The organism is Streptomyces sp. 7R007, assembly GCF_054850255.1.
The window spans coordinates 1-54,724 of record NZ_JBTWMV010000032.1 but is presented as its reverse complement, the minus strand read 5'-3'; the positions used below and the strand labels follow the sequence as shown (position 1 = coordinate 54,724).

Annotated in this window: 58 protein-coding genes (1 of these 58 cut by a window edge); 19 read left to right on the top strand and 39 right to left on the bottom strand. The window is 72.1% G+C overall.

Features of this window, described 5'->3' with window-relative positions:
* The 6 genes from resB to hemL form a co-directional block, all read right to left on the bottom strand.
* Positions 1-242: the start of a cytochrome c biogenesis protein ResB gene (resB, locus tag ACYF6T_RS31810; protein ID WP_461700798.1), read on the bottom strand. It extends 1,483 nt beyond the left edge of the window; 242 of the gene's 1,725 nt are visible here — the first part of the coding sequence; the start codon lies at positions 240-242; its stop codon lies off the left edge, out of view.
* A 3-nt stretch (positions 243-245) separates the two neighbouring features.
* Positions 246-1,016 (bottom strand): cytochrome c biogenesis CcdA family protein, encoded by a 771-nt coding sequence (locus ACYF6T_RS31805; RefSeq protein WP_461700797.1) that lies wholly within the window; start codon positions 1,014-1,016, stop codon positions 246-248.
* Position 1,017: 1 nt separating this feature from the next.
* Positions 1,018-1,635: a TlpA family protein disulfide reductase gene (locus ACYF6T_RS31800; protein ID WP_461700796.1), complete on the bottom strand. Its 618-nt coding sequence runs from the start codon at positions 1,633-1,635 to the stop codon at positions 1,018-1,020.
* Positions 1,636-1,712: 77 nt separating this feature from the next.
* A complete protein-coding gene (locus ACYF6T_RS31795; protein WP_461700794.1) occupies positions 1,713-2,972 on the bottom strand; it encodes a polysaccharide deacetylase family protein in 1,260 nt (419 codons plus the stop codon).
* A gap of 144 nt (positions 2,973-3,116) precedes the next feature.
* Positions 3,117-3,815 (bottom strand): histidine phosphatase family protein, encoded by a 699-nt coding sequence (locus ACYF6T_RS31790; RefSeq protein ID WP_461700792.1) that lies wholly within the window; start codon positions 3,813-3,815, stop codon positions 3,117-3,119.
* A complete protein-coding gene (gene hemL, locus ACYF6T_RS31785) occupies positions 3,812-5,131 on the bottom strand; it encodes a glutamate-1-semialdehyde 2,1-aminomutase (RefSeq protein WP_461700791.1) in 1,320 nt (439 codons plus the stop codon). Before hemL ends, ACYF6T_RS31790 begins: the two co-directional genes overlap by 4 nt.
* Positions 5,132-5,412: 281 nt before the next feature.
* Here hemL and ACYF6T_RS31780 point away from each other — a divergent pair, with 281 nt between their 5' ends.
* Complete coding sequence (locus tag ACYF6T_RS31780) at positions 5,413-6,042, top strand: hypothetical protein (RefSeq protein WP_461700789.1); 630 nt, start codon at positions 5,413-5,415, stop codon at positions 6,040-6,042.
* 71 nt (positions 6,043-6,113) lie between these two features.
* Here the strand turns inward: ACYF6T_RS31780 and ACYF6T_RS31775 are convergent, their stop codons facing one another.
* Positions 6,114-6,392 carry an SHOCT domain-containing protein gene (locus tag ACYF6T_RS31775; RefSeq protein WP_461700832.1) on the bottom strand — a complete coding sequence of 93 codons (279 nt, stop codon included), beginning with the start codon at positions 6,390-6,392 and terminating at the stop codon, positions 6,114-6,116.
* 211 nt (positions 6,393-6,603) lie between these two features.
* Here ACYF6T_RS31775 and ACYF6T_RS31770 point away from each other — a divergent pair, with 211 nt between their 5' ends.
* Positions 6,604-7,053, top strand: coding sequence for a plastocyanin/azurin family copper-binding protein (locus tag ACYF6T_RS31770; RefSeq protein ID WP_461700787.1), 450 nt, complete (start codon positions 6,604-6,606; stop codon positions 7,051-7,053).
* Here the strand turns inward: ACYF6T_RS31770 and ACYF6T_RS31765 are convergent.
* From ACYF6T_RS31765 to ACYF6T_RS31725, 9 genes are all read right to left on the bottom strand, one after another.
* The gene (locus ACYF6T_RS31765; RefSeq protein ID WP_461700786.1) at positions 7,050-7,667 is read right to left on the bottom strand and encodes a sigma-70 family RNA polymerase sigma factor; all 618 of its coding nucleotides are present in this window, start codon (positions 7,665-7,667) and stop codon (positions 7,050-7,052) included. The genes ACYF6T_RS31770 and ACYF6T_RS31765 overlap by 4 nt on opposite strands.
* A gap of 174 nt (positions 7,668-7,841) precedes the next feature.
* Positions 7,842-8,492, bottom strand: coding sequence for a hypothetical protein (locus ACYF6T_RS31760; protein WP_461700785.1), 651 nt, complete (start codon positions 8,490-8,492; stop codon positions 7,842-7,844).
* 117 nt (positions 8,493-8,609) lie between these two features.
* Complete coding sequence (locus tag ACYF6T_RS31755) at positions 8,610-9,347, bottom strand: YcnI family protein (RefSeq protein ID WP_461700783.1); 738 nt, start codon at positions 9,345-9,347, stop codon at positions 8,610-8,612.
* Positions 9,348-9,389: 42 nt separating this feature from the next.
* Positions 9,390-9,992, bottom strand: a complete 603-nt coding sequence (locus tag ACYF6T_RS31750; RefSeq protein WP_461700830.1) for a hypothetical protein — start codon at positions 9,990-9,992, stop codon at positions 9,390-9,392.
* Positions 9,993-10,141: 149 nt separating this feature from the next.
* A complete protein-coding gene (locus tag ACYF6T_RS31745) occupies positions 10,142-10,651 on the bottom strand; it encodes a DUF3515 family protein (protein ID WP_461700781.1) in 510 nt (169 codons plus the stop codon).
* A 44-nt stretch (positions 10,652-10,695) separates the two neighbouring features.
* Positions 10,696-12,123, bottom strand: coding sequence for a sensor histidine kinase (locus ACYF6T_RS31740; RefSeq protein WP_461700780.1), 1,428 nt, complete (start codon positions 12,121-12,123; stop codon positions 10,696-10,698).
* Positions 12,124-12,834: a response regulator transcription factor gene (locus ACYF6T_RS31735; RefSeq protein WP_461700828.1), complete on the bottom strand. Its 711-nt coding sequence runs from the start codon at positions 12,832-12,834 to the stop codon at positions 12,124-12,126. It abuts the gene before it with no gap.
* Positions 12,835-13,040: 206 nt separating this feature from the next.
* The gene (locus tag ACYF6T_RS31730) at positions 13,041-13,634 is read right to left on the bottom strand and encodes an FMN reductase (RefSeq protein WP_461700778.1); all 594 of its coding nucleotides are present in this window, start codon (positions 13,632-13,634) and stop codon (positions 13,041-13,043) included.
* Positions 13,631-14,719: an LLM class flavin-dependent oxidoreductase gene (locus ACYF6T_RS31725; protein WP_461700776.1), complete on the bottom strand. Its 1,089-nt coding sequence runs from the start codon at positions 14,717-14,719 to the stop codon at positions 13,631-13,633. Before ACYF6T_RS31725 ends, ACYF6T_RS31730 begins: the two co-directional genes overlap by 4 nt.
* Before the next feature lie 127 nt (positions 14,720-14,846).
* Here ACYF6T_RS31725 and ACYF6T_RS31720 point away from each other — a divergent pair, with 127 nt between their 5' ends.
* The gene (locus ACYF6T_RS31720) at positions 14,847-15,662 is read left to right on the top strand and encodes a DUF6597 domain-containing transcriptional factor (RefSeq protein ID WP_461700775.1); all 816 of its coding nucleotides are present in this window, start codon (positions 14,847-14,849) and stop codon (positions 15,660-15,662) included.
* Between the two features lie 240 nt (positions 15,663-15,902).
* On the opposite strand, the gene ACYF6T_RS31715 is transcribed toward ACYF6T_RS31720, so the two are convergent.
* Positions 15,903-16,796 (bottom strand): NADP-dependent oxidoreductase, encoded by an 894-nt coding sequence (locus ACYF6T_RS31715; RefSeq protein ID WP_461700773.1) that lies wholly within the window; start codon positions 16,794-16,796, stop codon positions 15,903-15,905.
* Positions 16,797-16,923: 127 nt separating this feature from the next.
* Here ACYF6T_RS31715 and ACYF6T_RS31710 point away from each other — a divergent pair, with 127 nt between their 5' ends.
* A complete protein-coding gene (locus tag ACYF6T_RS31710) occupies positions 16,924-17,340 on the top strand; it encodes a winged helix-turn-helix transcriptional regulator (protein WP_461700771.1) in 417 nt (138 codons plus the stop codon).
* On the opposite strand, the gene ACYF6T_RS31705 is transcribed toward ACYF6T_RS31710, so the two are convergent.
* A complete protein-coding gene (locus tag ACYF6T_RS31705) occupies positions 17,331-17,798 on the bottom strand; it encodes a hypothetical protein (RefSeq protein WP_461700770.1) in 468 nt (155 codons plus the stop codon). The two genes, ACYF6T_RS31710 and ACYF6T_RS31705, sit on opposite strands and share 10 nt — an antisense overlap.
* 112 nt (positions 17,799-17,910) lie before the next feature.
* On the opposite strand from ACYF6T_RS31705, the gene ACYF6T_RS31700 reads away from it, so the two are divergent.
* The 4 genes from ACYF6T_RS31700 (at position 17,911) to ACYF6T_RS31685 (ending at position 20,517) form a co-directional block, all read left to right on the top strand.
* Positions 17,911-18,249 (top strand): YnfA family protein, encoded by a 339-nt coding sequence (locus ACYF6T_RS31700; RefSeq protein ID WP_461700768.1) that lies wholly within the window; start codon positions 17,911-17,913, stop codon positions 18,247-18,249.
* 81 nt (positions 18,250-18,330) lie between these two features.
* On the top strand, positions 18,331-19,089 hold the full coding sequence (locus ACYF6T_RS31695; protein WP_461700767.1) for an SDR family NAD(P)-dependent oxidoreductase: 759 nt from the start codon (positions 18,331-18,333) through the stop codon (positions 19,087-19,089).
* Positions 19,089-19,235, top strand: a complete 147-nt coding sequence (locus ACYF6T_RS31690) for a hypothetical protein (RefSeq protein WP_461700765.1) — start codon at positions 19,089-19,091, stop codon at positions 19,233-19,235. The genes ACYF6T_RS31695 and ACYF6T_RS31690 overlap by 1 nt, the downstream gene beginning before the upstream one ends.
* A gap of 19 nt (positions 19,236-19,254) precedes the next feature.
* Entirely contained in the window at positions 19,255-20,517 is a 1,263-nt protein-coding gene (locus ACYF6T_RS31685) for a GNAT family N-acetyltransferase (protein WP_461700764.1), read from the top strand.
* A 1-nt stretch (position 20,518) separates the two neighbouring features.
* Here ACYF6T_RS31685 and ACYF6T_RS31680 read toward each other — a convergent pair whose 3' ends face one another.
* A complete protein-coding gene (locus tag ACYF6T_RS31680) occupies positions 20,519-21,712 on the bottom strand; it encodes an RtcB family protein (RefSeq protein ID WP_461700763.1) in 1,194 nt (397 codons plus the stop codon).
* A 206-nt stretch (positions 21,713-21,918) separates the two neighbouring features.
* Here ACYF6T_RS31680 and ACYF6T_RS31675 point away from each other — a divergent pair, with 206 nt between their 5' ends.
* From ACYF6T_RS31675 to ACYF6T_RS31665, 3 genes are all read left to right on the top strand, one after another.
* A complete protein-coding gene (locus tag ACYF6T_RS31675; protein ID WP_461700761.1) occupies positions 21,919-22,743 on the top strand; it encodes a DUF3558 domain-containing protein in 825 nt (274 codons plus the stop codon).
* 133 nt (positions 22,744-22,876) lie between these two features.
* Positions 22,877-23,794, top strand: coding sequence for a DUF3558 family protein (locus ACYF6T_RS31670; protein ID WP_461700760.1), 918 nt, complete (start codon positions 22,877-22,879; stop codon positions 23,792-23,794).
* Positions 23,795-23,922: 128 nt separating this feature from the next.
* A complete protein-coding gene (locus tag ACYF6T_RS31665; RefSeq protein WP_461700758.1) occupies positions 23,923-25,134 on the top strand; it encodes a DUF2637 domain-containing protein in 1,212 nt (403 codons plus the stop codon).
* Between the two features lie 45 nt (positions 25,135-25,179).
* On the opposite strand, the gene lysS is transcribed toward ACYF6T_RS31665, so the two are convergent.
* Positions 25,180-26,925 carry a lysine--tRNA ligase gene (gene lysS, locus ACYF6T_RS31660; RefSeq protein ID WP_461700757.1) on the bottom strand — a complete coding sequence of 582 codons (1,746 nt, stop codon included), beginning with the start codon at positions 26,923-26,925 and terminating at the stop codon, positions 25,180-25,182.
* A gap of 128 nt (positions 26,926-27,053) precedes the next feature.
* Between lysS and argS the strand changes: the two genes are divergently transcribed.
* Positions 27,054-28,826, top strand: coding sequence for an arginine--tRNA ligase (gene argS, locus ACYF6T_RS31655; RefSeq protein WP_461700755.1), 1,773 nt, complete (start codon positions 27,054-27,056; stop codon positions 28,824-28,826).
* Here the strand turns inward: argS and ACYF6T_RS31650 are convergent, their stop codons facing one another.
* The gene (locus tag ACYF6T_RS31650; protein WP_461700826.1) at positions 28,827-29,588 is read right to left on the bottom strand and encodes a class I SAM-dependent methyltransferase; all 762 of its coding nucleotides are present in this window, start codon (positions 29,586-29,588) and stop codon (positions 28,827-28,829) included. It lies immediately after the preceding gene.
* Positions 29,589-30,444: 856 nt separating this feature from the next.
* Here ACYF6T_RS31650 and ACYF6T_RS31645 point away from each other — a divergent pair.
* The gene (locus ACYF6T_RS31645) at positions 30,445-31,032 is read left to right on the top strand and encodes a TetR/AcrR family transcriptional regulator (protein WP_461700754.1); all 588 of its coding nucleotides are present in this window, start codon (positions 30,445-30,447) and stop codon (positions 31,030-31,032) included.
* Positions 31,033-31,076: 44 nt separating this feature from the next.
* Here the strand turns inward: ACYF6T_RS31645 and ACYF6T_RS31640 are convergent, their stop codons facing one another.
* Positions 31,077-32,054, bottom strand: a complete 978-nt coding sequence (locus ACYF6T_RS31640; protein WP_461700752.1) for an ArsR/SmtB family transcription factor — start codon at positions 32,052-32,054, stop codon at positions 31,077-31,079.
* A 195-nt stretch (positions 32,055-32,249) separates the two neighbouring features.
* Here ACYF6T_RS31640 and ACYF6T_RS31635 point away from each other — a divergent pair, with 195 nt between their 5' ends.
* Entirely contained in the window at positions 32,250-33,032 is a 783-nt protein-coding gene (locus ACYF6T_RS31635; protein ID WP_461700751.1) for a DUF4253 domain-containing protein, read from the top strand.
* Between the two features lie 25 nt (positions 33,033-33,057).
* Here ACYF6T_RS31635 and ACYF6T_RS31630 read toward each other — a convergent pair whose 3' ends face one another.
* Positions 33,058-34,269, bottom strand: coding sequence for an aminotransferase-like domain-containing protein (locus tag ACYF6T_RS31630; RefSeq protein WP_461700749.1), 1,212 nt, complete (start codon positions 34,267-34,269; stop codon positions 33,058-33,060).
* Between the two features lie 103 nt (positions 34,270-34,372).
* The gene (locus tag ACYF6T_RS31625; protein WP_461700748.1) at positions 34,373-35,275 is read right to left on the bottom strand and encodes an SAM-dependent methyltransferase; all 903 of its coding nucleotides are present in this window, start codon (positions 35,273-35,275) and stop codon (positions 34,373-34,375) included.
* 259 nt (positions 35,276-35,534) lie between these two features.
* Between ACYF6T_RS31625 and ACYF6T_RS31620 the strand changes: the two genes are divergently transcribed.
* On the top strand, positions 35,535-35,768 hold the full coding sequence (locus ACYF6T_RS31620; protein WP_461700746.1) for a hypothetical protein: 234 nt from the start codon (positions 35,535-35,537) through the stop codon (positions 35,766-35,768).
* Here ACYF6T_RS31620 and hemB read toward each other — a convergent pair.
* From hemB to ACYF6T_RS31590, 6 genes are all read right to left on the bottom strand, one after another.
* Entirely contained in the window at positions 35,728-36,720 is a 993-nt protein-coding gene (gene hemB / locus ACYF6T_RS31615; RefSeq protein WP_461700744.1) for a porphobilinogen synthase, read from the bottom strand. The genes ACYF6T_RS31620 and hemB overlap by 41 nt on opposite strands.
* Positions 36,721-36,858: 138 nt before the next feature.
* Entirely contained in the window at positions 36,859-38,565 is a 1,707-nt protein-coding gene (locus ACYF6T_RS31610) for a bifunctional uroporphyrinogen-III C-methyltransferase/uroporphyrinogen-III synthase (protein ID WP_461700743.1), read from the bottom strand.
* A complete protein-coding gene (gene hemC, locus ACYF6T_RS31605; RefSeq protein ID WP_461700742.1) occupies positions 38,562-39,521 on the bottom strand; it encodes a hydroxymethylbilane synthase in 960 nt (319 codons plus the stop codon). The genes ACYF6T_RS31610 and hemC overlap by 4 nt, the downstream gene beginning before the upstream one ends.
* The gene (locus tag ACYF6T_RS31600) at positions 39,518-41,260 is read right to left on the bottom strand and encodes a glutamyl-tRNA reductase (protein ID WP_461700741.1); all 1,743 of its coding nucleotides are present in this window, start codon (positions 41,258-41,260) and stop codon (positions 39,518-39,520) included. Before ACYF6T_RS31600 ends, hemC begins: the two co-directional genes overlap by 4 nt.
* Positions 41,257-42,018 (bottom strand): redox-sensing transcriptional repressor Rex, encoded by a 762-nt coding sequence (locus ACYF6T_RS31595; protein WP_461700740.1) that lies wholly within the window; start codon positions 42,016-42,018, stop codon positions 41,257-41,259. Before ACYF6T_RS31595 ends, ACYF6T_RS31600 begins: the two co-directional genes overlap by 4 nt.
* A gap of 246 nt (positions 42,019-42,264) precedes the next feature.
* Positions 42,265-42,546, bottom strand: a complete 282-nt coding sequence (locus ACYF6T_RS31590) for a glutaredoxin family protein (protein ID WP_461700739.1) — start codon at positions 42,544-42,546, stop codon at positions 42,265-42,267.
* A gap of 94 nt (positions 42,547-42,640) precedes the next feature.
* Between ACYF6T_RS31590 and ACYF6T_RS31585 the strand changes: the two genes are divergently transcribed.
* From ACYF6T_RS31585 to ACYF6T_RS31575, 3 genes are all read left to right on the top strand, one after another.
* Complete coding sequence (locus tag ACYF6T_RS31585) at positions 42,641-43,549, top strand: HAD family hydrolase (protein ID WP_461700738.1); 909 nt, start codon at positions 42,641-42,643, stop codon at positions 43,547-43,549.
* Between the two features lie 537 nt (positions 43,550-44,086).
* Positions 44,087-44,860 carry an ECF subfamily RNA polymerase sigma factor, BldN family gene (locus ACYF6T_RS31580; protein ID WP_461700737.1) on the top strand — a complete coding sequence of 258 codons (774 nt, stop codon included), beginning with the start codon at positions 44,087-44,089 and terminating at the stop codon, positions 44,858-44,860.
* 229 nt (positions 44,861-45,089) lie between these two features.
* Positions 45,090-46,295, top strand: a complete 1,206-nt coding sequence (locus tag ACYF6T_RS31575; RefSeq protein ID WP_461700736.1) for a DUF5667 domain-containing protein — start codon at positions 45,090-45,092, stop codon at positions 46,293-46,295.
* 65 nt (positions 46,296-46,360) lie between these two features.
* On the opposite strand, the gene ACYF6T_RS31570 is transcribed toward ACYF6T_RS31575, so the two are convergent.
* From ACYF6T_RS31570 to ACYF6T_RS31550, 5 genes are all read right to left on the bottom strand, one after another.
* Complete coding sequence (locus tag ACYF6T_RS31570; protein ID WP_461700735.1) at positions 46,361-47,413, bottom strand: lysophospholipid acyltransferase family protein; 1,053 nt, start codon at positions 47,411-47,413, stop codon at positions 46,361-46,363.
* A gap of 14 nt (positions 47,414-47,427) precedes the next feature.
* A complete protein-coding gene (locus tag ACYF6T_RS31565) occupies positions 47,428-48,489 on the bottom strand; it encodes an NAD-dependent epimerase/dehydratase family protein (protein ID WP_461700734.1) in 1,062 nt (353 codons plus the stop codon).
* 242 nt (positions 48,490-48,731) lie between these two features.
* A complete protein-coding gene (locus tag ACYF6T_RS31560) occupies positions 48,732-48,830 on the bottom strand; it encodes a 30S ribosomal protein bS22 (protein ID WP_003948845.1) in 99 nt (32 codons plus the stop codon).
* Between the two features lie 155 nt (positions 48,831-48,985).
* Positions 48,986-49,198, bottom strand: coding sequence for a helix-turn-helix domain-containing protein (locus tag ACYF6T_RS31555; RefSeq protein WP_004984898.1), 213 nt, complete (start codon positions 49,196-49,198; stop codon positions 48,986-48,988).
* 129 nt (positions 49,199-49,327) lie between these two features.
* Positions 49,328-50,143: a phosphatase gene (locus tag ACYF6T_RS31550; protein ID WP_461700731.1), complete on the bottom strand. Its 816-nt coding sequence runs from the start codon at positions 50,141-50,143 to the stop codon at positions 49,328-49,330.
* A 200-nt stretch (positions 50,144-50,343) separates the two neighbouring features.
* Here ACYF6T_RS31550 and ACYF6T_RS31545 point away from each other — a divergent pair, with 200 nt between their 5' ends.
* Positions 50,344-50,769, top strand: coding sequence for a spore-associated protein A (locus tag ACYF6T_RS31545; RefSeq protein WP_461700730.1), 426 nt, complete (start codon positions 50,344-50,346; stop codon positions 50,767-50,769).
* A 40-nt stretch (positions 50,770-50,809) separates the two neighbouring features.
* On the opposite strand, the gene ACYF6T_RS31540 is transcribed toward ACYF6T_RS31545, so the two are convergent.
* The 4 genes from ACYF6T_RS31540 to ACYF6T_RS31525 form a co-directional block, all read right to left on the bottom strand.
* Positions 50,810-51,982 (bottom strand): acetoin utilization protein AcuC, encoded by a 1,173-nt coding sequence (locus ACYF6T_RS31540; RefSeq protein ID WP_461700729.1) that lies wholly within the window; start codon positions 51,980-51,982, stop codon positions 50,810-50,812.
* Entirely contained in the window at positions 51,933-53,147 is a 1,215-nt protein-coding gene (locus ACYF6T_RS31535; protein WP_461700728.1) for an MFS transporter, read from the bottom strand. The genes ACYF6T_RS31540 and ACYF6T_RS31535 overlap by 50 nt, the downstream gene beginning before the upstream one ends.
* Positions 53,148-53,249: 102 nt before the next feature.
* Positions 53,250-53,951, bottom strand: coding sequence for a VC0807 family protein (locus ACYF6T_RS31530; protein ID WP_461700727.1), 702 nt, complete (start codon positions 53,949-53,951; stop codon positions 53,250-53,252).
* A gap of 70 nt (positions 53,952-54,021) precedes the next feature.
* Complete coding sequence (locus ACYF6T_RS31525) at positions 54,022-54,666, bottom strand: HAD family hydrolase (protein ID WP_461700726.1); 645 nt, start codon at positions 54,664-54,666, stop codon at positions 54,022-54,024.
* Positions 54,667-54,724 lie beyond the last annotated feature (58 nt).

Below are 54,724 nucleotides of genomic sequence, written 5' to 3'. Positions count from 1 at the left end.
TGCGGGATGAGCGAGCCGGGGATCGCGCCGAGCGAGACGAGCAGGAGCAGCAGCAGCGCGACCCGCATCGAGGTGAGCTGGCGCCAGAACCAGCGGGCCCAGCCGATGACGCCCATGGCGGGCACGGCCGGCAGCTCCTCCCTGGGCGCGGTGGACAGCTGGGAGCCGGCGGCGCCCAGGTCCTGGTCCTCGCCCGCGGGCGGATGCTCGGCGGGGGCGTTGTCGGTTGTGGTCTTGCTCATCGATCAGATCCCCACAGTGAAGCCGTTGGACCAGGTCTGCATCTCCTGCACCAGACGGTCCCAGGCGCCGGTCAGCAGCAGCACCCCGGTCAGGATCATCATGGTGCCGCCGATGCGCATCACCCAGACATAGTGGCGCTTGACCCAGCCGAAGGCGCCGAGGGCCTTGCGGAAGGCGACCGCGGCCAGCACGAAGGGCACACCGAGTCCGAGGCAGTAGGCGACGGTCAGGAGGGCGCCGCGGCCCGCGCTGCCCTGGTCCTGGGAGAGGATCAGCACGGAGGAGAGGGTGGGCCCGATGCAGGGCGTCCAGCCGATGCCGAACAGCGCGCCGAGCAGCGGAGCGCCGAGCAGGCCGGTCACCGGCCGCTTGTGCAGACGGAACTCACGCTGGGTCATCCACGGCATCAGCCCCATGAAGAACACGCCCATGAGGACCATGAGCACGCCCAGCACCTTGGAGGTGACGCTCTTGTGCTGCTGGAGCGTGTCGCCGAAGTAGCCGAACAGGGCCCCGCTGGAGACGAAGACGGCGGTGAAGCCGAGGACGAACAGGGAGGCGCCGGCGACCATCCGCCCGCGCCGGGCCTCGGCCAGGTCGGTGCCGGTGACGCCGGTGACGTAGCTGAGGTAGCCGGGGACGAGGGGCAGCACGCACGGCGAGAAGAAGGAGACGAGTCCGCCGAGCAGGGCGATGGGCAGCGCGACGAGGAGGGCGCCGTTGAGCACGGTGCCGTTGTAGCCCGTCTCGGCGAGCGTGGTGACCGGCGTCACGTCACTTCTCCGCGAGGACCGGAGCGAGCATCTTGCGCAGCTTCTCCTCGCTGAGCGCCTGGAGCGTGCGCGCGGCGATCCTGCCCTCGCGGTCGATGACCAGCGTGGAGGGGATGGCCTGCGGGTTGAGGGTGCCCTTCTTGAAGCGGAGGATCAGCTTGCCCGTCGGGTCGTACAGGCTCGGGTAGCTGACGCCGTACTCCTTCTCGAAGGCCCTGGCCGGACCGGTGGAGGTGTCGCGGGTGTTGATGCCGACGAACTGGACGCCCCGGCCCTTGACGTCCTGGTAGACCTTCTCGAAGTTCTTGGCCTCGGCGCGGCACGGCGGGCACCAGGAGCCCCACACGTTCAGGACGACGATCTTGCCCTTGTAGGCGGCGACGTCGAGCTGCTGCCCGTCGACGGTCTTGCCGGACAGGTCGGGCGCGTCGGCCCGGTCGCCCTTCTTCACGGTGGAGATGCCGTCGGCCCCGGTGACGAAGTTGGTGTCGCCCGAGCCGCCGGAGGTGCCCCCTGAACCACACGCGGACAGGGTCAGCGCGGCGGCCGCGGTCACGACGGAGAGCGTGACGGCACGGCTACGGTTCGAGCGCAGGGGGGCGCGGCTGGCGGCACTCATGTGAAAAGTTTCGCATGTCCGTTCCGGGGATCTTGCGCACCCCCCTCATGGGCGCCTTGCGGGCACGAATGCGCATTTCAGGCGGCCTGTCCGGAGGCGGTCGAGGTGTCCTTGAGGAACTCCTTCCAGCCACCCACCGGCTGCTGCCCGACGTCCAGCGTGCGGAGCCTGGCGAGCACCTCCGGCTTCTGTACGTCCATCCAGTCGACGAACTGCCGGAAGGAGACCAGCCGTACGTCCGCGCCCTTCTCCCTCTCCCGCGCGATGTGCTTGAGGGCCTCCTCGACGGCGTCCATGTAGATGCCGCCGTTCCAGTGCTCGAAGTGGTTGCCGACGAAGAAGGGGGCGCGGTTGGTCTCGTAGGCCCGCTGGAAGCCCGCGATGTAGGCCTGCGCGGACTGGGTGCGCCAGGCCGGGTGGTTGTAGGCGGGCGCGTTGGTGGAGTTGACGGACTGGTTGGCGAGCATGTTGTAGTCCATCGACAGCACCTCGAAGGAGCGTCCCGGGAACGGGATCTGCTGCAGGGGCAGGTCCCACAGCCCCTGCTTCTTCTCCGGCCAGACCTGGCGGCCGCCGGGCGAGGAGGCGTCGTAGCGCCAGCCGAGCTCCTTGGCGGTGGGCAGCAGGTTGTCCTGGCCGAGCAGGCAGGGCGTGCGGCCGCCGACGAGTTCCTTGTCGTAGTCGAAGGGCAGGGAGGGCAGGTCGGTCCAGCCGGTGTTGGTGCGCCACTGTTTCACGAAGGACTTGGCCTGCTGGATCTCGTCGCGCCACTGCGCGGGCGTCCAGTTGCCGACGGTGCCGTAGCCGCCGCAGAAGTGGCCGTTGAAGTGGGTGCCTATCTCGTGTCCGTCGAGCCAGGCGCGGCGCACGTTGGTCAGGGTGGCCTTGATGTGCTCGTCGGTGAGGTAGCCGATGTCGGAGGCGCCGCGCGGGTTGTTGGGCGGGTTGTAGAGGCGCTTCTTCGACTCGGGCAGCAGGTAGAGCCCGGAGAGGAAGAAGGTCATGTGCGCGCCGTGGTCCCTGGCGAGGTCGAGGAAGCGGGGGAAGAGGCCGGTGCCGACCTCGCCGGCGCCGTCCCAGGAGAAGACCACAAACTGCGGCGGGGTCTGGCCGGGCTCCAGCGGCTCGGGGCGCTCCGGCTGGTGGGGCTGCTTGCCGGTGTAGGAGGTCGAGCCGTCGCCGAGGGGGCGGGCGAGCGGACGGGCCGGGGTCCTGGCGGAACCGCGGGCGTGGGTGGATCCGTCTGACGGCCTGAGGGTGCCGCAGCCGGCGAGTCCGGCGGCGGCCGCGGCACCCGCGCCGAGACCGAGCATTCCCCTGCGAGTGAGAGCGCGCATTCCATCCCCGATTCGTCATGTGCTCTGGCGGTCACCCAGTCAGAGGACATGACGAACGGGGAGGTTCCTCTCGAAGGCCCCGATCTCGCGACGAATGTCACGAACGTGTCATAGGACACAACGGGGACGTCCGCGCGGGTCGGCTCAGGCTCCGAAGGCCTTGCTGTTGCCCTTGCCCTGCACCGGCCGGGCGCCGGCCCGCAGGTGCGCGGGGACGAGGTCGACGGCGGGCTCGGAGTAGCCCACGGACACGATCTTGTCGCCCTGGTAGGTGAAGGACGTCAGCGAGGCGAGCGTGCACTGCCGCTTGCGCGGGTCGTGCCACAGCCGCCGCCGCTCGACGTACGACCGCACGGTCCAGATCGGCAGCTGATGGCTGACCAGCACGGCCTCGTGCCCCCGCGCCCGGTCCCTGGCCGCGTCCAGCGCCTGCATCATGCGCACGACGATGTCGACGTACGGCTCGCCCCAGGACGGCTTGAAGGGGTTGACGAGGTACTTCCAGTTGGCGGGCCGGCGCAGCGCCCCGTCGCCGACGCCGAAGGTCTTGCCCTGGAAGACGTTGTCGGCCTCGATGAGCCGCGCGTCGGTGGCGAGGTCGAGGCCGTGGGCCTTGGCGATCGGCGTGGCCGTCTCCTGGGCCCGCTCCAGCGGGGAGGCGCAGACGTACGTGACGTCCCGCGACGCCAGGTGCCCCGCGACCCGGTCGGCCATCTGCCGCCCCAGCTCCGACAGGTGGTAGCCGGCGAGCCGGCCGTAGAGGACGCCGTCCGGGTTGGCCACCTCGCCGTGCCGCATGAGGTGGACGACGGTCAGCTCGCCGTTGGTGGTCTGCTCGCTCATGCCGCCGTGGCCTCCGCCGCCGCTCGGGCCGCCGCCGGGAGGGCGTCGGCGATGCGCTGCACGGCCTGCTCGTCGTGGGCCGTGGACACGAACCAGGACTCGAAGGACGAGGGCGGCAGGTAGACGCCCTGCGCCAGCATCGAGTGGAAGAACGCGGTGAAGCGGAAGGACTCCTGCCGCTTGGCGTCCTCGTAGTCGCGCACGTCCCGGTCGGTGAAGAAGACGGAGAACATGTTGGAGGCGTTCTGCAGCCGGTGCGCGACGCCCTCCTTGCTCAGCGCCTCGGTCACCAGCGACCGGATCTGCTCCGACACGGCGTTGACCGTGTCGTAGGCGGCGTCGTCCAGGAGCCGCAGCTGGGCGAGGCCGGCCGCGGTGGCGACGGGGTTGCCGGAGAGGGTGCCGGCCTGGTAGACGGGCCCGGCGGGGGCGAGGTGCGCCATGACGTCCGCCCGCCCGCCGAAGGCCGCGGCCGGGAACCCGCCGCCCATGACCTTGCCGAAGGTCATCAGGTCGGGCCGGACCCCGTCGATCCCGTACCACCCGGCCCGGCTGGTGCGGAAGCCGGTCATGACCTCGTCGGAGATGTAGAGGGCGCCGTTCTTCGAGCACGCGTCCTTCAGCCCCTGGTTGAAGCCGGGCCGGGGCGGCACGACGCCCATGTTGCCGGGCGAGGCCTCGGTGATCACGCAGGCGATCTCGCCGGGGTGCCGGTGGAAGGCCTCGTTCACCGCCTCCAGGTCGTTGTACGGCAGCACGATGGTGTCGCCGGCCTGGGCGCCGGTGACGCCGGGGGTGTCGGGCAGGGCGAAGGTGGCGACGCCGGAGCCGGCCGAGGCGAGCAGCGAGTCGACGTGACCGTGGTAACAGCCGGCGAACTTGATCACCTTGGGCCGCCGGGTGAAGCCGCGGGCGAGCCGGATGGCGGACATGGTGGCCTCGGTGCCGCTGCTGACCAGCCGCACCTGGTCGACCGGCTCGACCCGGGCGACGATCTCCTCGGCGAGCGCGACCTCGCCCTCGCCCGGGGTGCCGAAGGAGGTGCCGCGGGAGACGGCCTCCTGGACGGCGGCGATGACCTCGGGGTGCGAGTGCCCGAGGATCATCGGCCCCCAGGAGCACACCAGGTCGACGTACTCACGCCCGTCGGCGTCGGTGAGGTAGGCCCCCTTCCCCGACACCATGAACCGGGGCGTGCCGCCCACGGCGCGGAAGGCGCGCACCGGGGAGTTCACGCCGCCGGGGGTGACGGCCGCGGCACGGTCGAACAGGGCCTGCGAGGCAGGCGCATCGTATGAATAAGGCATTTCGCTCATGAGCAGCGACGTCTCCGACCTCTCCGACCTCTCAGTGACCTTCTCAGGGTAGGCGGAGCCCGCCACCGGTCCGACAAACACGTGGTCGAACCGCCGCCATCTGAGAGACTGGTGCCGGTACACGCAGCTCATCCGGCACATCGTGTTCGAGGGCTGCGAAGATCCTGCGGACAGGTGTTTCAACGCACGTTTCGTTGGGCGGCCGTGGGGGAGGTCACTGACACGATGATCGGGTTGCGCGGCGGGGGCCACGCGTCCTAGAAAAGCAGTCGGGTGGAGATATGCATCGCGGTGGCGGACTGGGCGAGGGGACTGATGACCTGGGTCCTCGACGTGCCCGGCGGGGAAGGCACCGGCGCGAGGCGGAGGAGTCGGCACCGGGACCGGGCGTCCCACTTGAGTCAGAGCGCGCCGAGCGACGTATCGAACGGCGGATCGATCCGTTGCGGGCGGGGAGCAGGAATGGTGGTCGGGTGGGGGTGACGTACAAGTACTTCGGCGCGCCGGACGGCGCGACGGCGGCCCGCGTCCCGATCTCGATGCGCCCCGAGGAACTGGGCGGCGACGAGCTCGGGATGAACGGCATGTTCACCAAGATCAAGCCGGAGACGATGGCGGCGATGGTGCTCACGGGCATCGAGGGCGTCCCGCTGCACCGGGTCCCGCCCCTCGAACTGGTCGTCCTGCACCCCGACTACGCCGTGGTCAAGCTCCCCATGACGGTCGTCGACCCGCTCCGCGGCATCGGCGAGGAAGCGGTCGGCGCGGCGGCCTTCATCTGGTCGACGGTCCCGGACCGGGGCGGACCGCGCGACGCGTTCAACGTGTACCAGCTGCTGCACGAGTGGCAGGACTTCAGCCACCGCCTGCACGAGGCGGGGCATCAGCCTTATTGCCTGGTGTGGCCCTGACACAGGGCCACACGGCGCACGGGGCGGGGTTTCCGGACCCCGCCTTCGTCATGTGCGGTGCGGTGCGGTCGTCAGCCCTTGCTCAGTGACGGCCCCTGTTCACGTTCCGCGCGCAGGGCCGCCATGCGGTGGTGGTACTCGTCCTCGTCGATCTCGCCGCGGGCGAAGCGTTCGGCGAGGAGGTCTTCCGGGCGGGGAGCGGGCCGGGGAACGGCAGGGGTGCCGTCCGGGCGGGTGAGGATGCGGAAGAGCAGGACGCCGATGGTGATGATCGCCGCCCAGAACAGGATCATGCCCGCCGACATGGCGAACCAGCCCCAGCCGCTGACGTCGTGGTCGTTCCAGAACATCACGGTGCTCACCTTCTCGGGTCGCCTTCGTCTCCACGGTCGTCCGCTTCCGCGGCACCGTCTTGGGCCGAAGAGGCCACGAGATGGGGCCGGAGGGCTCGGCACCTGAACACCGGGGCACTCGGTCCCGTATCCCCCATAGAGGGCCTCTCGCGCCAGACGCGGACAAGCCCGACGTCTCGCGGGCGGACCCCGAAGGGGATGAGCCACGATGAGCCCTACGGCAACGGGAACGGCGACGGCGATCACGGCACGCACGGCGCTGCGCGCGGCGGCGGTGGTCTCCGCCGCCCTCCTCGCCCTCGCCGCCTGCTCCAGCGGAAGCGGCGACGGAAGCGGAAGCGGCGGCAAGGCGAGCGGCTCGGCGGCGGGCGGCGGCTCCGGCACCCGCGTCACCGTCACCGAGACCGACTACGCCCTGAAGCTGTCCCGGTCGTCCTTCACGCCCGGCACCTACACCTTCGTCGCCGACAACGCCGGCAAGGTCACCCACGCCCTGTCGGTCGACGGGCCCGGCGTGCGGGACGCCAAGACCGGCGACGTCCAGGGCGGACAGGAGTCGACGGTGACGGTGACCCTGAAGAAGGGCACGTACGAGCTGTACTGCCCGATCCCCGGCCACAAGCAGCTCGGCATGGACACGCGCATCCAGGTCGGTTAGCCGCAGCCGGGCGGACGGCCCGGGCCGTCCGGGTCCAGCAGCTCCAGGAGCGTGGCACGGGCGCGGGCCACGCGGGAGCGGACCGTGCCGACCGGGCAGCCGGTGCGGGCCGCCGCCTCCGTGTAGGGCAGGCCGGCGAGCTGGGTGAGGACGAAGGCCTCACGGCGTTCGGCGGGCAGCGCGGCCAGGAGGTCGAGGAGCGCCACGCCGTCGTCGAAGCCGGGCAGGCCGTGCGGCTGGGCGCGTTCGACGGCCAGCTGCCAGTCGGCCACCTGGGCGGCGCGCGGCCGGGCGGCGGCGGTGCGGATGCTGTCGACCACCGCGCGGCGGGCGATGGACAGCAGCCAGGCGCGCGCCGAGGAACGGCCCTCGAAGCGGTGCAGGCTGCCGAGGGCGCGCAGGAACGTGTCCTGGGCGAGGTCGTCGACGGCCTGCGGATCGGCGCACAGGTGGGCGACGTAGCGCAGGACGTCGCGGTGCAGCGCGCGCACGAACCGCTCGACGGCGTCGGCGTCACCGGCTCGGGCGGCGAGCGCCCACGCGGTTATCGACTCGTCGACGCAGGGGGTGCCGATGGGGTCTGCCGGTGTCGCGGGCAGGGTGGAGGTGATCACCTGGGTCCTGGTCCTTCCGGGAACCGTGATCCGGAGCGCGGCGGCGCAGGCGCACGCACCTGGGCGCGGGCCGCGGTCCGGTGAGCGGGAAGGGGCGGCCGTACGGCCGTGTCGTCACGGTGTACGGCCGAACCGGAGGCGCGCCGGACGGCGGCCCCGGTGCTCCGGCTGTCGTCAGGCGACAGCGGGCCGCGCCGGCGGACCCCGGGAGGTGATCGCGTGGACGAGGTGGAGTCGCCGCGGCGCCGGGTCCGAACCGCCGCGGCGCACACCGGCGCGGGGGCGGTCCGGGGCGGCGGGCACGGCGAGCGGCAGCCGCAGGGGCGCCGCCAGCCATCCGGCGACGGCCCGCAGGATGCGGAACGCGGCCTTCTCGCCGTGGGCCAGCCACAGTCCGCACAGCAGGGCGGCCAGGAGGTGGGCGGCGAGCATGCCGGTGGTGGGTGCGCCGGGGACGACGGCGGGGTGGGATGCGTGGGGCATGGCGGCCATGTGGGACATGTCCATGCCGGTCATGGGCATCTGCGTCGACCCCATGTCCATCGATCCCCTGCCCATCGCACCCATGGCCCGTGGCTGCGCCAGCGAGAACGACGCGTGCAGTGCCGTCTGCGCGGCGACCACGACGGCCACCACGACGGGCAGTCCCCGCTCACGACCCGCCAGGCACCAGCCCGCGGTGCCGGTGCCCGCCGCGCCGGCGACGAGTGCCCAGGCGGGCACGTACTGGCCGGACATCATGACGTGGGCCAGGGCGGCGAGCAGCACGCTGACGGCCGCGAACAACGCGGCCCTCAGCGTGCGTGAACACCGCCCGGCTGTCATGGCGCCTCATCCTCGCATCCGGATCGGAGCCGTCGGCCGTGAGTACGGGAAAGCCACAGGGACCACACTCACCTCTCAGGCTGTGATCCGTGACACGAGGAGAGGGAAACGCGCCGGCTACTCGGCCGTGCCCCGGCCGTGACGACCGCGTGCCAGGGCGAACCCGGCCGCGCCCAGCCCCAGCACGCCGACGACCAGTCCGGCGACGCCGAGGGCACGGGCGGTGGAGTCGCTGCCGTCGGTCCCGGCGGCGGAGGAGGAGGTGGAGGCGGTGGACGAGGCGTCCTGCGAGGCGGTCGGCGCCGGAGACTCCCCGGCGGTCAGCTTCAGCGCAGGTGCCGGGTTCTCCGGCTCCTCGTCGCCCGAGGACGCCTCCTCGATCCAGCGGGCCACCTTGCCGTCGGAGTACGTCTGCAGCGTCTTGAAGGCCAACTCGCTCGTGTTGTCGGGAAGTTGACCGAAGGCGACGTCGAAGTCCTCGTACTGGCCCGGGCCGATCCTCCCGCCGGTCCAGGTGATCTCGGAGACGGCGTCGGTGATGGTGCCGTCGTCGGTCTTCACCGGCGTCTTGAGCTTGGTGGTGGTGACCTTGGCGGTCCAGCCGTCGCGCGGGGAGACCAGGACGCCGAGGACGGGGTGGTCGGTGGGCAGGAAGACCTGCACCTTCGTGGTGGAGGCGGTGTCCTCCTCGTTGGGCACGCGGAAGGTGAGCAGGCCGTCGGTGGCGCCCTTGGCGTAGGTCTCGGGGTGGACGGTGACGTGTGCGGCGGCGGCGCCCGCGGCGGCCAGCAGTCCGGCCGCGGTCAGGGCGGTGACGACGCCGGCGCGGCGCAGCGTGGTTCGTGCTCGGGACATGGGTGGGTGAGTCTCCGTACGGGATGGGGTGTCGGTCGGTGGTCAGGCGTACGTCGTCCCGGCCGGCGGGCCGCGCCGGTGGACGGCGTACCGCAGCCGCACGCCCCGCCCGGCCCCCGGCTCCGCGCCCCCTCTCCCCCGTACGAGCCCCGGTGTGTCCGGCACCCCCTGCCGCCCGCCCCGCAACCACGCGACGAGCCCCGGCACGAGGGCGGCCGTCCGCCGCAGCAGCGACCACACCGCGGCCTCCCCGCGCCGCAGCCACCAGGTCAGCACGAGCGCCGCGCCGACGTGGGCGGCACCGGCGTGCGGGGTCACCGGGTGCACGCGGTGCAGGTGATGCATGGTGTACGCCTGGTCCATCGCCATCCCGGCGTGCGGCCGCACGGCGTCGAACACGAGGTGCAGTCCGCCCTGCGCGCCGAGCATCCCCGCGCCGATGCCGGCCAGCGACCGCTCCCGCCCGCCGAGCAGGCACCCGGCGGCGAACACCGGCGCCGCCCCGGCGGCCTGCGCCCACACCGGGGGCGCCGCGCCGGCGGCCAGGGCGTGTCCCCCGGCGGCGAGCAGCACGCACAGCACGGCGAAGACCGCGGCCCGCAGCGCCCGCACCGCCCAGGACGCACCGTCCCCGCCCACTCGCATCACCGCCCGTGTCACCTGCTCGGACCCGCCACCTCCGTACGGGTCGGACGCGCACACCGTTCAGTTCCCGAGCCCCGGGTCAAGCCGTCCCAAAGAAACCCACGGCTCATTCCGAAGCAGCCCACGTCTCGTCCCCGAGGACTCGCGTCTCATCCCGGAGAAGCCACGTCGTCCTCCCCCACGCACCGCTCCCCCTGCCGGATCGACCGCACGGCCCCGCTCAGTTCCACCAGCACCTCGTCGATGCCGGCGACCCGGTCGGAGACGGACACCTCGACCGCCGGGTCACGGCCGAAGGTGACCAGGACGCGGCGGCCGTCGTGGCCGGTGGAGGGGCGCCAGACCCAGTCCACGCCGTCGACGGCGATACACGGGTCGACGGTCGCGGCCGGCGGGGCCAGCCCGCAGCGCAGGGTCACCGCGCCGTCGCCCCAGACGGCCACGCCGGGCAGGCCGGTGCCGGCCCGCTCGCGCCCGTCGAGGGCGTCCGGGGAGGCGTCGGTGACGCGCGCGCACGGCGGCGCGTCACCGCGGGGCGCGGCGCTGAGGCCGTGGGCGGGAGAGTTCGCCTCCCGTACGACGAGCACCGTCCCGGCGACCAGACCCGCGGCGGCGAGGGCGACGGCGACCCGCTTCCCGCGCCCGGACGTGACGCTCACGAACAGCTCCCCTCCCCCGGCGACGGACCGCCCCCAGTCAGCCCTCAGGCGGAGGCGTCCCGGGGCCCGCCCACCGTGAAGCCGATGACCGAGCCGCCGCCCTCCCGCAGGGAGGCGAACGGCGCTCCTCCGTGGGCGAGGGCGACCTCGCGGACGATGGAGAGGCCGAGCCCGGAGCCCGGCAGGGAGCGCGCGTCGGCGGCGCGGTAGAAGCGGTCGAAGATGCGCATCAGGTCGGCGTCGGCGATGCCGGGCCCGCGGTCGAGGACCTCGACGCGGACCGTGCCCGGCCGGGCGGGCCCGACGACGCTGATCTCGATGGGTCCGTTGCCGTCCCGGTCGAACTTGGCCGCGTTCTCGACCAGGTTGGAGATCGCCCGGGTCAGCATCCCCGGCCGCCCGTCGGTGGTGGTGTCGCCGCCGGCCCGTACGGTGATCTCCCGCCCGGTGCGCCGCCGCGCGAGCCCCGCCACGTCCTCCGCGAGCTCGGCGAGGTCGACCTTCTGCGGCGGCTCGGTGTCGGACTGGCCGGCCGCGAGGTCGACCAGCTCGTTGACCAGGTCGGTCAGTTCGCGGGCCTCCTGGGAGAGGTCGGCGACGAGGTCCTCGCGGGTGCCGGGCGAGAGTTCGTCGATCCGGCGCAGCAGGGAGATGTTGGTCCGCAGCGAGGTCAGCGGGGTGCGCAGCTCGTGCCCCGCGTCCTGGACCAGCCGGCGCTGGTCCTCCTCCGACTGGGCGAGCCGGCCCAGCATGCGGTCGAAGGCGCGGCCGAGGCGGCCCACCTCGTCGTAGCCGGTGACCGGCACCTGGATGCCGAGCCGCCGGGTGCGGGCGACGTCCTCCGCGGCCGAGGTGAGGATGATCAGCCGGCGCGTGATGCGCCGGGCCAGCCACCAGCCGAACAGACCGGCCGCCGTCACGACCGCGGCCATCAGGATCAGCGTCCGCTGCTGGAGCGCGCGCAGCAGGTCCTCGGTGTCGCTGAACTCCTGCGCCACCTGCACCGCGCCCCGCCCCTTGCCGAGGGCGACGGTGGCGACGCGGTAGACGTCCTGGCCGACGTCGACGTCCTTGTGCTCGACCATCCGGCCCGCGCTCGGGGCCGCCGCGGTCCGCCGGTCGCCGGAGGTCACGGGCAGTGCCGGGCTGCCGCGGTCGACGACCGAGCCGTCCGGGCCCAGCACCTGCACGTCCGTGCGGGCCGGCCGCACGATGTCGTGGCCCGGCGCCGAGGAGGAGAAGTCCTCCGTCGTCATGCTGTGCTGCCGCACCTCGTCCCGCAGGTCCTGCACGACCTGGTCGAACACGGACTCCTGGTCGACCCGCACCAGCCGGGCGGCGGCGCTGTACGACAGCACGCCGACCAGGACGGTGACGGCGGCGGTGACGGCCGCGAACGACACGGCGAACGTGGTGCGCAGCGAGACGAGCCCGGGCCGCCTCCTGGTCAGCAGCCGCCTGAGGCGGCCCACTCAGTCCTCCCGCAGCACGTAACCCACGCCCCGCACGGTGTGGATCAGCTGCGGGGCGCCGGGCTCGTCGAGCTTGCGGCGCAGGTAGCCGACGTACACGGCGAGGTTCTTGGAGCCGGGGCCGAAGTCGTAGCCCCAGATGCGGTCGTAGATGGTGGAGTGGTCGAGGACGATCCCGGCGTTGCGCACGAGCAGTTCCAGCAGTTCGAACTCGGTGCGGGTGAGCTCCAGTTCGCGTGCCCCGCGCCAGGCGCGCCGCGCCTGGACGTCCATGCGCAGTCCGGCGGCCTCGATCTGGCGGTCGGTGGCGGCGGCCGGGGGTTCCTTCGGCACGTCGGCCAGCGGGCCGTGGTCGGAGGACGTCCGGCGCAGCAGGGCGCGCAGCCGGGCGAAGACCTCCTCGACGTCGAAGGGCTTGACCACGTAGTCGTCGGCGCCCGCGTCCAGGCCGGCGATCCGGTCGGCGGTCTCGACGAGCGCGGTGAGCATGAGGATCGGGGTGCGGTCGCCCTCGGCGCGCAGCACCCGGCAGACCTGGAGGCCGTCGATGCCGGGCATCATCACGTCGAGGAGGAGCACGTCGGGGGCGCTGCGGTGGGCCTGCGCCAGCGCCTCGACACCGTCGGCGACCGCGGTGACCTGGTAGCCCTCCAGCGTCAGGGCGCGCTCCAGGGCGTGGCGGATGGCGCGGTCGTCTTCGGCGAGCAGCACAGTTTGGGGCACGCCACCAGTCTGCCAAGGCCTGCGGCGGTTCAGCCGGGTGAGCGGCCCCACGATCGGCCTTTTTACCGCGCTCTCACCGTCACAGACGCAACCCGGGGGTGTGCGCCTACCGTCCTCTCACCGTCGGCCGCCGCGGCCTGGGGGCTGCCCGCCCCCAGACCCCGCCCCGCCCCGCCCCGGAAGGGGCCTCGTCCTCAGACGCCGGACGGGCCGGTGGGCGAAAGAGCGGCCAGTTGCTCGGCGAACGGCACGAACGCGGGCTTCTCCGTCCGCCTCGGCAGCCCCGTCAGCAGCGCCGCCAGCTCCCCCGCCGCCCGTTCGATGCGGCCGTCCAGGCCCTCCGCGCCCCAGTCCTCCGAGGCGGCGTAGACCCCGGTCGGGACGACCACGGCGCGCAGGTAGGAGAAGAGCGGGCGCAGGGCGTGGTCGAGGACCAGGGAGTGCCGGGCCGTGCCGCCGGTCGCGGCGATCAGCACCGGCTTGCCCTGGAGCGCGTCCGGCTCGACGACGTCGAAGAACGACTTGAACAGTCCGCTGTACGACGCCGAGAACACCGGCGTGACGACGACCAGCCCGTCCGCCCCGGTCACCGCGTCGATCGCGGCGGCCAGCCGCCGGCCCGGGAACCCGTTGGTGAAGTGGTGCGCGATCTCCACGGCGAGGTCGCGCAGCTCCACGACCTCCACCTCGACCGGCGTCTGCCGGCCCACGGCCGCGGCGAGCCGGTCGCCCAGCAGCCGGGTGGACGACGGCACGCTCAGCCCCGCCGAGACGACGACGAGCTTCATGCGGACACCTCCTCGCGGGCGGCGGCCAGCAGCGACGCGTGCGTGGGCGCCTCGGGCACCCCGGCCGGCCGGCCGACCTCGAACTCCTTGCGCAGCACCGGCACGACCTCCTCGCCGAGCAGGTCGAGCTGTTCCAGCACGGTCTTCAGCGGCAGCCCCGCGTGGTCGACCAGGAACAGCTGGCGCTGGTAGTCGCCGGCGTACTCGCGGAACGCCAGCGTCTTCTCGATGACCTGCTGCGGGGACCCCACGGTCAGCGGGGTCTGGTCGGTGAACTCCTCCAGCGACGGCCCGTGCCCGTACACCGGCGCCACGTCGAAGTACGGCCGGAACTCGCGCACCGCGTCCTGGGAGTTGCGGCGCATGAACACCTGGCCGCCCAGGCCGACGATCGCCTGCTCCGGGGTGCCGTGCCCGTAGTGGGCGTAGCGGGTCCGGTACAGCTCGACCATGCGCTTGGTGTGGTCCGCGGGCCAGAAGATGTTGTTGTGGAAGAACCCGTCGCCGTAGTAGGCGGCCTGCTCGGCGATCTCCGGCGAGCGGATCGAGCCGTGCCAGACGAACGGGGGCACCCCGTCCAGCGGCCGCGGCGTCGAGGTGAAGCCCTGCAACGGCGTGCGGAACTTGCCCTCCCAGTCCACGACGTCCTCGCGCCACAGCCGGCGCAGCAGCGCGTAGTTCTCCACGGCGAGCGGGATGCCCTGCCGGATGTCCTGGCCGAACCAGGGGTAGACCGGTCCGGTGTTGCCGCGGCCCATCATCAGGTCCACCCGGCCGTCGGCCAGGTGCTGGAGCATCGCGAAGTCCTCGGCGATCTTCACCGGGTCGTTGGTGGTGATGAGGGTGGTGGAGGTGGAGAGGATCAGCTTCTCCGTCTGCGCGGCCACGTATCCGAGCATGGTCGTCGGCGACGACGGCACGAACGGCGGGTTGTGGTGCTCGCCGGTGGCGAAGACGTCGAGGCCGACCTCTTCGGCCTTCAGCGCGATGGCGACCATGGCCTTGATGCGCTCGCGCTCGGTCGGCGTACGGCCCGTGGTGGGGTCCGGCGTGACGTCGCCGACGCTGAAGATCCCGAACTGCATGGTCGCTCAACCTCCAAGTTGTTGACCGTTCAACCATACAGCCGAACGACGACCCGGGCCGCCGTATTCCGCGGGCCTTCCGGGAGCGTCTCCGGGCACTGTCAGCGGGGCGGCCTACGATCCCGGCATGGCCGCCGCACGCCGTGACACCCGAGGGATCGTCGACCCCGCGGACTTCCTCGCCCGCGTGGACTTCCGCCGCCCCGACGCCGCCGAGCCGCTGCGCGCGTACGTCGAGTACTACTGGCTGATCGACTGGGACCTGACCGAGCCGTACGTCTCGCACGTGGTCCCGCATCCGGCCGTCCACATCGTCTTCCAGCGGTTCGAGGGGCAGGAGCCCTTCGTGGAGGTCGCCGGCGTCCAGCACGGCCTCTTCACGCAGAAGCTGGAGGGGCGGGGCCGGGTGTGCGGCGTCAAGTTCCGCCCGGGCGCCTTCCGGCCCTTCGCGCCGGACCGGCCGGTGAGCGCGTGGACGGGGCGCCGGGTCCGCTCCCCCGCGGTCTTCCCCGACGCCGACCTCGCCGCCGTCCTCGGCCCCGACGACGAGGCGGACCGCGTCGCCGCGCTGGACGCCTTCCTCCTCGCCCTCGACCCGCGCCCCGACCCCCAGGCCGGCCTCGCGACGACCCTGGCCGCCCGCGCCCGCGACGACCGCTCGATCCGCCGCGTCACCGACCTGGCCGCCACGGAGGGCATCTCGGTACGCCTCCTCCAGCGCCTCTTCGCCACGTACGTCGGCGTCGGCCCCAAGTGGGTCATCCTCCGCCACCGCATCCACGAGGCCCTGGAACACGCCGAAACGGACCGCGAGATCAACTGGGCCCGCCTCGCCGCGGACCTGGGCTACGCCGACCAGGCACACCTGGTGAGGGACTTCACGACGACGGTGGGCGTACCGCCGACCAGATACGCCGACCATGCGGCCCCGGCAACGCCCTGAAGGGGCACGGCAAGCCGCGCGACCAGCCCCCACACACCCGCACCCGCCCGCCAACCAAGGAACGCGGCGAACCACACGACCAGCCTCCACCCCCCACACACCCGCACCCGCCCGCCAACCAAGGAACGCGGGGAACCACACGACCAGCCTCCACCCCCCACACACCCGCACCCGGCCGCCAACCAACGAGCGCGGGGAACCGCGCGGCCAGCCCCCACGCGCCCGCACCCGGCCGTCAACCTAACGCGCCACCAACACCAGCCGCCCGCGCACCCCGCCGCCCGCCAGCCGCGCATGGGCCTTCGCCGCGTCCTCCAGGGCGTACGTCTCCGCCACCCGCAGCGTCAGCACGCCCTCGTCCACCAGCCCCGCCAGCTCGGCGAGCCGTGCCCCGTCAGGGGTCACCGCCACCGTGTCGGTCCGTATCCCCCGCACGGACCCCGGCGCCGCGCCCGGAATGACGCCGACGTAGACACCGCCGTCCCGCACCCCCGCCAGCGCCGCCTCGCCGAGGACCGCCGCGTCCAGCACCGCGTCCACGGCGCCCGCCGCCACCGTCCCGCCGGTGAACCGCGCCGCCCCCAGCGACCGTACGAGCTCCTCGTCCTCCGCCCGCGCCAATCCCGTCACCGACACCCCGCGGTGCGCGGCGAGCTGCACCGCGAAGCCGCCGACCGCGCCCGCGGCCCCCGTCACCAGCAGCGACTGCCCCGGCGTCAGCTCCAGCAGGTCCAGGGCCTGAACGGCGGTCAGCGCGTTCAGCGGCAGCGTCGCCGCGTGCACCGCGTCCACCGTGACCGGCGCCTTGGCGACCGCGTCCGTCTCGACCACGACGTACTCGGCGTGCGTGCCCAGTGGCCGCACCATGCCCGGGTCGAGGGCCACCACCTCGTCGCCGACGCTCCACGCCGTGGCCACCCCGGTCGCGTCCACCGTCCCGGCCACGTCCCAGCCGAGCCCGATCTGCTTGCCCGCCCCGCCGAAGGCGCCGGCCCGCACGCCCGCGTCCACCGGGTTCAGCGCCGCCGCCGCGACCCTGATCCGCACCTGCCGGGGCCCCGGCTCGGGCACCTCGCTGTCGACGATCTCCACGGCCTCGGGGCCGCCGAACGTCCTCACCACTGCTGCACGCATGCCAACTCTCCCCACGATCATGGGTGTTCGCGCCGTTCGCGCGTTCCGATGCCCACAACCCTAGAAAGAGCTACTATCTATTCGGAAGTAGTTACCTGAGAGTGCCTACCTACCCGGAGGGGAAGCCATGGCGACCACGACCGCGGCCCAGCGACGCGAGCAGGCACGGTTCGAGTACGACGCCTTCCTCAGGGCCTGCCCCACCAACGAGCTGCTCGGCCGCCTCAGCGACAAATGGGTCAGCCTCGTCGTCGCCGCCCTCTCCGCCGGCCCCATGCGCTACAGCGACCTCAGCCGCAAGATCGCGGGCGTCAGCCCCAAGATGCTGACCCAGACCCTGCGCACCCTCGAACGCGACGGCATCATCAGCCGCACCGTCACCCCGTCCGTCCCGGTCCGCGTCGACTACGAGCTCACCCCGCTCGGCGGCAGCCTCGCCCTGCTGCTGACCGCGGTGAAGAAGTGGGCGGAGACCCACATGGACGAGGTACGCGAGGCCCGCGAGCGCTACGACGCCGACAGCGCCGCCCCGGCTCAGAAGTAGTAGTCGTCCCCGGTGTCCAGCACCAGCACCCGCTGCCGGTCGTTGGCCCTGTTGCGGTCCACCGCACCCCCGCTCCACACCGTGTCGATCTCCACCAGCACCTCCGACGGCACCCCCCGCAGCCGTACCCGCAGGCCGATCTGCTCGCCCAGCCCGTCCGCCGGCAGCGCCCCCACCCGGCACAGCACCGCCCGCGGCCCCGAGCGCGCGCACCCCGCCGGCAGCGCCTGACCGTTCACCAGCGGCTCCGACCAGCGCAGCCGTACCGTCGCGTCCGGCACCGCGGACGGCCCGTGGTTGCGCGGCGTGAACCGCACGTCGACCCGGCCGGCCCTCATCGACGCGGCCCCGTGGTAGGCCAGGTCGGCCTCGGGCCCGCCGCCCTCGGCACCCGCGGGCCCGGCCGCCGCACCGACGGCCGCCATCGCCGCCACCCACACCGCGAGAGACCTCCGCATACGACCACACTCCTCACTCCGGCGCCGCAGGACGTACCGATGTATCCCGCGCGCGGCCGCCCGGCAGGCGCCCTCCATCAGGTGACAGCACCGCCCGTGCCACGCTGTCGCCATGCCGATCGCCCGCTCCGCCGCCCTGTTCGTCCTCGCCGCGCTCTTCGAGATCGGCGGCGCCTGGCTGATCTGGCAGGGCGTGCGCGAACACCGCGGCTGGCCGTGGACGGCCGGCGGCGTCCTCGCCCTGGGCGCCTACGGCTTCGTCGCCACCTTCCAGCCCGACGCCCACTTCGGCCGCATCCTGGCGGCGTACGGGGGCGTCTTCGTCGCGGGCTCGATCCTGTGGGGGGTGGTGGCGGACGGTTACCGCCCGGACCGCTGGGACATCGCGGGGGCGGCGATCTGCCTGGCGGGCATGGCCGTGATCATGTGGGCTCCGCGGAACGGCGGATGACCGGCCCCACCCGGGCGCACGGGGCCGCCGCCTATCCTGGCCTCAGCGAACCCGCCACCGAACCCGCCTAGGAGCAGCCTGATGGCCCCGTCCCGCATAGCGATCGTCACCGGTGCGAGCAGCGGAATCGGCGCCGCCACCGCCCGGCAGCTCGCCGAGGCCGGCTACCGGGTCGTCCTGACCGCCCGCCGCAAGGACCGCATCGAGGCGCTGGCCGAGGAGATCAACGCGGCCGGGCACGCGGCGACGGCGTACCAGCTGGACGTCACCGACCGGGCCGCGGTGGACGAGTTCGCGACGGCCTTCAAGACGATCGCCGTGCTCGTCAACAACGCCGGCGGCGCGCTCGGCGCCGACCCGGTGGCGACCGGCAACCCCGACGACTGGCGCACGATGTACGAGACGAACGTCATCGGCACCCTGAACCTCACCCAGGCCCTGCTGCCCAAGCTGGTCGCCAGCGGCGACGGCACGGTGGTCGTCGTCTCCTCCACCGCAGGCCACGGCACCTACGAGGGCGGCGCGGGCTACGTCGCCGCCAAACACGGCGCCCACGTCCTCGCCGAGACCCTGCGCCTGGAGATCGTCGGCCAGCCCGTGCGGGTGATCGAGATCGCGCCCGGCATGGTCAAGACGGACGAGTTCGCCCTCACCCGCTTCGGCGGCGACGAGGAGAAGGCGGCGAAGGTCTACCAGGGCGTGGCCGAGCCCCTCACCGCCGACGACGTCGCCGAGACCATCACCTGGGCGGTCACCCGCCCGCACCACGTCAACGTCGACCTCCTGATCCTGCGCCCGCGCGCCCAGGCGTCGAACACCAAGGTCCACCGGGAGTTGTGATGGCGGACGCGGAGGAGGCGGACCGGCGACGGCTGGCCCTGGAGAAGAAGCGCGAACGGTACGTCTGGTACTACCTCGCGTACTTCCTCTTCGGCATCCACATCGTGGCGTTCGTGATGATCTACGCGGTGCTGCACGCGAAGTGAGCGGTTAGGGTCACACCACGTGGACAGACACATACCGTTCGACGCGCTGCACAACTTCCGCGACCTGGGCGGCTACACGACCCGCGACGGCCTGCGGATCCGCCCCCGCCGCCTGTACCGCGCGGACTCGCTGGGCAGGCTGCGACCGGGCACCGAGGACTGGTCCCGCTTCCTCGCCCTGGACATCCGCACGGTGGTCGACCTGCGTCACCCCTGGGAGGCCGAGGCACGCGGCCGCGTCCCCGACCACCCGTCCTTCGACTACCACAACCTCAGCATCGAGCACCGCCCGTACGACCAGGCCGCGTTGGGACCCGACGAGGACCCGGGCCCGTACCTGGCGGCGCGGTACATGGAGGTGGCGGAGGACGGCACGAAGGAGATCCGCCGCGCACTGGAGCTGATCGCCCAGGCGGCGGACTCCGCGCGCCCCCTGGTCTTCCACTGCGCGTCGGGCAAGGACCGCACGGGCCAACTGGCCGCGCTGGTCCTGTCGTTGCTGGACGTCCCGGACGAGACGATCGTCGAGGACTACAGCCTCACCGAACTGGCCGCACCCGCGCTGCGGGCGGCCTGGACGGCACGCGAGGGCCGCGAGCCGTCCTGGCCGGGCTTCGGCCGCGCCCCGGCGGCGGTCATGCGCACGTTCCTCACCGCCATGCGGGCCCGCCACGGCTCGATCGAGACATACGTGACCCGGGAACTGGCCCTGGACGCACAGGAGTTGGCGACACGCCTCCGCACGGCGCTGCTCGAACCCCACCCGTCCGCGCACCCGCCCCTGACCTACCGCAAGGCGACCCCGCCCGACGCGGCGACCCTGGTCCGCCTCCGCGACTCGGCCGCCCTGTGGCAACTGGCCCGCGGCATCGACCAGTGGAAGCCGGGCGAGAAGGACGAGAGGCACTTCCGCACGCGGATGGCCGAGGGCGAGGTCTGGCTGGCCCACTCGGGCCCCCACCTCACCGGCGCCTGGGAACTGTGGTGGCAGGACGAGGCGGCCTGGGGCCCGCGCCCCGCCGACGCGGGCTACATCCACCGCCTGATGACCACCCCGCACACGGCCCCACCGGGCACGGGCCGCCGCATGCTCGCGGAAGCCGAGTCCCGCATCGCGGCGGCGGGCCGTCCCTACGCCCGCCTCGACTGCCTCGCCTCCAACCCCCGCCTCCGCGCGTACTACGAGTCGGCGGGCTACCGGGCCGTAGGCGAACAGCCCGTACAGGACGGCAACGCAGGCAGCCCGTACACGGTGACCCTGCTGGAAAAGCGGCTGAGCTGACTCAGCCCTTCACGCACACGACCTGCTTCAGCTTCGCCACGACCTCCACCAGGTCCCGCTGCTGGTCGATGACCTGCTCGATCGGTTTGTAGGCGCCGGGAATCTCGTCCACGACGCCGGAGTCCTTGCGGCACTCCACGCCCCGCGTCTGCTCCTCCAGGTCCTTCGTCGAGAACCGGCGCTTGGCCGCGTTGCGGCTCATGCGCCGGCCGGCGCCGTGGGACGCGGAGTTGAAGGCCTTCTCGTTGCCGAGACCCTTCACGATGTACGACCCCGTGCCCATCGAGCCCGGGATGATCCCGTACTCGCCGGAGCCGGCCCGGATCGCGCCCTTGCGGGTCACGAGCAGGTCCATGCCGTCATAGCGCTCCTCGGCCACGTAGTTGTGGTGCGCGCTGATCTCGGGCTCGAAGACCGGCTTCGCCTTCCGGAACTCCTTGCGGATCACGTCCTTCAGGAGCGCCATCATGATCGAGCGGTTGCGCTTGGCGTACTCCTGCGCCCAGAACAGGTCGTTGCGGTACGCCGCCATCTGCGGGGTGTCCGCGACGAAGACGGCGAGGTCGCGGTCGACCAGGCCCTGGTTGTGCGGGAGCTTCTGGGCCACGCCGATGTGGTGCTCGGCCAGCTCCTTGCCGATGTTGCGGGATCCGGAGTGCAGCATCAGCCATACAGAACCGGTCGTATCCGTGCACACCTCGACAAAGTGGTTGCCCGATCCGAGCGTTCCCATCTGCTTTTCCGCACGCTCATGGCGAAACCGGACCGATTCCGCCACCCCGTCGAACCGCCCCCAGAAGTCGTCCCAGCCGGCCGTGGCGAAGCCGTGCAGGCGGCCCGGGTCGACGGGGTCGTCGTGCATCCCCCGGCCCACCGGAATCGCCTGCTCGATCTTCGAGCGCAGGCGCGAGAGGTCGCCGGGCAGGTCGTTGGCCGTCAGGGACGTCTTCACCGCCGACATCCCGCAGCCGATGTCCACCCCCACCGCCGCCGGGCACACGGCGCCCCGCATCGCGATGACCGAGCCGACCGTCGCGCCCTTGCCGTAGTGCACGTCCGGCATGACCGCGAGGCCCTTGATCCAGGGCAGGGTCGCGACGTTGCGCAGCTGCTGCATCGCCACGTCCTCGACCGTCGCGGGGTCGGTCCACATGCGGATGGGGACCTTCGCGCCCGGCATCTCCACGTACGACATAACGTCCTCGTTCCCCCGGAAAAGAATAGAAGTCAGAAATCGCAAAAACCGGCGCCAAGGTCGATGAACAGGACAACGGACCGGCGTCTGCGGCCATGCGTGCGATAGACATTGTCTCCAGGGGGCGCCCCCGTGCGGCAAGCGATTAACCAGCGGGGACACTGGTGGTGCCCCACCCCCGACCCACCGTCGAGAGGAGCCTGACCGTGCAGCGGAAGGCCTACGTACCCGGCGTCGCCGTCCTCCTCGCGGCGCTGCTGGCCGGCTGCACCGGCGGCTCCGGCGACGGCGGCACGACCGACGACGCCAACCCCGGCAACGCCGGCACCGCGACCGCGGCGGCCCAGCCCGGCAAGTACCGCACGCTGCCGGAGGCGTGCGCGGCGGTGCCCCAGGCCACCCTCGACTCCCTGCTGCCCGGCATCAAGCAGATCGCGGACCAGGAGCAGCGGGACAAGGCGTACGCGGGCGAGGCGACGCTGACGTACGACACGGACCGCAAGGTCGGCTGCCGCTGGAAGGTGGAGTCGGCGGACGCGACGGACCATCTGCTCGTCGACTTCGAGCGGGTGGTGTCGTACGACAACTCCGTCAGCGACGACAGCGAGGCGCAGCAGCTGTTCGCGACGAAGCAGGAGGCCGCGGACCTGCCCGAGCCGGCCGCCTCCACCACGACGACGAGCCCGACGTCCTCCACCGGCGGCCCCACGCCCGGCACTTCGGCATCCGCCTCGACGTCGTCCTCGTCGTCCGCCTCGTCGTCCGCCTCCTCCTCCGTCACCCCCGCCGACCTCCAGCCGCGCACCCTCGACGGCCTGGGCGACGAGGCGTTCCTCGACGACGAGCTCAGCGGCTCCGCCTCGACGGCCCAGCAGCGCACGGTGACTGTGGCGTTCCGCACGTCGAACGTGATCGTGACCATCGAGTACGAGGAGCAACCGGCCGGCGTCGGCATCGCTCCGGACAGCAAGGAAATGCAGGACAAGGCCCGGAAACTGGCCGCCCAGCTGGCCGACACGCTCGGCGGTTAGCACCGGTTCTTCACCTCCGTGCACCCGTCCGCAAAGCCCGCGAAGCAGAACCGCACAGGTCCCTCACCGCGTACCGTGGCCCCTCGGACCCGATCCGACCGCAGGAACCACGAGTGTCATGAGTGAAGGAACCATGCAGCGACCAGCACAGCGAGACCGGCGGAACGAGCGAGAGACGGGCGCGGGGCGCAGGGGCCGGGGCCCCGTGCTGGCCGGCGCGGTCGTCCTTCCTGCGATGCTGCTCGCGGTGGGATGCTCCTCCGGCTCCGGTTCGGACGACTCCGCGGACCAGGAGTCGGCCACCGGCGGGGCCTCGGTCTCCGCGAGCGCCTCGCCCACCGTGCAGGCGGCCGCGTACCGGACGCTGCCCAAGGCGTGCGGCGTGCTGTCGAAGAAGACGCTGACCTCGCTGGTGCCCAAGGGCGTGAAGTCCGCCAAGGAGGGCTCCTCGGACGACATCGCGACGCGGGCCAGCTGTTCCTGGAGCAGCCTGGACAACAACGGCGTCAAGGGCTCGCAGTTCCGCTGGCTCAACGTCTCGCTGCTGCGCTTCGAATCGGACGCGACGCGCGGCGAGGGCAACGCGCTGGCGCACGCGTACTACCAGAAGCAGGTCAAGGACGCCGAGACGGTGGCGGGCGCGAAGAACTCCTCGTCGCGGCCGGTGGCCGGGACGGGCGACGAGGCGACGGCGGTGCGCTACGACCTGAAGAAGAAGGAGGGTTCCTTCAAGCAGCAGACGGTCGTGGCGCGGGTGGAGAACGTCGTCGTCACCCTGGACTACAACGGCGCCGGTCTGGCCGGTGAGAAGACGCCGAACGCCGACACGCTCACCAAGCTGGCCGAGCAGGCGGCCAAGGAGGCGGTGGCGTCGGTGTCGGCGGCGAACGGCGAGGGCGGCGGCGCCGGTTCCGGCACGGGTGCGGCGAGCCCGTCTCCCTCGAAGTCGCCGTCGAAGTCGGCGTCCGCGTCGCCGTCGGAGTCGCCGTCCAAGTCGCCGTCCAAGTCGGCCTCGCCGTCGGCCTCTTCCTCGGCCGCGAAGAAGAGCTGAAGAAGAGCGGACGGTCACATCGAACGGCACCGATACCACGTCCGCCGTACACATGTGCCACTCTGTTGCGCGCAACAGCACGCAATGGGAGGGGAGTACGAGTGGCCGCGCCACTGCAGCTGACTCGGATGCACCGCGTTCTCATCGGCGTGGTCGTGACCGGCGCCGTGATCATCGCCGGCATCGGCTTCGCCGGTTCGTACGCGGCCGTCCGCGAGTTGGCCATCAAGAAGGGCTTCGGGAACTTCGCCTATGTGTTCCCGGTCGGCATCGACGCCGGTATCTGTGTCCTGCTCGCCCTGGACCTCCTCCTGACCTGGATCCGCATCCCGTTCCCGCTGCTGCGGCAGACGGCGTGGCTGCTGACCGCGGCGACGATCGCCTTCAACGGCGCGGCGGCGTGGCCGGATCCGCTGGGCGTGGGCATGCACGGGGTGATCCCGGTGCTGTTCATCGTCGCCGTCGAGGCGGCCCGGCACGCGATCGGGCGGATCGCGGACATCACGGCCGACAAGCACATGGAGGGCGTACGGCTGACGCGGTGGCTGCTGTCACCGGTGCCGACGTTCCTGCTGTGGCGGCGGATGAAGCTGTGGGAGCTGCGCTCCTACGAGCAGGTGATCAAGCTGGAGCAGGAACGGCTGGTCTACCAGGCGCGGTTGCGCTCCCGCTTCGGCCGCGCCTGGCGGCGCAAGGCTCCGGTGGAGTCCCTGATGCCGCTGCGGCTCGCGCGCTACGGCGTCCCGCTGGCGGAGACGGCTCCCGCGGGTCTGGCGGCGGCGGGCATCGAGCCGGCGGTGCTGCCGCCGGCGCCCGAGCCGAGGCCCGTGCCGGTGCCGATGGAGCACCGGGCGGCCGTGCAGGCGCCCGCGCCGGAGCCGCAGCCGGAGCCGGAGCCGGTGGCCGAGCCGGAGGTGAGCCCCTGGCTGCACGCCCGTCATCCGCAGCAGATCGAGTACCACGGCGACTACGACCCGACGTACGACCCGGAGCAGTACGCCCAGTGGTACGCGGAGCAGCAGCAGGCCGAGCAGTACGCGGAGCAGTTCGAGGAAGAGCCCTCCATGGAGGAGACGGGCAGCTTCCCGATCCCGGTGGGCCCGAACCGGACCCGCGAGCTGGGAGAGGGCGGCGGCGCACCGGAGCCGACCGAGGAGGACTACTACCAGATCTTCCGCGAGTCGATAAAGAGCGGCAACGGCGCGCCCTCCGCCCGGGGGTTCATCGCCGACGTCGAGGCGACGTACGAGATCACGCTCCCGCTGCGCGAGGCGGAGCAGATGGTGAACCGCTTCTCCAACCGGCTCAACGCGGAACTGGCGGACGAGCACATCGCATAGGAAGGCGCCCGGTGCCCCGCGGCACCGGGCGCCTTCCTCACGGCGTCACTCCCCGAGCAGGGCCCGCACCCGCTCCTGTCCCACCGCCAGCAGCAGCGTGGGCAGACGGGGACCGGTGTCGCGGCCCACGAGCAGGTGGTACAGCAGCGCGAAGAACGTGCGCTGGGACGTCTTGATCTCGGCCGGCAGCTCCTTGGGCGTCGCGTCGGCCGGGAAGCCCGCCTGCACCTTCGGCACGCCGTAGACGAGGTGGGTCAGCCCGTCCAGCGACCAGTGGTCGGCGAGTCCGTCGAGCAGCAGCCGCAGCGACTGCCGGGAGGCCTCGTCGAGGGACTTCAGCAGCTCGGCGTCGGGCTCGTCGCGGACGATGGTGCGCTGGTCGGCCGGCACGTGGGTGTTGATCCACGCCTCGGCCTTGTCGTACCGCGGCCGGGCCTCGTCGAGGGAGCCGAGCGGGTGGGAGGGGTCCAGCTCGCTCAGGATGCGCAGCGCCTGGTCCTCGTGGCCGGCGGTGATGTCGGCGACCGAGGCGAGTGTGCGGTACGGCAGCGGGCGGGGCGTCTTCGGCAGTTCGCCGGCCGCCGTGCCGACCGCGCGGGAGTGCGCGGCGAGGTCGGCCGGCAGCGCCGAGCCGTCGGCGACCTTCACCTCCAGCTTGTCCCACTCGTCGTAGAGCCGCTGGATCTCCTGGTCGAAGGCGATCTTGAAGGACTGGTTGGGCCGGCGGCGGGCGTAGAGCCAGCGCAGGAGCTGCGGCTCCATGATCTTCAGCGCGTCGGCGGGGGTGGGCACACCGCCCCGCGACGACGACATCTTCGCCATGCCGGAGATGCCGACGAAGGCGTACATGGGTCCGATCGGCTGCTTGCCCCCGAAGATCCCGACGATCTGCCCGCCGACCTGGAAGGAGGACCCGGGCGAGGAGTGGTCGACGCCGGACGGCTCGAAGATCACGCCCTCGTAGGCCCACCGCATCGGCCAGTCGACCTTCCACACCAGCTTGCCGCGGTTGAACTCGTTCAGCCGGACGGTCTCGGCGAAGCCGCAGGCGGTGCAGGTGTACGACAGCTCGGTGCTGTCGTCGTCGTAGGAGGTGACGGTCGTCAGGTCCTTCTCGCAGTTGCCGCAGTACGGCTTGTACGGGAAGTACCCGGCGGAGCCGGAGGAGCCGTCGTCCTCGCTCGCCGCGCCGGAGCCCTCGGCGGCCTCCAGCTCGGCCTCGTCGACGGGCTTCTGCTGCTGCTTCCTGGCCGGGGCCTTCTTGGTGCGGTACTGGTCGAGGATCGCGTCGATCTCGCCCCGGTGCCGCATGGCGTGCAGGATCTGCTCGCGGTAGACGCCTGAGGTGTACTGCGCGGTCTGGCTGATCCCGTCGAACTCCACGCCCAGTTCGGCCAGCGACTCGGTCATCGCGGCCTTGAAGTGCTCGGCCCAGTTCGGGTACGCCGACCCCTTCGGCGCCGGGACGGAGGTCAGGGGCTTGCCGATGTGCTCGGCCCAGGCGTCCTCGTCGACCCCGGCGATGCCCTTGGGCACCTTGCGGTAGCGGTCGTAGTCGTCCCAGGAGATGAGGTGGCGCACCTGGTGCCCGCGCCGCCGGATCTCGTCGGCGACGAGGTGCGGGGTCATGACCTCGCGGAGGTTGCCGAGGTGGATGGGGCCGGAGGGGGAGAGTCCGGACGCGACGACGACCGGTTTGCCCGGGGCCCGACGCTCCGACTCCTCGATGACCTCATCCGCGAAACGGGAGACCCAGTCGGTGGTCTCGGTGCTCTGAGCCACGATCGGCACGTCCTTCTTTCTGAACGGGGTGACACCCCATTCTCACAGACCGGCTTGCGACGACGAAAACCGCTTTACCCGCCGTGGGATACTGGCGGGGACCATCCATTCCCACGAGGAGAACGGCACCCTTTCCTATGGCCTCGGTCACGTCCCTCAGCGACTCCGTCCAGCAGCACCTCGCGTCCGCCCTCTCGGCTGCACTGCCGGAGGCCGCCGGCGCGGACCCGCTGCTGCGACGCAGTGACCGGGCGGACTTCCAGGCGAACGGCATCCTGGCGCTCGCCAAGAAGGCCAAGGCCAACCCGCGGGAGCTGGCGACGCGGGTGGTCGCGGGGATCACCACGGGCGAGCTGATCGAGGACGTCGAGGTGTCCGGGCCCGGCTTCCTCAACATCACCATCGGCGACCGGGCCATCGTGGAGAACCTGGCCGCGCGGTACGCGGACGACACCGGCCGGCTGGGCGTGCCGTACGCCGACAGCCCCGGCACCACGGTCATCGACTACGCCCAGCCGAACGTGGCCAAGGAGATGCACGTCGGCCACCTGCGCTCCGCGGTGATCGGCGACGCGGTGGTGCGGCTGCTGGAGTTCACCGGCGAGAGCGTGATCCGGCGCCACCACATCGGCGACTGGGGCACCCAGTTCGGCATGCTCATCCAGTACCTGGACGAGCACCCGCACGAGCTGGACCACGAGGCCGGCGAGGTGAGCGGCGAGGAGGCGATGTCGAACCTCGACCGCCTCTACAAGGCCGCGCGCAAACTCTTCGACTCCGACGAGGAGTTCAAGACCAGGGCCCGGCGCCGGGTGGTCGACCTCCAGGCCGGCGACCCGCACACGCTCGCCATCTGGCAGAAGTTCGTCGACGAGTCGAAGATCTACTTCTTCTCCGTCTTCGAGAAGCTGGACATGGAGGTCCGGGACCCGGACATCGTCGGCGAGTCGGGGTACAACGACATGCTGGCGGAGACCTGCCGGCTGCTGGAGGAGGCGGGCGTCGCCGTCCGCTCCGAGGGCGCCCTGTGCGTGTTCTTCGACGACGTCAAGGGCCCGGACGGCAAGCCGGTGCCGCTGATCGTGCAGAAGTCGGACGGCGGCTACGGCTACGCGGCGACCGACCTGTCCGCGATCCGCGACCGCGTCTTCAACCTGAAGGCCGACAGCCTGCTGTACGTCGTCGACGCCCGGCAGTCCCTGCACTTCAAGATGGTCTTCGAGACGGCCCGGCGGGCCGGCTGGCTCGGCGACGACGTCAAGGCGTTCCAGCTGGCCTTCGGCACGGTCCTCGGCAAGGACGGCAAGCCGTTCAAGACGCGTGAGGGCGAGACGGTCAAGCTGGAGGACCTCCTGGACGAGGCCGTCGAGCGGGCCACGGCCGTGGTGCGGGAGAAGGCCGAGAAGGTGGGCCTGAGCGAGCGGGAGATCGTCGAGAACGGCCGGTACGTCGGGATCGGCGCGGTCAAGTACGCCGACCTGTCGACGTCGGCGGTACGGGACTACAAGTTCGACCTGGACCAGATGGTCTCGCTGAACGGCGACACGTCCGTCTACCTCCAGTACGCGTACGCCCGTATCCAGTCGATCCTGCGCAAGGCCGGCGACGCCCGCCCCGCCGCCCACCCCGGGCTCGAACTGGCCCCGGCGGAGCGGGCGCTGGGCCTGCACCTGGACCAGTTCGGCGAGACGGTGCTGGAGGTGGCGGCGGCGTACGAGCCGCACAAGCTGGCGGCGTACCTGTACCAGCTGGCGACGCTGCTGACGACGTTCTACGACCAGTGCCAGGTGCTGTCCGCCGACAACCCGGCCGAGGTCGTGGAGAACCGGCTGTTCCTGGTGGACCTGACCGCCAGGACCCTGCACCAGGGCATGGCGCTGCTGGGCATCCGGACGCCCGAGCGCCTCTGATCACCTGCGGACGGCGGTGACCGCCAGCGTCGCGTAGGGGATGGTGACCGTGCCGCCCCGCGCGTCGATGGCGGTCCCCACGGCGTCCAGGATCTCGCCCAGCTTGTCGCGCGGGACGCGGGTGAAGGCGCCCTGGGTGGGCAGGACGTCCAGCCAGGCGTCCCGGGTGTAGGTGAACTCCCAGTCGTGGCGCCGGTGTTCGGCCTCGGTGAATTCACCGGTCGCGCGGATCGCGTCGGCCGCCTTGACCAGGAAGGTCTGGTAGCCGTCGACCATGGACCTGCCGAGGGCGGCGCGGAAGTCGAAGGGCGCGTCGGGGATGACGCGCGCGCAGACGTCGGCGACGGCTTCGGCCAGGTCGGCCGGGAGCTCGGCGACGTTCCAGAACGGGGCGAGCAGGCCGCCCGGGCGCAGGGCGTGGGCCGCCTTCGCGGCGCCGGCGGCCGGATCGACCCAGTGCCAGGCCGTCCCGGCGACGACGGCGTCGAACCGCCGCCCGCCCGGCTCCCACTCCTCGAACCGCGCCACGTCCACGTCCGTGCCCAGCCGCCGTGCCAGTTCGGCCATCCGGGCGTCGGGTTCGACCCCGAGGACCGTGCCGCCGGCCGCCTGGAACTGACGGGCGGCGATGCCGGTGCCGCAGCCGACGTCGAGGACCCGGGGACCGGGAGCGGCGTCGAGGACGTACCGGATCAGGGCGTCGGGGTAGCGCGGGCGGGCGCGGTCGTAACGCTCGGGGTCGGCACCGAAGGACTCGGCGATGTCACGGCGCTCGTGGGGACGCTCCGCACCGGAAGACCCGGCGAAGGCCGGTTCGGGCGAGGGCGGGGCGGCCGGATCGGGCGAGAGCGGGGTGGACGCCGGTTCGGGCGAGGGCGGGATGGAGGCCGGTTCTGGCGAGAGCTGGGTGGAGGCCGGTTCGGGCGAGGGCGGGGCGGCCGGATCGGGCGAGGGCGGGGTGGAGGCCGGTTCGGGTGAGGCTTCGATGGAAGCCGGTTCGGGCGGGGCTTCGATGGAGGCCGGTTCTGGTGCGGGTTCGATGGAGGTCGGTTCGGGCGCGGGTGGCGACGCGGACGCTGGAGTGGGCATGCGCCCACTATGATGGGCAGCCGCCCACTCGTCAACGGGCGCCCACCCGCTTGCGACCGGCACGGGCCCGCCTCAACAGGCGCCCGCCCGCCCTGCCACCGCACGGGCCCACGTCAACGAACGCTCGCCCCTCTGCCACGACACCGGCCCCCACCAACGCACGCCCACCCGCCCGCCACCCCCACAGCCCCCCCGTCAACAAGCGCCGCCCGCTTGCCAGCCGCACGGACCCGCCTCGACGGACGCTCGCCCGCTCTGCCACGACACCGGCCCCCACCAATGCGCGCCCACCCGCCCGCCACCCCCACAGGCCCCCATCAACAAGCGCCCGCCCCTGCCACCGCACGAACCCGCATCGACGGACGCTCGCCCGCTCTGCTACGACACCGGCCCCCACCAATGCGCGCCCACCCGCACAGGCCCTCATCAACAGGCGCCGCCTGCTTGCCACCGGCACGGGCCCGCGTCGATGGGCGCCCGCCCGCTTGCCAGCCGTACCGGCCGCTGGTTCTCGGGGAGAATGGCGGGTATGCCCACCGGTGTAGCGCTGCGCGATCCGCGCCAACAGCTCTTCGACGCCGCCGAGCGCGTCCTGCTCCGGGACGGTCCGACCGCGCTGACCAGCCGGGCGGTGACGACGGAGGCGGGTTGCGCCAAGGGCGTCCTGCACCGGCACTTCGCCGACTTCGACGCGTTCCTCGCCGAACTCGTCCAGGACCGCATCGGCCGGCTGCGGGAGAGGTCCGCCGCCCTGCGCGCCGCAGCCGGCACCGGCACGGTGACCGGCAACCTCACCGAAGCCGTCATCCGCCTGTTCGACCCCGTCGCGGTGGCCGTCGTCGGCCTCGTCATCGCCCGGGACGGACTGCGCGCCCGCCTGCGCGCGGCCGGCTCCTCCGGCATCCCGCTGCTGTCGGAGGCGTCGGCGATGTTCGCGTCCTACCTCGCCGTCGAGCGCGACCTGGGCCGGCTGGCGCCGGAGGCGGACCCGGCGGTCCTGGCGCCCACCCTGCTGGGCGCGGCGCACCTGCTGTTCGCGGACCGGGAGAGCCCCGCGCCGGACGAGTCGGCGGTGCGCACGATGGTGACCACGGTCATGGCCGCGGCCGTCACCTGACAGCCCGCCTCACCAGAGAGCCACGCCCCGGCGCACGGACGCGTTCACACGCCGCGGGTGGCCAGCAGTTCCAGGCCCAGCGGAGTGCAGATGTGCCATACCGCCTTGCCGGCCCGGTGGGTGGTGATGAGACGGGCGTCGCGGAGCGCCTTGGTGTGTTCGGAGGCCGAGGACTTGCTGATGTCGAGGGCGCGGGCGACGTCGGTGGTCGTGCGTTCGCAGGTGAGGAGCTCCAGGGCGGCGGCGCGGGTACGGCCCAGCAGCGCGGCCAGCGGGGACGCGTCCGGGGCGCGGTCGCCGAGGAGGGGGAGGGGCGCGGCGGCCCCGTAGACGAGGACGCTGGGGGCGTCGGTGTGGTGGGCGACCAGGGGGTGGCCGGTCCACACCGTGGAGGGGAGGAGGACGAGGCCGTGCCCGGTCAGGGCCACGTCCTGCTCGCGCGGGCTGTCGAGGACGAGGGTCGTGCCCTCCCAGCGTCCGCCGGGGGCGAGCCCGGCGAGCGCGGTGCGGATGCCGTGCTGGGCCAACAGGCGGGTGCGCCAGGCCCGTTCGGCGTCGAAGGCGGCGTGGACGTGGGTCCAGGAGGGTGCCAGCAGGCCGTCGTAGGCGGCGCGCAGGGCCCGTTCCAGTTCCTGCCACGCCTCCGGCTCCCCGGCGGCCACGCGCCGCAGCCAGGGCGTCGGGCGCAGCACCCGCGGGATCCGTTCGTCCAGCTCCGCGCGGACGCGGGCGGGCGGGGTGGACAGGACGGTGTCGAGTCCGGCGTCCAGGCCCTGGCTGAGCGGGTCGAGGAAGAGCGGGCCCCGGGCGGTCGGGGGGATGAGCTGGAAGAGGGGGCGGGCCCGGACGGGGAACGTCCGGCGGGCCGTGTGCTGCCAGCGGGCCGACGCGGGGCCGGAGGGCCGCCGTTGCAGGGCGGCGACCGCCAGGCCCAGCTCCATCAAAGGGGCCGGCTGCGGCGCGAACGTCACGCTCAGCAGGTCCTCCGCCGTGAAGTGCAGCCGCAGCATCCCGTCACCCACATCCCGCACGGTTCGGCCAGGACCGAAACCATCGCGATCCCCGCCCGACTCACGAATTATGGGCGGCAGGGGGGAGCGGGGGAACCCGGCAGGCCGGTGCACGCCGGCACCGCACCGGCCTGCCGGGATCCGTCCGCGGCCGAACGCCGGTCGCCGCGGCGTGCGTTGTCAGTGGCGGCCTCTAGAGTCACTGCCATGGCGACACTTCCCAACCCGCTGCCCCGGCTGGCGGCCGACCCGAGCGGACACTCCGTCGGACTGCGCCTGCCGCCCGGGAGACTGATCGACGCCACCGTGGGCCCGCGCTCTACGGCGGTGCTGTGGCAGGCCGACCAGCAGGCGTCCGTGGGCACCTGGGCCGCGCTGGGCCGGCCCGCCGTGCGGGCGGGACTCCTGCCGGTCCTCGTCGACGCCGAACACGGCGAGTTCGGGCCGCAGTCCTGGGGGCTGGCGCCCGAGGACATGTCGTATCCGGGCGACCACGACGCCGAGGACGTGCTGGAGGAGTACTGGCAGGAGTACGCCGCCGAGGACGAGGAGTGGCCCGGCCTGGCGGACGCCCCCGCGCTCGTCGCCGACCCGGACACGCGGGCCGCCGAGGTCGCCGACTCGCTGACCGGGGGCCGGCCCTGGTTCAAGTGGCCGCACCTGGCCCTGGTCCCCGCCCGCCGCAGCGCCGACATCCCGACCGCCGTCGGCTGGACCGCGCCCGCGCACTACGAGCAGGACGTGGCCCGTCTCAGCGCCGTCCTGCGGTCCTGGGAGGACCGCTTCGGCATACGGGTCGTGGGGCTGGGCCGGGACCACCTGTTCCTGTCGGTGGCGGCGCCACCCGCCGATGCCGCCGAGGCGGAGGCGGTCGCCGCCGAGCACTTCGCCTTCTGCCCCTACTCCGTCCTGCAGCGCACCGACGACACCCTCACCCCGTACGCCCAGGCTCTGGTCGGCGAGCGGGAGTGGTCCTTCTGGTGGGACTGACCCACGGGCCCCGGCCCGGCGTGCGCTACCCCCGCAGTCCCTCCCCGAGCCGCCGCAGCCCCTCCGCGATCTCCTGCGGCGTCTGCGTCACGAAGCACAGCCGCAGGGTGGAGCGGTCGGGGGCGCCGGCGTAGAAGGGCGCGCCCGGGACGTAGGCGACATCGTGCCGGACGACCCGCGGGAGCAGCGCGGTGGTGTCGTACGACTGCGGAAGGCGCGCCCAGAGGAACATCCCGCCCTCGGGGCGGCTCCAGACAGTCCCCTCGGGCAGCGCGTCCGCGAGGTTCGCGAGCATCGCGTCCCGGCGCTCGCGGTAGGCACCGGCCACCCGGGCGACGTGCGCGTCCAGGTCCCGGTCGGCCAGATAGCGGGCCGCGGCCAGCTGGTTGACGGTCGGCGTGTGCAGGTCGGCGGCCTGCTTGGCGACCGCGCAGGCCCGCCGCAGCTCGCCGGGCGCCCGCAGCCAGCCCAGGCGCATGCCGGGCGCCATGACCTTGGAGAAGGAGCCGAGCAGCACGACCCGGTCGGCGGCGTCCTCGTAGGAGGCGATCCACGGCACGCGCTCGCCCTCGAAGCGGAGTTCGCCGTACGGGTCGTCCTCGACGATCCACAGCCCGCGGCGCGCGGCCACCGCGGCGACGGCGGCCCGGCGTGCGGCGGGCAGGGTGCGGCCGGTGGGGTTCTGGAAGCTGGGGACGAGGTAGAGCAGCTTGGGCCGCTCGCGGACCACCAGCTCCTCCAGCGCCGCCGGATCGATGCCGTCCGCGTCCCCCGGCACGGCCACGATCCGCGCGCCCGCCAGGCCGAAGGCCTGAAGTGCCGCCAGATAGCAGGGGTTTTCGACCAGCACGGTGTCGCCGGGCTCCAACAGGGCGGTGGCCAGGAGGGAGAGCGCCTGCTGGGAGCCGGTGGTGACGAGGACGTCGTCGGCGGTGGTGGGCAGGTCGCGCGCGGACATCCGGGCGGCGAGCGCGGCCCGCAGCGCCGGCTCGCCCTCCGTCGTGGAGTACTGCAGCGCCCGCGCCGGCTCCTCGGCCAGCACCGCGTGGTAGGCCGCGGCGACGCCCTCCGCGTCGAACAGCTCCGGGGCGGGCAGCCCGCCCGCGAAGTTGATCACCTCGGGGCGGGCGGTGACGGCGAGGATGTCCCGCACCGGCGAACCGCCGACCGATCGGATCCGCGCGGCGAGCGGCGGAACGGGGGCGAGGGCGGGGGACGGTGCGGGTGCGACGGTCATGGCGCGGCTCCTTCGGCTGCGGTCACGGCGGCTCGTGCCCGCAGCCTAGAGATCTACGTGCCGTCTACAAGAATGTTTCCGGCATGCGGACCGCCGCGCCGGTTCAGCGCTTCTCGCCCAGTCCCGCGTACACGTTGATGTCCGCGTCCGTGACGTCGTTGATGTCGGCGTAGCGGACCTTCTCGATGTCGTCGAGGGTCTCCAGGTAGGAGGCTTCCGGCCGGTCCGGGACCGGGGCGGCGTGGTCGGCGTGCCAGTGGTGGACGGGGACCACGCCCGGCTCGGCGAGCTCCAGGGAGCTCTCCGTGAAGAAGCGCTCGACCTCGGCCTTCGAGCGCAGCACGAAGGTGAAGCCCCGCTCGGTGTACGTGCGCTGGACCGCGCGGATGTTCTCCGGGTTGAGGTCCTCGGTGAGGTGGCTGAGGACGAGCCGGCTGCCGGCGGGCAGCGCCTCGACCAGCTCGCGCACGATCGGGTACGCCTCCTCGTCCTCGACGAAGTGCAGGATCGCGACCAGGCACAGCGCGACCGGCTGGTCCAGGTCGAGGGTCTTGGCGGCCTGTTCGAGGATCTGCGCCGGGTTCTTGAAGTCGGCGTCGATGTAGTCCGTGCGGCCCTCGGGCCCCGAGGTGAGCAGGGCGCGGGCGTGGGCGAGCACCACGGGGTCGTTGTCGACGTACACCACGCGCGCGTCGGGGATGACCCGCTGGGCGATCTGGTGGACGTTCTCCGCGGTGGGCAGGCCGGTGCCGATGTCGAGGAACTGGCGGATGCCGTCCTGCTCGACCAGCCGGATCACCGCGCGGCGCAGGAAGTCGCGGTTGTGGCGGACGTCGAGGTAGCCGCGCGGGTTGGCGGCGAGGGCGGCGGCGGCCGCGGCACGGTCGACGGGGTAGTTGTCCTTGCCGCCGAGGAAGACGTCGTAGACCCGGGCGGGGTGCGCCTTGGTGGTGTCGATCCTCCTTCTCAGCTCGGCGGGGTCAAGGCTGAGGGCGTCACCGGGCATGCGCGTCTCCTGGCAAGTCGAGGCGGTCGTCGAGGCGTCGTCAACAACCTAACTCCCGGCGGCACTTGATGGTGCCCGCCGGTCTGATCCCGTTCCGGGCGTCCCGCGGAGGGTCCCGCCGGGACGACGTCCGCGCAGGTCGGCGCGGGTGGGACCGCCACGGCGTCCCGAATCCGCCGAAGAACCTGGCCGCCGGCCCGCGCCCCCGCCCAAGCTGGGGTCACAGCACCCGCGCCGGTCCCCCACGGAGAGAGCCCCCATGCCCGCACGCCCCGCCCGCACCCGCGTCCTCGCCGCCGCCCTGACGGCCCTCGCCGCGCTGCTGCTGGCGGCGTGCGACGACGGCGAGGGCCTGCGCGACGAGGGCCCCTCGTCGGCGGGCACCCACACCTCCTCGTCGGCGGGCACGCAACGCGCCACGTCCGCGTCCGCGGGCCCGCACGCGCCGTCCGCTACCGCAGCTTCCGCGCGACCTCCGTCGCCCAGTAGGTGAGGATGTTGCGCGCGCCCGCCCGCTTGATGCCGGTCAGCGCCTCCAGGATCGCCCGGTCGCGGTCGATCCAGCCCTTCTCCGCGGCGGCCTCGATCATCGAGTACTCGCCGGAGATCTGGTACGCGGCCACCGGCACGTCCACGGCGTCGGCGACGCGCGCGAGGATGTCGAGGTAGGGCCCGGCGGGCTTGACCATCACCATGTCGGCGCCCTCCTCCAGGTCGAGGGCGAGCTCCCGCAGCGACTCGCGCGCGTTGGCCGGGTCCTGCTGGTACGTCTTCCGGTCGCCCTTCAGCGAGGAGCCGACGGCCTCCCGGAAGGGCCCGTAGAAGGCGGAGGCGTACTTGACGGTGTAGGCGAGGATGGCCACGTCCTCCCGCCCGATCTGGTCGAGGGCGTCCCGGACGACCCCGATCTGCCCGTCCATCATGCCGCTGGGGCCCACGACATGGGCGCCGGCGTCGGCCTGCACCTGGGCCATCTCGGCGTACCGCTCCAGCGTGGCGTCGTTGTCGACGCGCCCTTCGGCGTCGAGCACACCGCAGTGCCCGTGGTCGGTCGTCTCGTCGAGACACAGGTCGGACATGACGAGCAGTTCGTCGCCGACCTCGGCCCGCACATCGCGCAGGGCGACCTGGAGGATCCCGTCCGGGTCGGTTCCCGGCGTCCCGACGGCGTCCTTCTTCGACTCCTCCGGCACCCCGAAGAGCATGATCCCGGCGATCCCCGCCTCCACGGCCTCCGCGGCCGCCTTCTTCAGGCTGTCCCGGGTGTGCTGCACGACCCCGGGCATCGCCTCGATCGGCACCGGCTCGCTGACGCCCTCGCGCACGAACGCGGGGAGGATGAAGTCCGCCGGGTGCAGCCGCGTCTCGGCGACCATCCGGCGCATGGCGGGGGTGGTGCGCAGCCGCCGGGGACGCGTACCGGGAAAGGATCCGTACTTCGTCATGCCCTCTACGCTACGCCCGCCACGACAGCACCTTTGCCGACTGCCCGTCGGCGGCGGGACCGGCCCGTCCGGCGTTCGCGCACGGCCCGTTCAGGGCGGCCGGGGCGCGGCAGCCAGGGCCGCGCGCCCCCGCCCGTCTCAGGTCGACCGGCGCCGCCGGGCCCCCGGTCGCCGCTCGCTGGGCCGCGTCACCGGGTCGCCGGACGCCACCGCCGCGGCCCGCCGCTTCATGCCGAAGTCGGCCAGCGCCTCCGCCAGCTTGTGCACGGACGGCTCCGGGGCCATGACGTCGACCCGCAGCCCGTGCTCCTCCGCCGTCTTGGCGGTGGCGGGGCCGATACACGCGATCACCGTCACGTTGTGCGGCTTCCCGGCGATCCCCACGAGGTTGCGCACGGTCGAGGACGAGGTGAACAGAACGGCGTCGAAGCCGCCCCCCTTGATCGCCTCCCGCGTCTCCGCCGGCGGCGGCGAGGCCCGCACGGTGCGGTACGCCGTGACGTCGTCGACCTCCCAGCCCAGCTCGATGAGCCCGGCGACGAGCGTCTCGGTGGCGATGTCGGCCCGCGGCAGGAACACCCGGTCGATCGGGTCGAAGACGGGGTCGTAGGGCGGCCAGTCCTCCAGCAGACCGGCGGCGGACTGCTCCCCGCTGGGCACCAGGTCCGGCTTGACGCCGAAGGCGATCAGCGCCTTCGCCGTCTGCTCCCCCACCGCGGCGACCTTGATCCCCGCGAAGGCCCGCGCGTCGAGCCCGTACTCCTCGAACTTCTCCCGCACCGCGCGGACCGCGTTGACCGAGGTGAACGCGATCCACTCGTACCGGCCGGTCACGAGCCCCTTCACGGCCCGCTCCATCTGCTGGGGCGTGCGCGGCGGCTCGACGGCGATCGTCGGGACCTCGTGCGGCACGGCCCCGTAGGACCGCAGCTGGTCGGAGAGCGACGCCGCCTGCTCCTTCGTCCGCGGCACGAGGACCTTCCAGCCGAACAGCGGCTTGTTCTCGAACCACGACAACTGGTCGCGCTGGGCGGCGGCGGATCGCTCGCCGACCACGGCTATCACCGGCCGGCCGCCCTCGGGCGAGGGCAGCACCTTGGCCTGCTTCAGCGTCTGGGCGATGGTCCCGAGCGTCGCCGTCCACGTGCGCTGACGAGTGGTCGTACCAGCGATCGTGACCGTCAGGGGCGTGTCCGGCTTGCGGCCGGCCGCCACCAGCTCGCCCGCGGCCGCCGCCACGGAGTCCAGCGTCGTCGACACGACCACCGTGCCGTCCGAGGCGCCCACCTCCGTCCAGCACCGGTCCGAGGCGGTACGGGCGTCCACGAACCGGACGTCCGCGCCCTGCGCGTCCCGCAGCGGGACACCGGCGTACGCGGGCACGCCGACGGCCGTGGCGATGCCCGGCACGACCTCGAAGGGCACGCCCTCGGCGGCACAGGCGAGCATTTCGGCGGCGGCGTACGTATCAAGTCCCGGGTCCCCGGTGACCGCACGCACGACCCGCCTGCCGCCCCGTGCGGCCTCCATGACAAGATGTGCGGCATCCCGTACCGCGGGGACCCCAGCGGTTGTTGACGTGCCGTCAACAACCGCCAGCTGGGGCGTGCCCGTGCCCGGAAGCGGATCCGACGAGGGATCCGGGTCCGTGGGCACTTCGGCGACGCCCTGCCTGGCGTGCTTGCGCACCACGTCGAGCACGTCGTGCTCGGCGACCAGTACGTCCGCGTGCGCCAGCGCCTCCACGGCGCGCAGAGTCAGCAGTCCCGGATCCCCGGGTCCGGCACCCAGGAAGGTGACGTGCCCGTGTTCAAGGCCGGCGGCGGGAAGGGTGGTGGGGCTCACTGTGCTCGCTCCCCCATCAGACCGGCCGCGCCCTGGGCAAGCATCTCGGTGGCGAGTTCGCGACCGAGCGCCGTTGCCTGGTCGTGCGTCTCGGGCACGGGACCGGTGGTGGACAGCTGCACCATGCGCGTGCCGTCGGTGGTGCCGACGACGCCGCGCAGGCGCATTTCCTTGACAATCTGCCCGTCGGCCAGAAGGTCGGCCAGCGCGCCCACGGGGGCGCTGCAGCCGGCCTCCAGGGCGGCGAGCAGTGACCTCTCGGCGGTCACGGCGGCCCGGGTGAACGGGTCGTCGAGCTCACCGAGCGCGGCGATCAGGTCCGCGTGGTCCGCGGCGCACTCGATCGCCAGTGCCCCCTGGCCGGGGGCCGGCAGAACCGTGTCGACCGACAGGAAGTCGGTCACGTCCTCACTGCGACCGATCCGGTTCAGTCCGGCGGCGGCGAGCACGACCGCGTCGAGCTCACCCTCTCGCACGAACCCGATCCGGGTGTCTACGTTGCCGCGGATCGGAACCGTCTCGATATCTAGTCCGTGCGCGCGGGCGTACGCGTTCAGCTGCGCCATGCGGCGCGGCGAGCCGGTGCCGATGCGCGCCCCACGCGGCAGGTCGGTGAACTTCAGCGCGTCCCGGGCGACGATGACGTCCCTGGGGTCCTCGCGCACCGGTACGGCGGCCAGGACCAGCTCCTCGGGCTGCGTGGTCGGCAGGTCCTTGAGCGAATGAACCGCGAAGTCGACCTCCCCCCGCAGCAGCGCGTCCCGCAGCGCCGTGACGAACACTCCGGTGCCGCCGATCTGCGCGAGGTGCTCGCGGGAGGTGTCGCCGTAGGTGGTGATCTCGACCAGCTCCACGGGGCGCCCGGTCACCCGGCCGACGGCCTCCGCCACCTGGCCGGACTGGGCCATGGCGAGCTTGCTGCGCCTGGTCCCCAGTCTCAGTGCCTTCTCAGTCATGCCGGTCGGTCCTTCTTGTCTGTGCTGTCCCCGGCCCGGGAGACGGAGTCCACCGTGTCCTGGTCGAGGTCGAACAGGGTGCGCAGCGCGTCCGCGTACCCGGCGCCGCCGGGCTCGGCCGCGAGCTGCTTGACCCTGACGGTCGGTGCGTGCAGCAGCTTGTCCACGACCCGCTTGACGGTCTGTGTGATCTCGCTGCGGTGTTTGTCGTCGAGGCCGGGCAGCCGGCCCTCCAGGCGGGCGATCTCGCCGGCGACCACGTCGGCGGCCATCGCGCGCAGGGCGACGACGGTGGGTGTGATGTGCGCGGCCCGCAGCGCCGCCCCGAAGGCGGCGACCTCGTCGGCGACGATCCGGCGGACCTGGTCGACGTCGGCCGCCATCGGCGCGTCGGCCGAGGCCTCGGCGAGCGACTCGATGTCCACCAGCCGCACGCCGGCCAGCCGGTGCGCGGCCGCGTCGATGTCGCGGGGCATCGCGAGGTCGAGCAGGAACAGGACGGGCGCCGGCCGCGGGGCCTCGGCGACCGGTTCGGGCTTACGGCGCTCGGGGATGCGGCCGACGGTGGCGGAGAGGGCGGCGAGCGCGGCGATGGCGTCGGCGTCCTCGGCCGGGTCGGGCACCGGGCCCGCGGCGCGCTGGGAGCGGCCCGGGGCACCGGCCGGGGTGCCGCCGTTGTCCACCCAGGCCGCGTGCTGCTCCAGCTCGGCGGCGGCCATCCCGGCCACGGCCGCCTCGCCCAGCACGGAGAAGCCGGCGGTGGCCTGGACGGCGGAGAGGTCGAGCGGGCAGTTCTCCTCGGCCCCGAGGCTGGTGGCCGGCAGGCTCCCGGGCGTGCCGGCCGTGGCCGGCGGCGTCTCGCCGGAAGCGGGCTCCGTGTCGGCGACGGGTGCACCGGTGCGCCCGGCCACCGCCTCCGCGACCGCCTGCGCCGACAGCACCAGGCCCGTCGCGCCGGTGCAGGAGACCACCACGTCGGCACGTGTCAGTTCGGCCGCGACCGACTCCATCGGCACCGCGCGCGCCCTCACGTCCGTGCCGTCGGCCTCCGTGAGGATCCGCGCCAGGCGCTCGGCGCGGTCGAAGGTGCGGTTGGCGACGACGACCTCGGCGATGCCGGCCCGCGCGAGCGTCGCCGCGGCCAGGGACGACATCGAGCCGGCGCCGATGACCAGGGCCTTCTTGCCGCGGGCCCAGTCGGTGACCTCGCCGCCCGACGCCAGCTGCTCCAGGCCGAAGGTGACCAGGGACTGGCCGGCGCGGTCGATGCCGGTCTCGGAGTGGGCGCGCTTGCCGACCCGCAGCGCCTGCTGGAACAGGTCGTTCAGCAGCCGTCCCGCGGTGTGCAGGTCCTGCGCCCTGGCCAGCGAGTCCTTGATCTGGCCGAGGATCTGGCCCTCGCCGACGACCATCGAGTCCAGGCCGCAGGCCACCGAGAACAGGTGGTGGACGGCACGGTCCTCGTAGTGCACGTAAAGGTAGGGAGTGAGCTCGTCCAGGCCGACCCCGCTGTGCTGGGCCAGCAGCGTGGACAGCTCGGCGACACCGGCGTGGAACTTGTCCACGTCGGCGTACAGCTCGATGCGGTTGCAGGTCGCCAGCACCGCGGCCTCGGTGGCGGGCTCGGCGGCGACCGTGTCCTGCAGCAGCTTGGTCTGGGCGTCCGCGGTCAGCGCCGCGCGCTCCAGGACGCTGACCGGGGCGCTGCGGTGGCTCAGTCCGACGACGAGGAGACTCATGCCGGCATCACGGCGGGTACGTCCCCGTCGGGCCCCTGGTCGGCGGAGTCGTCCCGGGTGGCGGCGGGCAGGGCGCCGTCGCCGGCGGCGCTCTCCTCGCCGGCCTTGCGCTGCTCGTGGAAGGCGAGGATCTGCAGCTCGATGGAGAGGTCGACCTTGCGGACGTCGACGCCGTCCGGGACGGACAGCACGGTCGGCGCGAAGTTCAGGATCGAGGTGACCCCGGCGGCCACGAGCCGGTCGCAGACCTGCTGGGCGGCGCCGGCGGGAGTGGCGATCACGCCGATGCTCACGCCGTTGTCCTGGATGATCTTCTCCAGGTCGTCGGTGTGCTGCACGGGGATGCCGGCGACCGGCTTGCCCGCCATGGCGGGATCGGCGTCGATCAGGGCCGCGACGCGGAAGCCGCGGGAGGCGAAGCCGCCGTAGTTGGCGAGGGCGGCGCCGAGGTTGCCGATGCCGACGATGACGACCGGCCAGTCCTGGGTCAGCCCGAGCTCGCGGGAGATCTGGTAGACGAGATACTCGACGTCGTAGCCGACACCGCGCGTTCCGTAGGAGCCCAGGTAGGAGAAGTCCTTGCGCAGTTTGGCGGAGTTGACCCCCGCCGCGGCCGCGAGCTCCTCGGAGGAGACCGTGGGTACCGAGCGCTCCGACAGTGCGGTCAGGGCGCGGAGGTACAGCGGAAGCCGGGCGACGGTGGCCTCGGGAATCCCTCGGCTACGGGTCGCCGGTCGGTGAGTTCGGCCAGTTGCCACGGTGCTCCTGCGGGTAGAGCGGGACTGCCGGCGGTCATACGTCCCGTGACCGCCCCGTCGATAGCAGGCTATGTCTTTGTGAACGCGTGCACAAAGATGGTGTCCGATTTGCCCGGGCAACGTGACCGGGGTCACGCACATACGTCCCAGGTGCATCCCAGGGGGCAAAACCGACACTCTCCTCGCGAATCCCGCCCCCGAGACCACAACACCGTCGATCCTAAGCGACTTCCGCACCGCCTTGTACTACTCGGTCAGTTCCGCGCGCAGCCGCCCCTCGTCCACCCGCCAGAACGTGTGCTGCCTGCCATCGATCAGGACGACCGGAATCTGCTCCCAGTAGGCGTCGTGGAGTTGACGGTCCTGGGTGATGTCCTTTTTCTCCCAGGGGACGTCCAGTTCGTCACACACCTTCTCGATCACCCGCTCCGCGTCCTCGCACAGGTGACAGTCCGGCTTGCCGATGAGAGTGACGAACCGCTCACGAGGAGCGACTTTGCGTCGGAAGAGTGGGCTCATACCGGCCATTGTCCCGCTCGTTTAACGGTGCGGTCGCGGAGAGTTCACAGCCTCCAAACCTCTCGACTCCGGAAGCTCCGAACAGACTGGCTATGCTCACGACATGGCCGCTCTCGGATGGCTCACTCCCCGTAGGCGTTCCGCCACGGCGCGGAGCGTGTTGGCAGGCGAGGCCTCGGCTGAGGCAGCGCGCAAGTCGGTCCCCGACTCGGCGGAGGAACCGGAGTTCCCGGTGCTCGGTGACGACAAGGCAGCCGCGTTCTTCGACCTGGACAACACGGTGATGCAGGGTGCCGCGCTGTTCCACTTCGGTCGGGGCCTGTACAAGCGGAAGTTCTTCGAGACCCGTGACCTGGCCAGGTTCGCCTGGCAGCAGGCGTGGTTCCGGCTGGCCGGGGTCGAGGACCCCGAGCACATGCAGGAGGCGCGCGACTCCGCGCTGTCGATCGTGAAGGGGCATCGCGTCGCCGAGCTCCAGTCGATCGGCGAGGAGATCTACGACGAGTACATGGCCGAGCGGATCTGGCCCGGGACGCGGGCGCTGGCCCAGGCGCACCTGGACGCCGGGCAGCGGGTGTGGCTCGTCACGGCGGCGCCGGTGGAGATCGCCCAGGTGATCGCGCGGCGGCTGGGGCTGACCGGGGCGCTGGGCACGGTGGCCGAGTCGGTCGACGGCGTGTACACGGGCAAGCTGGTGGGCGAGCCGTTGCACGGGCCGGCCAAGGCGGAGGCGGTGCGGGCGCTGGCGGCGGCGGAGGGGCTGGACCTGTCGCGGTGCGCCGCGTACAGCGACAGCCACAACGACATTCCGATGCTGTCGCTGGTGGGGCACCCTTACGCGATCAACCCGGACACGAAGCTGCGCAAGCACGCCCGGAGCCTGGACTGGCGGCTGCGGGACTACCGGACGGGGCGCAAGGCCGCGAAGGTCGGCATCCCGGCCGCGGCGGGCGTGGGGGCGGTGGCCGGCGGTACGGCCGCGGCCATCGCCTTGAGCCGTCGGCGCCGGTAGCCGCCTGAATGCCTGCGGCGCCTGTGCGGGGTGGGTGGGGGTGCGCGGTGCCTGCGGCGCCTGTGCGGGTCTGGTGGGGGTGCGCGTAGCGCCTGTGGTTTGTTTGGGGCCGGGGTGGGGGGTGTCCGTCCTCGGTCCGGCGGGGCTGTGGGTTCAGATGTGCGGGGCAATGGACGCCGGCCGCTGCGGGCGGACACCCCCTACCCCGTCCCCTTCTCGCCGACGGCGGCTGCACCCTCCAGGGGCGCGGCCAGTCACATGTGGGCCGCACTTGGGGGCTTGGCTGCACACTGCCACAACACGCCCCGATGGTGACCGAAACGCGATCTCGATCGATCAACAAACGGTCACTCTGCGGTACTTGAAGCGGCGTCATTCGGTTACAGAAGCGACGTAATCGATGATTTGAGCAACTGGGTGTAGCAGCGCCTGTACGAAGCGTTATTCTCCTCAGACGCAATCCGGTACCCCTCCGTCGCTACGACGGGTGAACGGTCCCGCACTGCTCGTGATGGAAGCTCTGCCTCTGGGAGTCCCGTGTACCCACACGTCGGGGTTGACGCCTCGGGCCTGGCTACGCTGCGCGCAACGGTCCGCGACCTGTTGCGCGGCTTCGTCCCCACCGCGTACGCCGTCCCCGCCCTCGCCGTAGCCACCGCCCCCGTCGGTCCGTGCTACGCGCTCGCCGACGGCAGCGCCGCCGTCGGCAGACGGGGGCGTTCGGCCGGTGCCGCGACGGCCCGGCGGCCCGCCGCGGACAGCGACAGCGCCCGGATGATGGATCTCGTGGAGCGCGCCCAGGCCGGTGAGGCCGACGCGTTCGGGCGGCTCTACGACCAGTACAGCGACACCGTGTACCGGTACATCTACTACCGCGTGGGCGGCAAGGCCACCGCCGAGGACCTGACCAGCGAGACCTTTCTGCGCGCGCTGCGGCGGATCGGCACCTTCACCTGGCAGGGCCGGGACTTCGGCGCGTGGCTGGTGACCATCGCGCGGAACCTGGTGGCCGACCACTTCAAGTCGAGCCGGTTCCGGCTCGAGGTGACCACCGGGGAGATGCTGGACGCCAACGAGGTCGAGCGGTCTCCCGAGGACTCCGTGCTGGAGTCGTTGTCCAACGCGGCGCTGCTGGATGCCGTGCGCCGGCTCAATCCGCAGCAGCAGGAGTGCGTGACGCTCCGTTTTCTGCAGGGGCTGTCCGTCGCCGAGACCGCCCGGGTCATGGGGAAGAACGAGGGCGCCATCAAGACCCTCCAGTACCGGGCCGTGCGCACGCTCGCCCGGCTGCTGCCCGACGACGCCCGCTGAGCACACTCGGCTACGCCCAACTCACGTTCAGTGAAAGTCCGTTGACTTCCCGATCCGATCATCCGCCGTCCGTAACCCAAGTGCCGCGCCGCTCGTTGTGCGGGATGCAGGCTCCCTGTGGTCACTCCCTGGCCGACTCCGATCGCTCGATCGTGTGGACGTGTCCGGGGCGTGCAACCCTCAGGACCCCCTGGGGAGTCGACCGTCATGACGAGAGGAGGTGCCGCCAGTGATCGCGAACGTATCGGCGCACCGGCGGGCGAACGCCTTCGCCCAGGCCCTGGAGGAGTCCGACCGGGACACGGCGGCCGAGCAGTCCGAAGCCCCCCTCGCGGAACGGGCCGAGGAGGGCGAGCTGTTGGCCCTCGCCGCCGGTCTCGCCGCGCTGCCCAGGCCGGAGCTCGACCCGGAGGTCAAGGTCGTCCAGCGGGCCCAGCTGGTGGCCGCCTTCGAGGCCATGCTGCTGGAGGGCGCTGGTGGCGAGGCGGACGCTTCGGTACCGGAGCAGCGGTCCCACCGGGCCCGGGGCACACACCGGGCGAGCCCGCTGGGCAAACTCCGGCCGCGCTCACGGCTGACCAAGGGCCTCGCCGCCGGCGGGCTCAGTGTCGGGGTCGCCGCCGGTGCCTTCGGCGGAGTCGCCGCCGCCAGCTCGGACGCGCTGCCGGGCGACTCGCTCTACGGCCTCAAACGCGGCATCGAGGACTTCAAGCTCACCTACCTGACGGACGGGGTGGGCGAGCAGGGGCAGGCATACCTGGACCTGGCCTCCACCCGGCTCAACGAGGCGCGCCGGCTCATGGACCGCGGCCGCGGTGGGCACCTCGACCACGAGTCCGTCGGCGAGATCCGCCGTGCCCTGTACGGGATGCAGCACGACGCGAGCGAAGGTCACCGGCTGCTGCACGAGGCCTACGAGCGCGATCCGGACTCGCTGGGCCCGATCCAGGCCCTGTCCGCCTTCTCGCGTTCCCACCGCGAGGCCTGGGGCGCGCTGCGCGACAAGCTGCCCGTGCAGCTGGGCGACGTGAGTGAGCAGGTCTCGTCGGTGTTCGACGCCATAGACGAAGAGGTCGCTCCGCTGGAGTCCCTGCTCCCGCAGCCGGCGGCCCCGGGCGACGGGAGCGGGAGCCTGCCGGGTTCGGGTACGACGTCCACGGGGTCGACCGGCTCCGGCCGTTCCTCGGCGCCCAGCACCGGCAGCGGCTCCGCCGGCGGCGGGCACTCGGGCAGCCCCAGCAAGTCGGCCACCTCCGGCACCGGCGACGGCCTGCTCGGCGGCAGCACCGGCGGGCTCCTCGACCCGCCGAAGGACAGCGGCAGCGCCTCGCCGTCCGCCAGCAAGTCGCCCACGTCCGACCCGGACGTGACGATCCCGCCGCTGCTGCCGGGACTGCTGCCCGGCCTGGGGATCGACAGCCAGGACGCCAACTAGGACCGTGCCGTGCATATGGGGTGCCCTCCGTGAGGGGGGCACCCCGTTGTCGTGGGAGGAAGGTTCTAGAAGAACACCGACCGGCGTTGCACCAGCAGCTTGTACAGCGTGTGCTGGATCTGCTCCCTGACCTGGTCGGTCAGGTTGAACATCAGCATCGGGTCCTCCGCCGCCTCCGGCGGATAGCCGTCCGTGGGGATCGGCTCGCCGAACTGGATCGTCCACTTGGTGGGCAGGGGGATCGCGCCGAGCGGGCCGAGCCACGGGAACGTCGGCGTCAGCGGGAAGTACGGGAAGCCCAGGAGGCGGGCGAGGGTCTTGGCGTTGCCGATCATCGGGTAGATCTCCTCCGCGCCGACGATCGAGCACGGGATGATCGGGGCGCCCTTGCGCAGCGCCGTGGAGACGAAGCCGCCGCGGCCGAAGCGCTGGAGCTTGTAGCGCTCGCTGAAGGGCTTGCCGATGCCCTTGAAGCCCTCCGGCATCACCCCGACCAGCTCGCCCTGACCCAGCAGGCGTTCGGCGTCCTCCGCGCAGGCCAGCGTGTGGCCCAGCTTGCGGGCCAGCTCGTTGACCACGGGCAGGACGAAGACCAGGTCCGCCGCGAGGAGCCGGAGGTGGCGGCCCGCCGGGTGGTTGTCGTGGACGGCGACCTGCATCATCAGGCCGTCCATCGGGAGGGTGCCCGAGTGGTTGGCGACGATCAGCGCGCCGCCCTCGGACGGGATGTTCTCGACGCCCTTCACGTCCACCCGGAAGTACTTCTCGTACAGCGGGCGCAGCAGGGACATCAGGACCTGGTCGGTCAGCTCCTCGTCGTACCCGAAGTCGTCGACCTCGTAGTCCCCGGTGAGGCGGCGGCGCAGGAAGGACAGGCCGCTCGCGATCCGGCGTTCCAGGCCGCCCTCGTCCTGCGGCTTGTCGGCCGGCTGTTCCTCACGCGTCACGGGAACATCATCCTGCGCGAAGGCCCGGCCCGGCAGGGGTTGGACCTCACGTACCAGCGCGGGTTCCGCGGTCTTGCGTCGGCTCCCCGCGCCCCGGCGCCGCGGCGGCCGCTGTACGGCGCTCCCGCGGGACCGGTCGTCGTCGAACGGAATGACCTTGGCATCCGCCATCGTTGATGCGCTCCTCAGTTGGCGCTCTGCGTCGGGGGGTGGCCACCGCCCAGGGCGGGCAGTGCGGCGATCCGGTCGACGGCCCCCGCGAGGGCCTCGGGGGGCAGGAGTCCGGGACCGTGCGTCTTGGCGAAGTCCGCGAACGTCTCCGCCGTCGTGTACTTCGGCCGGAAGCCGAGTGTCTCGCGCATCTGGTCCGTCGCCACCACTCGGCCGTGGGTCAGCAGCCGGATCTGTTCCGGCGAGAAGTCCGTCATACCCAGCGTACGCACCAGCGAGCCCGCCCACGTGACGGCAGGCAGCAGCAGGGGCACGGTGGGCCGCCCGAGCCGCCGTGAGCACTGGGACAGCAGCAGGACACCATCGCCGGCGATGTTGAAGGTGCCGCTGTTGAGCGTGCCCCGCTCCGGTTCGTGCGAGGCGATCCTGAGCACCTCGATCACGTCGTCCTCGTGCACGAACTGCAGCCTCGGGTCGTAGCCGAACACCGTCGGCAGGACCGGCAGCGAGAAGTACGAGGCGAGCGGCGTGTCGGCCGTCGGGCCGAGGATGTTGGCGAACCGCAGCACGCACACGGCGACGTCCGGCCGGCGACGGGCGAAGCCCCGTACATAGCCCTCGACCTCGACCGTGTCCTTGGCGAAGCCGCCGGAGGGCAGCGACTTGGGCGGAGTCGTCTCGGTGAACACGGCGGGATCGCGGGAGGCGGAACCGTAGACGTTCGTACTGGACTTCACCACCAGCCGCTTCACCGTCGGCGACTTCTGGCAGGCGCCGAGCAGCTGCATGGTGCCGATGACGTTGGTCTCCTTCAGCGTGGCCCGGCCGCCGCTGCCCAGCGGGGTTCCGGTCACGTCCAGGTGGACGACCGTGTCGGCGCTCGTCTCGGCCAGCACCCGCGCGATGGTGGGCTGCCGGATGTCGGCCTGGATGAAGTCGGCACCGCCCAGATGGTGCTCGGGTGGCACCGCGTCCACGGCGATGACACGGTCCACCTGCGGGTCACGCTGGACCCGTCGTACGAACCGGCCCCCCAGTTTGCGGGCCACTCCGGTGACGAGCACGACCTTGCCCAAGATCAGCGCCTTCCTTCCAGCCCTCGTATGCTGCCGCGTTCCCCGTGTGCGGCCAACTTAGCGGGTTGTTGTTGCGCTGTGATGACCGCCCAATGCATGAAGTGACGGCATCCACAGTCGTATGAACAGACCAAGCCATGTGAATCCCGTGCGTAGGAACCCCGCGCGGGACAGGCGCATATGCGTGTGGCCCCCCACCTGCTGCGGTGGGGGGCCACACGAGACACGCTCTACGGCGTCGCCTACTTCTTGTTGCGACGCTGAACGCGCGTGCGCTTGAGCAGCTTGCGGTGCTTCTTCTTGGCCATCCGCTTGCGCCGCTTCTTGATAACAGAGCCCACGACTACCCTCGCTCACTTCTCATCACTCGGTGTTTGGGCGCCATGGGCCCACACGACCTACGAGGGGCTAGCCTACCCGCCCGAGCGCCGAGGTCGTAATCGAGGGGTCGGGGGAGATCCAGAAGTGCCCTGAGGATCCCCCCGGACCACCGTCGTCAGGCGGTTTCCACCCCCACGTAGCTCTCACGCAGGTACTCGTGTACCGCTTGCTCCGGGACGCGGAACGAGCGCCCGACCCGGATCGCGGGCAGATGACCGCTGTGCACCAGCCGGTACACGGTCATCTTCGACACTCGCATCACCGAGGCGACTTCCGCCACGGTAAGGAACTGAACCTCGTTCAGAGGCCTCTCGCCAGCTGCAGCCATGACACACCTGAACCTTCCGCACTCGACGGCCACCGGCTTCCCCTTCCGGTGACTCTTCGTCGTTGCGTGCTCACTCCCCAATGTAGGGGCGGGTGATGCGAGTGGGGAAGAGGTGCACCCATCGGCGGCCTACTGTGACAGACACGCTCGATTGAGTACGTAGCGGGTAAGCGGCCGGTAGTAATCAGACCGCACAGCGTCATCAAGTGGAACGACGACGGACACGACCCCCTCCGCCTCCCCCACAAAGAGCGCAGGGTCATCCGTATCGGCAAGACCAATGGCCTCAAACCCCAGCTGACCTGCCCCGCAGACCCATCCGTGGTCCCCGATCACCAGCTCCGGCATGGGTCCGCCGGCCTCGGCCGCGGCGGCCAGGGCGGTGCGAACCGGCAGCGGTGAGTGCGAGTGCGCGCCGGTCTCACAACCGGGGCGGGGCCCGCCGGGTTCCCGCACGAGCGCGACTCCTTGTACGTAGTCAAGGTTGTACGTGCGTAGGCCGAACCGGGTCGTTATGTCGACACAGTGACCCTGCGCCGGGGTGAGGACGGCACATCCCGCCGCCGACAGGGCGTCCGCAAGCGCGGCGTAGAAGCCGAGCAGCCGGTGGGGGTGGCCGGTGCCGAGCAGCACCGGCCCGCCGCGCTCGGCGACGGCCGCGAGGCGGTCGGCGAAGGCGTCCAGAGCGGTCAGAGTCAGCCCCGGATCGATCACATCATGGCCGGAGACGTGATGCGGATCGGCCGAAACACCGCACTTGTCGGCCATCAACTCGATCACATCGCGCTGCTCCCACGTCCATTCGGGATCGAGCCCGATCGTCACGCGGGGGTCGCGGGCCGCGAAGAGGCGGTAGCTGCGCAGGCTCTCCTCACGCGAGGTGGCGACGGTCCCGGCGAGCCGGGCGGCCAGGAGATGGGCGCGCATTGCTCCGGTGGTCAGCACGTCAGCGATGGTGGCCGACGCAGGACCGGGGCGGGGCGGGAACAGCGGAACACCGCACGGTCGGCGTAACGGACGCCGGTGACAGAACGGTGACAAAGAAGCCCACAACCAACGCACAGGCTCCCCTGTCTCACCAAGCGTGGACGGCAACGACCAACCGTCCCGCACCCGTTGAGAACGTCCAGAACTGGGGGAACACCATGAAGAAGCTGCTGTCCCGTCGTACGGCCCTCACGGCCACGGCGCTCACCATCGCCGCCCTCGGCGGCACCGTCGCCGCGACCGTCCCGGCCTCGGCGGCCACCGCCTCCGCCTACAACGGCGCCTGCGGCACCGGCTACACGGTCATCGACTCCACCCCGGTCGGCAGCTCCGGCACGGTCTACCTGACCTGGAACGAGTCGACCGGCAAGAACTGCGCCGTGACCGTCCGCAACACCTCCGGCGCCCGCATCCACATGGCGGTCAGCCTCGCCGCCCTCGACAGCGGCCGGCCGGCGGCCCGCGACTCGGGCAACTACACGAGCTACGCCGGCCCCGTCTACGTCAGCGCCCGCGGCTACTGCGTCGCCTGGACCGGCGAGATCGGCACCGCGTCGGCCGGGGACTCGGGCCACTGCGGCTGACCCGCCCACCGGGGAGGTGCCGTCCGGCGGCGGCACCTCCCTACGCCAGCAACCCGCGCAACGGGAACACCGCCCGCCGCGTGGCCAGCACCGCCTGGTCCAGCCGGTCCGCGGGGTCGTACCCCGCCTCCCACTCGGCGTAGGACACCGGCCAGCGCCCGTCCGTCATCCGCGCCGGCCCCAACTGCCGCGTCCGCGCGAACACTTCCTGCCGCCACTCCTCGGGGATCATCGCCTCCGGCTCCACCGGCCGCCCCGCCGCGATCCCCACCAGATGCGTCCACGACCGCGGCACGACGTCCACCACGGCGTACCCGCCCCCGCCCAGCGCGACCCATCGCCCGTCGGCGTACGCGTGCGCCAGCTCATGGCACGCCACCTGCACCGCCCGCTGCGCGTCCAGCGACACCGCCAGATGCGCCAGCGGATCCTCGAAGTGCGTGTCGGCCCCGTGCTGCGTCACCAGCACCTGCGGCCGGAAGTCGGCGACGAGCTCCGGTACGACCGCGTGGAACGCCCGCAGCCACCCCGCGTCCCCGGTCCCGGCCGGCAACGCCAGATTGACGGCCGACCCCTCCGCCGCCTGGGCCCCCGTCTCCTCCGGCCACCCGGTCTGCGGAAACAGCGTCCGCGGATGCTCGTGCAGGGAGATCGTCAGCACCCGCGGGTCCTCCCAGAAGGCCGCCTGCACGCCGTCCCCGTGGTGCACGTCCACATCGACGTACGCGATCCGTTCGGCGCCGAGCTCCAGCAGCCGCGCGATCGCCAGCGAGGCGTCGTTGTAGATGCAGAACCCGGACGCGCCCCCCGGCATCGCGTGGTGCAGCCCGCCCGTGAAGTTCACGGCGTGCAGCGCGTCCCCCCGCCACACGGCCTCCGCGGCCCCCACCGACTGCCCCGCGATCATCGCCGACACCTCGTGCATCCCGGCGAACGCGGGATCGTCCAGCGTCCCGATCCCGTACGACCCGTCGGCCGCCCCCGGATCCGCCGAGGCCGCCTTCACGGCCTCGATGTAGTCCTCCCGGTGGACGAGCCGCAGCGTCGACTCCCCGGCGGGCTTCGCCGCCACCACCCGGACGTCCTTGTCCAGCCCGAAGGCTTCGACGAGTCGCCTGGTCAGGGCCAGCCGGACCGGATCCATCGGATGGTCCGGCCCGAAGTCATAGCCCGTTACTGCCTCGTCCCACATCAGCTGTGCGCGGCCGCTCATGCCCGCCACCGTATCGGTCCGGTTCGGGCGCGAACGAGCGGGCGTACACCAGGGTCACCAGCACCAACACCATCGGCACCAGCATCGCCCCGCGATAGCTCCACGCGTCCCCCAACGCCCCCACCAGCGGGGACCCCACCAGGAAGCCGACGTAGTTGAAGATGTTGAGCCGCGCGATCGCCGCGTCCGACGCCCCCGGGAACAGCCGCCCGGCCGCCGCGAACGTCTGCGGCACCAGCACGCACAGCCCCAGGCCCAGCAGCGTGAACCCGAGCATCCCCACCCAGGCCCCCGGCGCCGCGGCCACCACGGCGAACCCGCCCGCCGCCACCACCGCGCCCATCCGCACCACCCGCACGGCCCCGAACCGCCGCACCCCGAAGTCCCCCAGCGACCGCCCCACCAGCGTGGTCACCATGTACACGTTGTACGGCACGGTCGACAGCTGCTCCGAGCTGCCCAGCACGTCCTTCAGGTACTTGGCGCTCCAGTTGGAGACCGTCGAGTCGCCGATGTAGGCGAAGGTCATCACCAGGCACAGCGGCAGCAGCAGTTTGAAGACGACACTCCCGCCCTCGCTCGACACGTCCGCCTCACCCGAGGGCCCGTCCCCGTCGACGTACCACCGGCTCCCGACCAGCACGGCCGGCAGCAGCACCGCGACGACCGGCAGGTACGACACCCACAACGCCAGATGCCAGTGCGCGCCCACCCACGCCAGCGAGGCCCCCACGATCCCGCCGAGACTGAACGCGGCGTGGAAACTGAGCATGATGCTGCGCCCGTACGACCGCTGCAGGCTCACCCCGAGCATGTTCATCGAGGCGTCCAGCCCGCCGACGGCCAGCCCGAACGCCGCCAGCGCGACCCCCAGCTCGGCCATCCGCCCGCCCGCCCCGACCCCGAGCAGCGCCAGCAGCACCACCGGTTGCAGCCATCGCAGCAGCACGCTGGGCCGGACCCGCTTCACCAACTGCTCGGTCGTCACGCTTCCCACGCCGGCCAGCACGGGGACGGCGGCGAGGAAGGCGGGCAGCAGCGCGTCGGAGACGCCGTACCGGTCCTGGATGGCCGGGATGCGGGTCACCAGGAGAGCGAAGGTGGCGCCCTGCGCGAAGAAGCTGAACGCCAAGGAGGCCCTACCGCGCCGCAAGACTTCTGTCATGGCGGCGAGCGTAGGGCCCCCGGCTACCTGTGGGTAGATCCGGCCAAAGATGAATTTCCTTCAGCTTTACTTACGGCGCCTTCAGGCGGCCTCGCCGGCCCTTCAGGCGGCGACGGCGACCTCGGCCGGGGCCGTGCGGGCGGCCGCGTCCACCTCGGCGGTGAGCATCCGCGCCATGGGCTCGGCGGCTGCCCTGCGACTGACGAGGAAGGCCGACGTCATCGCCCCGGCCAGGAGGACCGATCCGAGCCAGACCATGGTGTCGACGGGCACGGTGTACGCCCCGACGAGCCGCACCGCGCACTCGGCGAGCAGGGCCACGCCCCACACCGCGGAGAAGACCCGCTCCAGCCGCCGGAACGCGCCCGAGCCGGCCGCGAGCCGCTCCCAGGCCGCCTCCCTCGCCGCGTCCCCCCGCGTCAGGAAGGGCTTGACCGCCTCCGTCATCATCGGCCGGCCCCTCACCACCGACACCAGGACGGCGATCCCGATCACGCTGCTGACCCCGCTGTCCTTCGCCAGCATCAGCCGCGGGTCACCCGAGACGAAGCTCAGCGCCAACGACACCACGTTGACCACGAGGATGAGGGCCGCGAGCCGGTTCGTCTTCCGGTCCCTGGCCGCGCTCCACACGGTCCGCACGGCCGGCACCAGGCTGCTGACGGCCAGCGCGGCGAAGGTGCTGGTCCCGAAGGCGTCCTTGAACAGGTAGTACGACCCGACGGGCACCGCCACGTCCACGATCAGCGGCCCGAAGGTGTTCTGCTTGCTCGTCTGGTTGGTGTCGCTCGTCTTCGTCGTCATGCCCTCTACCTTCGCGGAGGGCACCCCCACGGCAGTAGAAACGATCGTCCGGGACCCGGCATGACATTTGTCAGCCCAGCAGCCCTGCCAACTCACACATGTCATCGAAGAGTTGATCAGCCTGGGCGAGCTTGTCGGCCGGCGTCATCGCGGTGAACCCGTACACGTCCATCCCGGCCGCCACGGCCGCCTGCACGCCCAGCGGGCTGTCCTCGACGACCACACACCGCTGCGGTGCGACCCCCATCCGCTCGGCGGCGTACAGGAACAGATCGGGCGCCGGCTTGCCCCGGCCGACGTCCTCCGAGCTGAAGATCCGCTCCTCCCCGAACCACCGGTCCAGCCCGGTCGTCCGATGCCCCACCCGGATCCGCGCATGACTCCCGGACGAGGCCACGCAGTACGGCACCCCGTCGGCCGCGAGCTTCTCCAGCACGCCGACCACACCGGCCACGGGCTTCAACTCCCGCTCGAAGGCGGCGAAGACGCGCGCGTGGAACACGTCGTCGAAATCCTCGGGCAGCGCCTGCCCCGTCCGCTCCAGGACCAGATCGTGAACCCGGTGCATGGCCGACCCCATGTAGTCCCGTATGGAGTCCTCGTACGACGTCGGGTGCCCCAGCTCGGTCAGGTAGGCGGCCAGGAGCCGGTTGGAAATGGGCTCACTGTCGACGAGCACGCCGTCGTTGTCGAAGATGACGAGGTCATAGCGCATGGGGTCACTGTAAGCAGCCACTGTAAACGCAGAAAACCCCCGTACCGATTAACCCGGC

What these genes read in the sequence shown, in the direction of transcription:
- ACYF6T_RS31695 (WP_461700767.1), top strand. Translation starts at nt 18,331, where the DNA reads ATGGCCCCGTCCCGCATAGCGATCGTCACCGGTGCGAGCAGCGGAATC.
- ACYF6T_RS31720 (WP_461700775.1), top strand. Translation starts at nt 14,847, where the DNA reads ATGGCCGCCGCACGCCGTGACACCCGAGGGATCGTCGACCCCGCGGAC.
- ACYF6T_RS31600 (WP_461700741.1), bottom strand. Translation starts at nt 41,260, where the DNA reads ATGAGTCTCCTCGTCGTCGGACTGAGCCACCGCAGCGCCCCGGTCAGC.
- ACYF6T_RS31755 (WP_461700783.1), bottom strand. Translation starts at nt 9,347, where the DNA reads ATGTCCCGAGCACGAACCACGCTGCGCCGCGCCGGCGTCGTCACCGCC.
- ACYF6T_RS31540 (WP_461700729.1), bottom strand. Translation starts at nt 51,982, where the DNA reads ATGAGCGGCCGCGCACAGCTGATGTGGGACGAGGCAGTAACGGGCTAT.
- ACYF6T_RS31665 (WP_461700758.1), top strand. Translation starts at nt 23,923, where the DNA reads ATGCACCGCGTTCTCATCGGCGTGGTCGTGACCGGCGCCGTGATCATC.
- ACYF6T_RS31775 (WP_461700832.1), bottom strand. Translation starts at nt 6,392, where the DNA reads ATGTTCTGGAACGACCACGACGTCAGCGGCTGGGGCTGGTTCGCCATG.
- ACYF6T_RS31750 (WP_461700830.1), bottom strand. Translation starts at nt 9,992, where the DNA reads ATGCGAGTGGGCGGGGACGGTGCGTCCTGGGCGGTGCGGGCGCTGCGG.
- ACYF6T_RS31525 (WP_461700726.1), bottom strand. Translation starts at nt 54,666, where the DNA reads ATGCGCTATGACCTCGTCATCTTCGACAACGACGGCGTGCTCGTCGAC.
- ACYF6T_RS31710 (WP_461700771.1), top strand. Translation starts at nt 16,924, where the DNA reads ATGGCGACCACGACCGCGGCCCAGCGACGCGAGCAGGCACGGTTCGAG.
- ACYF6T_RS31645 (WP_461700754.1), top strand. Translation starts at nt 30,445, where the DNA reads ATGCCCACCGGTGTAGCGCTGCGCGATCCGCGCCAACAGCTCTTCGAC.
- hemC (WP_461700742.1), bottom strand. Translation starts at nt 39,521, where the DNA reads ATGACTGAGAAGGCACTGAGACTGGGGACCAGGCGCAGCAAGCTCGCC.
- ACYF6T_RS31730 (WP_461700778.1), bottom strand. Translation starts at nt 13,634, where the DNA reads ATGAAGCTCGTCGTCGTCTCGGCGGGGCTGAGCGTGCCGTCGTCCACC.
- ACYF6T_RS31625 (WP_461700748.1), bottom strand. Translation starts at nt 35,275, where the DNA reads ATGCCCGGTGACGCCCTCAGCCTTGACCCCGCCGAGCTGAGAAGGAGG.
- ACYF6T_RS31535 (WP_461700728.1), bottom strand. Translation starts at nt 53,147, where the DNA reads ATGACAGAAGTCTTGCGGCGCGGTAGGGCCTCCTTGGCGTTCAGCTTC.
- ACYF6T_RS31700 (WP_461700768.1), top strand. Translation starts at nt 17,911, where the DNA reads ATGCCGATCGCCCGCTCCGCCGCCCTGTTCGTCCTCGCCGCGCTCTTC.
- hemB (WP_461700744.1), bottom strand. Translation starts at nt 36,720, where the DNA reads ATGACGAAGTACGGATCCTTTCCCGGTACGCGTCCCCGGCGGCTGCGC.
- ACYF6T_RS31590 (WP_461700739.1), bottom strand. Translation starts at nt 42,546, where the DNA reads ATGGCCGGTATGAGCCCACTCTTCCGACGCAAAGTCGCTCCTCGTGAG.
- ACYF6T_RS31780 (WP_461700789.1), top strand. Translation starts at nt 5,413, where the DNA reads ATGCATCGCGGTGGCGGACTGGGCGAGGGGACTGATGACCTGGGTCCT.
- ACYF6T_RS31795 (WP_461700794.1), bottom strand. Translation starts at nt 2,972, where the DNA reads ATGCGCGCTCTCACTCGCAGGGGAATGCTCGGTCTCGGCGCGGGTGCC.
- ACYF6T_RS31800 (WP_461700796.1), bottom strand. Translation starts at nt 1,635, where the DNA reads ATGAGTGCCGCCAGCCGCGCCCCCCTGCGCTCGAACCGTAGCCGTGCC.
- ACYF6T_RS31635 (WP_461700751.1), top strand. Translation starts at nt 32,250, where the DNA reads ATGGCGACACTTCCCAACCCGCTGCCCCGGCTGGCGGCCGACCCGAGC.
- ACYF6T_RS31530 (WP_461700727.1), bottom strand. Translation starts at nt 53,951, where the DNA reads ATGACGACGAAGACGAGCGACACCAACCAGACGAGCAAGCAGAACACC.
- ACYF6T_RS31545 (WP_461700730.1), top strand. Translation starts at nt 50,344, where the DNA reads ATGAAGAAGCTGCTGTCCCGTCGTACGGCCCTCACGGCCACGGCGCTC.
- ACYF6T_RS31570 (WP_461700735.1), bottom strand. Translation starts at nt 47,413, where the DNA reads ATGGCGGATGCCAAGGTCATTCCGTTCGACGACGACCGGTCCCGCGGG.
- ACYF6T_RS31715 (WP_461700773.1), bottom strand. Translation starts at nt 16,796, where the DNA reads ATGCGTGCAGCAGTGGTGAGGACGTTCGGCGGCCCCGAGGCCGTGGAG.
- ACYF6T_RS31760 (WP_461700785.1), bottom strand. Translation starts at nt 8,492, where the DNA reads ATGACAGCCGGGCGGTGTTCACGCACGCTGAGGGCCGCGTTGTTCGCG.
- argS (WP_461700755.1), top strand. Translation starts at nt 27,054, where the DNA reads ATGGCCTCGGTCACGTCCCTCAGCGACTCCGTCCAGCAGCACCTCGCG.
- ACYF6T_RS31585 (WP_461700738.1), top strand. Translation starts at nt 42,641, where the DNA reads ATGGCCGCTCTCGGATGGCTCACTCCCCGTAGGCGTTCCGCCACGGCG.
- ACYF6T_RS31680 (WP_461700763.1), bottom strand. Translation starts at nt 21,712, where the DNA reads ATGTCGTACGTGGAGATGCCGGGCGCGAAGGTCCCCATCCGCATGTGG.
- ACYF6T_RS31670 (WP_461700760.1), top strand. Translation starts at nt 22,877, where the DNA reads ATGCAGCGACCAGCACAGCGAGACCGGCGGAACGAGCGAGAGACGGGC.
- ACYF6T_RS31555 (WP_004984898.1), bottom strand. Translation starts at nt 49,198, where the DNA reads ATGGCTGCAGCTGGCGAGAGGCCTCTGAACGAGGTTCAGTTCCTTACC.
- ACYF6T_RS31790 (WP_461700792.1), bottom strand. Translation starts at nt 3,815, where the DNA reads ATGAGCGAGCAGACCACCAACGGCGAGCTGACCGTCGTCCACCTCATG.
- ACYF6T_RS31705 (WP_461700770.1), bottom strand. Translation starts at nt 17,798, where the DNA reads ATGCGGAGGTCTCTCGCGGTGTGGGTGGCGGCGATGGCGGCCGTCGGT.
- ACYF6T_RS31690 (WP_461700765.1), top strand. Translation starts at nt 19,089, where the DNA reads ATGGCGGACGCGGAGGAGGCGGACCGGCGACGGCTGGCCCTGGAGAAG.
- ACYF6T_RS31725 (WP_461700776.1), bottom strand. Translation starts at nt 14,719, where the DNA reads ATGCAGTTCGGGATCTTCAGCGTCGGCGACGTCACGCCGGACCCCACC.
- ACYF6T_RS31630 (WP_461700749.1), bottom strand. Translation starts at nt 34,269, where the DNA reads ATGACCGTCGCACCCGCACCGTCCCCCGCCCTCGCCCCCGTTCCGCCG.
- ACYF6T_RS31770 (WP_461700787.1), top strand. Translation starts at nt 6,604, where the DNA reads ATGAGCCCTACGGCAACGGGAACGGCGACGGCGATCACGGCACGCACG.
- hemL (WP_461700791.1), bottom strand. Translation starts at nt 5,131, where the DNA reads ATGAGCGAAATGCCTTATTCATACGATGCGCCTGCCTCGCAGGCCCTG.
- ACYF6T_RS31620 (WP_461700746.1), top strand. Translation starts at nt 35,535, where the DNA reads ATGCCCGCACGCCCCGCCCGCACCCGCGTCCTCGCCGCCGCCCTGACG.